This window comes from Peribacillus sp. YIM B13472, assembly GCF_042788005.1.
Classification (GTDB): Bacteria; Bacillota; Bacilli; order Bacillales; family DSM-1321; genus Peribacillus; species Peribacillus simplex_E.
Genome location: NZ_JBHZPG010000025.1, coordinates 1 through 57,671, shown reverse-complemented (window position 1 = coordinate 57,671; position 57,671 = coordinate 1). Strand labels below are relative to the sequence as shown.

At 39.0% G+C, this 57,671-nt stretch carries 58 protein-coding genes, 3 pseudogenes and 1 riboswitch (1 of these 62 running past the window's edge); of the genes and pseudogenes, 19 read left to right on the top strand and 42 right to left on the bottom strand.

Annotated features, from left to right (window positions below; translation table 11 throughout):
• Positions 1–1,166, top strand: partial view of an MFS transporter gene (locus tag ACFX4I_RS18160; protein WP_377422129.1) — the 3' portion only. The gene continues 55 nt to the left of window position 1, outside the view; only the last 1,166 of its 1,221 coding nucleotides appear in the window; its start codon lies beyond the left edge, outside the window; its stop codon occupies positions 1,164–1,166.
• Between the two features lie 201 nt (positions 1,167–1,367).
• Here ACFX4I_RS18160 and ACFX4I_RS18155 read toward each other — a convergent pair whose 3' ends face one another.
• The 7 genes from ACFX4I_RS18155 to ACFX4I_RS18125 form a co-directional block, all read right to left on the bottom strand.
• Positions 1,368–2,630 carry a glycosyl hydrolase family 18 protein gene (locus tag ACFX4I_RS18155; protein ID WP_377422127.1) on the bottom strand — a complete coding sequence of 421 codons (1,263 nt, stop codon included), beginning with the start codon at positions 2,628–2,630 and terminating at the stop codon, positions 1,368–1,370.
• A gap of 209 nt (positions 2,631–2,839) precedes the next feature.
• On the bottom strand, positions 2,840–3,589 hold the full coding sequence (locus tag ACFX4I_RS18150; RefSeq protein ID WP_377422125.1) for a (S)-benzoin forming benzil reductase: 750 nt from the start codon (positions 3,587–3,589) through the stop codon (positions 2,840–2,842).
• A 417-nt stretch (positions 3,590–4,006) separates the two neighbouring features.
• On the bottom strand, positions 4,007–5,464 hold the full coding sequence (gene cls, locus ACFX4I_RS18145) for a cardiolipin synthase (protein ID WP_283896418.1): 1,458 nt from the start codon (positions 5,462–5,464) through the stop codon (positions 4,007–4,009).
• Positions 5,465–5,698: 234 nt separating this feature from the next.
• Positions 5,699–5,962, bottom strand: a complete 264-nt coding sequence (locus tag ACFX4I_RS18140) for a metal-sensitive transcriptional regulator (protein WP_283896419.1) — start codon at positions 5,960–5,962, stop codon at positions 5,699–5,701.
• A 171-nt stretch (positions 5,963–6,133) separates the two neighbouring features.
• A complete protein-coding gene (locus ACFX4I_RS18135) occupies positions 6,134–6,577 on the bottom strand; it encodes an SRPBCC family protein (RefSeq protein WP_309518871.1) in 444 nt (147 codons plus the stop codon).
• Positions 6,578–7,094: 517 nt separating this feature from the next.
• Complete coding sequence (aspA, locus tag ACFX4I_RS18130; RefSeq protein WP_230304214.1) at positions 7,095–8,525, bottom strand: aspartate ammonia-lyase; 1,431 nt, start codon at positions 8,523–8,525, stop codon at positions 7,095–7,097.
• Between the two features lie 23 nt (positions 8,526–8,548).
• Complete coding sequence (locus ACFX4I_RS18125; protein ID WP_377422157.1) at positions 8,549–9,538, bottom strand: asparaginase; 990 nt, start codon at positions 9,536–9,538, stop codon at positions 8,549–8,551.
• A gap of 222 nt (positions 9,539–9,760) precedes the next feature.
• Here ACFX4I_RS18125 and ACFX4I_RS18120 point away from each other — a divergent pair, with 222 nt between their 5' ends.
• Positions 9,761–10,135, top strand: coding sequence for a helix-turn-helix domain-containing protein (locus ACFX4I_RS18120; RefSeq protein ID WP_230304215.1), 375 nt, complete (start codon positions 9,761–9,763; stop codon positions 10,133–10,135).
• 602 nt (positions 10,136–10,737) lie between these two features.
• On the opposite strand, the gene ACFX4I_RS18115 is transcribed toward ACFX4I_RS18120, so the two are convergent.
• The 7 genes from ACFX4I_RS18115 to ACFX4I_RS18085 form a co-directional block, all read right to left on the bottom strand.
• Complete coding sequence (locus ACFX4I_RS18115; protein WP_162878727.1) at positions 10,738–10,905, bottom strand: hypothetical protein; 168 nt, start codon at positions 10,903–10,905, stop codon at positions 10,738–10,740.
• A 295-nt stretch (positions 10,906–11,200) separates the two neighbouring features.
• A complete protein-coding gene (gene mmuM, locus ACFX4I_RS18110) occupies positions 11,201–12,166 on the bottom strand; it encodes a homocysteine S-methyltransferase (protein ID WP_377422122.1) in 966 nt (321 codons plus the stop codon).
• Positions 12,156–13,550: an S-methylmethionine permease gene (gene mmuP / locus ACFX4I_RS18105; RefSeq protein WP_377422120.1), complete on the bottom strand. Its 1,395-nt coding sequence runs from the start codon at positions 13,548–13,550 to the stop codon at positions 12,156–12,158. The genes mmuM and mmuP overlap by 11 nt, the downstream gene beginning before the upstream one ends.
• An 83-nt stretch (positions 13,551–13,633) precedes the next feature.
• Positions 13,634–13,736: riboswitch (SAM riboswitch) on the bottom strand.
• 239 nt (positions 13,737–13,975) lie between these two features.
• Positions 13,976–14,584, bottom strand: coding sequence for a flavin reductase family protein (locus ACFX4I_RS18100; RefSeq protein ID WP_230303292.1), 609 nt, complete (start codon positions 14,582–14,584; stop codon positions 13,976–13,978).
• 20 nt (positions 14,585–14,604) lie between these two features.
• On the bottom strand, positions 14,605–15,213 hold the full coding sequence (locus ACFX4I_RS18095) for an alpha/beta hydrolase (RefSeq protein ID WP_230303314.1): 609 nt from the start codon (positions 15,211–15,213) through the stop codon (positions 14,605–14,607).
• Positions 15,213–16,160, bottom strand: a complete 948-nt coding sequence (locus ACFX4I_RS18090; RefSeq protein ID WP_377422118.1) for a ring-cleaving dioxygenase — start codon at positions 16,158–16,160, stop codon at positions 15,213–15,215. Before ACFX4I_RS18090 ends, ACFX4I_RS18095 begins: the two co-directional genes overlap by 1 nt.
• Before the next feature lie 24 nt (positions 16,161–16,184).
• Complete coding sequence (locus ACFX4I_RS18085) at positions 16,185–17,162, bottom strand: ring-cleaving dioxygenase (RefSeq protein ID WP_377422116.1); 978 nt, start codon at positions 17,160–17,162, stop codon at positions 16,185–16,187.
• A gap of 243 nt (positions 17,163–17,405) precedes the next feature.
• Here ACFX4I_RS18085 and ACFX4I_RS18080 point away from each other — a divergent pair, with 243 nt between their 5' ends.
• Entirely contained in the window at positions 17,406–18,005 is a 600-nt protein-coding gene (locus tag ACFX4I_RS18080; RefSeq protein WP_377422114.1) for a nitroreductase family protein, read from the top strand.
• Positions 18,006–18,187: 182 nt separating this feature from the next.
• On the opposite strand, the gene ACFX4I_RS18075 is transcribed toward ACFX4I_RS18080, so the two are convergent.
• Genes ACFX4I_RS18075 through ACFX4I_RS18065 form a run of 3 tightly spaced genes read right to left on the bottom strand, consistent with a single transcriptional unit; the run spans position 18,188 to position 20,525 of the window.
• Positions 18,188–19,240: an alpha/beta fold hydrolase gene (locus ACFX4I_RS18075; RefSeq protein ID WP_377422112.1), complete on the bottom strand. Its 1,053-nt coding sequence runs from the start codon at positions 19,238–19,240 to the stop codon at positions 18,188–18,190.
• Positions 19,233–19,733: a hypothetical protein gene (locus ACFX4I_RS18070; protein WP_377422110.1), complete on the bottom strand. Its 501-nt coding sequence runs from the start codon at positions 19,731–19,733 to the stop codon at positions 19,233–19,235. Before ACFX4I_RS18070 ends, ACFX4I_RS18075 begins: the two co-directional genes overlap by 8 nt.
• A gap of 30 nt (positions 19,734–19,763) precedes the next feature.
• Entirely contained in the window at positions 19,764–20,525 is a 762-nt protein-coding gene (locus ACFX4I_RS18065) for an SDR family oxidoreductase (protein ID WP_230303315.1), read from the bottom strand.
• A 394-nt stretch (positions 20,526–20,919) separates the two neighbouring features.
• Between ACFX4I_RS18065 and ACFX4I_RS18060 the strand changes: the two genes are divergently transcribed.
• Positions 20,920–21,369 carry an OsmC family protein gene (locus ACFX4I_RS18060; protein WP_230303298.1) on the top strand — a complete coding sequence of 150 codons (450 nt, stop codon included), beginning with the start codon at positions 20,920–20,922 and terminating at the stop codon, positions 21,367–21,369.
• Positions 21,370–21,420: 51 nt separating this feature from the next.
• Here the strand turns inward: ACFX4I_RS18060 and ACFX4I_RS18055 are convergent, their stop codons facing one another.
• Positions 21,421–21,672, bottom strand: a complete 252-nt coding sequence (locus tag ACFX4I_RS18055) for a YkuS family protein (RefSeq protein ID WP_230303299.1) — start codon at positions 21,670–21,672, stop codon at positions 21,421–21,423.
• A gap of 98 nt (positions 21,673–21,770) precedes the next feature.
• Here ACFX4I_RS18055 and ACFX4I_RS18050 point away from each other — a divergent pair, with 98 nt between their 5' ends.
• On the top strand, positions 21,771–21,905 hold the full coding sequence (locus ACFX4I_RS18050; protein WP_230303300.1) for a YuzL family protein: 135 nt from the start codon (positions 21,771–21,773) through the stop codon (positions 21,903–21,905).
• Positions 21,906–22,019: 114 nt separating this feature from the next.
• Here ACFX4I_RS18050 and ACFX4I_RS18045 read toward each other — a convergent pair whose 3' ends face one another.
• Positions 22,020–22,184, bottom strand: coding sequence for a hypothetical protein (locus ACFX4I_RS18045; protein ID WP_230303301.1), 165 nt, complete (start codon positions 22,182–22,184; stop codon positions 22,020–22,022).
• A gap of 95 nt (positions 22,185–22,279) precedes the next feature.
• Here ACFX4I_RS18045 and ACFX4I_RS18040 point away from each other — a divergent pair, with 95 nt between their 5' ends.
• The gene (locus ACFX4I_RS18040; RefSeq protein WP_309518867.1) at positions 22,280–22,471 is read left to right on the top strand and encodes a hypothetical protein; all 192 of its coding nucleotides are present in this window, start codon (positions 22,280–22,282) and stop codon (positions 22,469–22,471) included.
• A 30-nt stretch (positions 22,472–22,501) separates the two neighbouring features.
• On the opposite strand, the gene ACFX4I_RS18035 is transcribed toward ACFX4I_RS18040, so the two are convergent.
• From ACFX4I_RS18035 to ACFX4I_RS18025, 3 genes are all read right to left on the bottom strand, one after another.
• A complete protein-coding gene (locus ACFX4I_RS18035; RefSeq protein WP_230303303.1) occupies positions 22,502–23,440 on the bottom strand; it encodes a magnesium transporter CorA family protein in 939 nt (312 codons plus the stop codon).
• A 307-nt stretch (positions 23,441–23,747) separates the two neighbouring features.
• Positions 23,748–24,020, bottom strand: coding sequence for a hypothetical protein (locus tag ACFX4I_RS18030; protein WP_230303304.1), 273 nt, complete (start codon positions 24,018–24,020; stop codon positions 23,748–23,750).
• 61 nt (positions 24,021–24,081) lie between these two features.
• On the bottom strand, positions 24,082–25,182 hold the full coding sequence (locus tag ACFX4I_RS18025) for a nitric oxide synthase oxygenase (protein ID WP_377422155.1): 1,101 nt from the start codon (positions 25,180–25,182) through the stop codon (positions 24,082–24,084).
• Positions 25,183–25,423: 241 nt separating this feature from the next.
• Here ACFX4I_RS18025 and catR point away from each other — a divergent pair, with 241 nt between their 5' ends.
• Together catR and ACFX4I_RS18015 are read left to right on the top strand one after the other, a co-directional pair.
• A complete protein-coding gene (gene catR / locus ACFX4I_RS18020; protein WP_230303316.1) occupies positions 25,424–25,738 on the top strand; it encodes a catDE operon transcriptional regulator CatR in 315 nt (104 codons plus the stop codon).
• A gap of 146 nt (positions 25,739–25,884) precedes the next feature.
• The gene (locus ACFX4I_RS18015) at positions 25,885–26,802 is read left to right on the top strand and encodes an NAD(P)/FAD-dependent oxidoreductase (RefSeq protein WP_230303306.1); all 918 of its coding nucleotides are present in this window, start codon (positions 25,885–25,887) and stop codon (positions 26,800–26,802) included.
• A gap of 93 nt (positions 26,803–26,895) precedes the next feature.
• Here ACFX4I_RS18015 and ACFX4I_RS18010 read toward each other — a convergent pair whose 3' ends face one another.
• Complete coding sequence (locus ACFX4I_RS18010) at positions 26,896–27,042, bottom strand: lmo0937 family membrane protein (RefSeq protein WP_230303307.1); 147 nt, start codon at positions 27,040–27,042, stop codon at positions 26,896–26,898.
• Positions 27,043–27,296: 254 nt separating this feature from the next.
• On the opposite strand from ACFX4I_RS18010, the gene ACFX4I_RS18005 reads away from it, so the two are divergent.
• A complete protein-coding gene (locus ACFX4I_RS18005) occupies positions 27,297–27,617 on the top strand; it encodes a DUF2680 domain-containing protein (protein ID WP_377422106.1) in 321 nt (106 codons plus the stop codon).
• A 170-nt stretch (positions 27,618–27,787) separates the two neighbouring features.
• The gene (locus ACFX4I_RS18000; protein WP_377422104.1) at positions 27,788–29,761 is read left to right on the top strand and encodes a S9 family peptidase; all 1,974 of its coding nucleotides are present in this window, start codon (positions 27,788–27,790) and stop codon (positions 29,759–29,761) included.
• Between the two features lie 42 nt (positions 29,762–29,803).
• Here ACFX4I_RS18000 and ACFX4I_RS17995 read toward each other — a convergent pair whose 3' ends face one another.
• The 8 genes and pseudogenes from ACFX4I_RS17995 to ACFX4I_RS17960 form a co-directional block, all read right to left on the bottom strand.
• A complete protein-coding gene (locus ACFX4I_RS17995; RefSeq protein WP_283931779.1) occupies positions 29,804–30,235 on the bottom strand; it encodes a CBS domain-containing protein in 432 nt (143 codons plus the stop codon).
• A 79-nt stretch (positions 30,236–30,314) separates the two neighbouring features.
• Positions 30,315–31,151: an MBL fold metallo-hydrolase gene (locus ACFX4I_RS17990; RefSeq protein ID WP_377422102.1), complete on the bottom strand. Its 837-nt coding sequence runs from the start codon at positions 31,149–31,151 to the stop codon at positions 30,315–30,317.
• Positions 31,152–31,496: 345 nt separating this feature from the next.
• Entirely contained in the window at positions 31,497–32,477 is a 981-nt protein-coding gene (locus ACFX4I_RS17985) for an ABC transporter permease (RefSeq protein ID WP_283931781.1), read from the bottom strand.
• Positions 32,470–33,384 carry an ABC transporter ATP-binding protein gene (locus ACFX4I_RS17980; protein ID WP_377422100.1) on the bottom strand — a complete coding sequence of 305 codons (915 nt, stop codon included), beginning with the start codon at positions 33,382–33,384 and terminating at the stop codon, positions 32,470–32,472. Before ACFX4I_RS17980 ends, ACFX4I_RS17985 begins: the two co-directional genes overlap by 8 nt.
• On the bottom strand, positions 33,381–34,172 hold the full coding sequence (locus ACFX4I_RS17975; protein WP_377422098.1) for an SGNH/GDSL hydrolase family protein: 792 nt from the start codon (positions 34,170–34,172) through the stop codon (positions 33,381–33,383). The genes ACFX4I_RS17980 and ACFX4I_RS17975 overlap by 4 nt, the downstream gene beginning before the upstream one ends.
• A gap of 145 nt (positions 34,173–34,317) precedes the next feature.
• A pseudogene (locus tag ACFX4I_RS17970) lies at positions 34,318–34,446 on the bottom strand (bile acid:sodium symporter family protein); the annotation flags it as partial.
• 178 nt (positions 34,447–34,624) lie between these two features.
• Positions 34,625–35,812: an MFS transporter gene (locus tag ACFX4I_RS17965; protein ID WP_377422153.1), complete on the bottom strand. Its 1,188-nt coding sequence runs from the start codon at positions 35,810–35,812 to the stop codon at positions 34,625–34,627.
• Between the two features lie 62 nt (positions 35,813–35,874).
• On the bottom strand, positions 35,875–38,007 hold the full coding sequence (locus ACFX4I_RS17960; protein WP_377422096.1) for a PAS domain S-box protein: 2,133 nt from the start codon (positions 38,005–38,007) through the stop codon (positions 35,875–35,877).
• A 374-nt stretch (positions 38,008–38,381) separates the two neighbouring features.
• On the opposite strand from ACFX4I_RS17960, the gene ACFX4I_RS17955 reads away from it, so the two are divergent.
• The gene (locus tag ACFX4I_RS17955) at positions 38,382–39,296 is read left to right on the top strand and encodes a YitT family protein (protein ID WP_283931786.1); all 915 of its coding nucleotides are present in this window, start codon (positions 38,382–38,384) and stop codon (positions 39,294–39,296) included.
• Between the two features lie 85 nt (positions 39,297–39,381).
• Here ACFX4I_RS17955 and ACFX4I_RS17950 read toward each other — a convergent pair whose 3' ends face one another.
• The 4 genes from ACFX4I_RS17950 to ACFX4I_RS17935 form a co-directional block, all read right to left on the bottom strand.
• Positions 39,382–39,576 (bottom strand): cold-shock protein, encoded by a 195-nt coding sequence (locus ACFX4I_RS17950; RefSeq protein WP_034307294.1) that lies wholly within the window; start codon positions 39,574–39,576, stop codon positions 39,382–39,384.
• A gap of 848 nt (positions 39,577–40,424) precedes the next feature.
• Entirely contained in the window at positions 40,425–40,631 is a 207-nt protein-coding gene (locus ACFX4I_RS17945; RefSeq protein WP_061463486.1) for a cold-inducible protein YdjO-related protein, read from the bottom strand.
• A 126-nt stretch (positions 40,632–40,757) separates the two neighbouring features.
• On the bottom strand, positions 40,758–42,884 hold the full coding sequence (gene recQ, locus ACFX4I_RS17940) for a DNA helicase RecQ (RefSeq protein WP_283933083.1): 2,127 nt from the start codon (positions 42,882–42,884) through the stop codon (positions 40,758–40,760).
• 157 nt (positions 42,885–43,041) lie between these two features.
• The gene (locus ACFX4I_RS17935; RefSeq protein WP_377422094.1) at positions 43,042–43,890 is read right to left on the bottom strand and encodes a 3D domain-containing protein; all 849 of its coding nucleotides are present in this window, start codon (positions 43,888–43,890) and stop codon (positions 43,042–43,044) included.
• A 256-nt stretch (positions 43,891–44,146) separates the two neighbouring features.
• Here ACFX4I_RS17935 and ACFX4I_RS17930 point away from each other — a divergent pair, with 256 nt between their 5' ends.
• From ACFX4I_RS17930 to cotJC, 3 genes are read left to right on the top strand one after another with little or no spacing between them, the layout of a single operon-like run.
• On the top strand, positions 44,147–44,380 hold the full coding sequence (locus tag ACFX4I_RS17930) for a spore coat associated protein CotJA (RefSeq protein WP_063234475.1): 234 nt from the start codon (positions 44,147–44,149) through the stop codon (positions 44,378–44,380).
• On the top strand, positions 44,381–44,647 hold the full coding sequence (locus ACFX4I_RS17925; RefSeq protein ID WP_063234474.1) for a spore coat protein CotJB: 267 nt from the start codon (positions 44,381–44,383) through the stop codon (positions 44,645–44,647).
• Between the two features lie 12 nt (positions 44,648–44,659).
• The gene (gene cotJC / locus ACFX4I_RS17920) at positions 44,660–45,229 is read left to right on the top strand and encodes a spore coat protein CotJC (protein WP_214811943.1); all 570 of its coding nucleotides are present in this window, start codon (positions 44,660–44,662) and stop codon (positions 45,227–45,229) included.
• A 44-nt stretch (positions 45,230–45,273) separates the two neighbouring features.
• Here cotJC and ACFX4I_RS17915 read toward each other — a convergent pair whose 3' ends face one another.
• Positions 45,274–46,146 carry a CvfB family protein gene (locus ACFX4I_RS17915; protein ID WP_230303414.1) on the bottom strand — a complete coding sequence of 291 codons (873 nt, stop codon included), beginning with the start codon at positions 46,144–46,146 and terminating at the stop codon, positions 45,274–45,276.
• A 120-nt stretch (positions 46,147–46,266) separates the two neighbouring features.
• Positions 46,267–46,884, bottom strand: coding sequence for a response regulator (locus ACFX4I_RS17910; RefSeq protein ID WP_377422092.1), 618 nt, complete (start codon positions 46,882–46,884; stop codon positions 46,267–46,269).
• 132 nt (positions 46,885–47,016) lie between these two features.
• On the opposite strand from ACFX4I_RS17910, the gene ACFX4I_RS17905 reads away from it, so the two are divergent.
• Positions 47,017–48,207 carry an alanine--tRNA ligase-related protein gene (locus ACFX4I_RS17905; protein WP_377422090.1) on the top strand — a complete coding sequence of 397 codons (1,191 nt, stop codon included), beginning with the start codon at positions 47,017–47,019 and terminating at the stop codon, positions 48,205–48,207.
• 120 nt (positions 48,208–48,327) lie between these two features.
• Here ACFX4I_RS17905 and ACFX4I_RS17900 read toward each other — a convergent pair.
• The 3 genes and pseudogenes from ACFX4I_RS17900 to ACFX4I_RS17890 form a co-directional block, all read right to left on the bottom strand.
• A pseudogene (locus tag ACFX4I_RS17900) lies at positions 48,328–49,531 on the bottom strand (IS3 family transposase).
• Between the two features lie 117 nt (positions 49,532–49,648).
• Entirely contained in the window at positions 49,649–50,062 is a 414-nt protein-coding gene (locus ACFX4I_RS17895; RefSeq protein WP_377422088.1) for a hypothetical protein, read from the bottom strand.
• Positions 50,063–50,139: 77 nt separating this feature from the next.
• On the bottom strand, positions 50,140–50,331 hold the full coding sequence (locus ACFX4I_RS17890; protein WP_230303418.1) for a hypothetical protein: 192 nt from the start codon (positions 50,329–50,331) through the stop codon (positions 50,140–50,142).
• 139 nt (positions 50,332–50,470) lie between these two features.
• On the opposite strand from ACFX4I_RS17890, the gene ACFX4I_RS17885 reads away from it, so the two are divergent.
• Positions 50,471–50,992 carry a GNAT family N-acetyltransferase gene (locus ACFX4I_RS17885; protein ID WP_377422086.1) on the top strand — a complete coding sequence of 174 codons (522 nt, stop codon included), beginning with the start codon at positions 50,471–50,473 and terminating at the stop codon, positions 50,990–50,992.
• Between the two features lie 43 nt (positions 50,993–51,035).
• On the opposite strand, the gene ACFX4I_RS17880 is transcribed toward ACFX4I_RS17885, so the two are convergent.
• Positions 51,036–53,294: a HelD family protein gene (locus tag ACFX4I_RS17880; protein WP_377422084.1), complete on the bottom strand. Its 2,259-nt coding sequence runs from the start codon at positions 53,292–53,294 to the stop codon at positions 51,036–51,038.
• A 665-nt stretch (positions 53,295–53,959) separates the two neighbouring features.
• On the opposite strand from ACFX4I_RS17880, the pseudogene ACFX4I_RS17875 reads away from it, so the two are divergent.
• A pseudogene (locus tag ACFX4I_RS17875) lies at positions 53,960–54,171 on the top strand (HD-GYP domain-containing protein); the annotation flags it as partial.
• 356 nt (positions 54,172–54,527) lie between these two features.
• The gene (locus tag ACFX4I_RS17870; RefSeq protein ID WP_063234466.1) at positions 54,528–54,767 is read left to right on the top strand and encodes a hypothetical protein; all 240 of its coding nucleotides are present in this window, start codon (positions 54,528–54,530) and stop codon (positions 54,765–54,767) included.
• 432 nt (positions 54,768–55,199) lie between these two features.
• On the opposite strand, the gene ACFX4I_RS17865 is transcribed toward ACFX4I_RS17870, so the two are convergent.
• On the bottom strand, positions 55,200–55,601 hold the full coding sequence (locus ACFX4I_RS17865) for an RDD family protein (protein ID WP_230303421.1): 402 nt from the start codon (positions 55,599–55,601) through the stop codon (positions 55,200–55,202).
• Between the two features lie 340 nt (positions 55,602–55,941).
• Between ACFX4I_RS17865 and ACFX4I_RS17860 the strand changes: the two genes are divergently transcribed.
• Positions 55,942–57,561, top strand: coding sequence for an ABC-F family ATP-binding cassette domain-containing protein (locus tag ACFX4I_RS17860; protein ID WP_230303422.1), 1,620 nt, complete (start codon positions 55,942–55,944; stop codon positions 57,559–57,561).
• Positions 57,562–57,671: the final 110 nt, after the last annotated feature.

Genomic DNA, 57,671 nt, shown 5'->3' with positions numbered 1-57,671 from the left:
GGGTTGATTTCACTATTATTAACTTGACGGGATCTGCCTTTTATTTGAGTTTGCTTCCGTTCACTACAACGATTTTTCGGTTTTTCAGCAGTTTACTTGCCCCCCTTGTCATCGACAGGTTTCCTTTAAAAAGAATCCTTGTACAATCTCAATGGTTTAAAACTATCTTACTTGTTTGCCTAGGAATCTATATATCAAGTTTCAATCATGGTTTTTCTGTTGCCGTCATTTTCTTCATTGCCGTGATTTCATTATTGGATGGAGTCGCTGCACCGGTCAGCGCAGCTTTTATTCCTCAATTAGTTCCAAAAGATGAACGGATGAAAGCGAATGGTTTCTTGAATGTGATCACCCAGACCATCTTTGTTGCAGGATGGCCACTAGGTTCCGTCTTATTGATAAGCACCAATAGCAGCTTCATCATTTGGCTTACTGTCATGCTTTTTGCCGTTTCAACGATCTATACAGGGAGAATCGAAATCTCAGAACAAACGACGGACTCTGTTGCTCCGACAAACTGGGGTTCCATTAAATCCGGATGGGTTGCGATTCGCCAAATCCCAACTATCCATACACTCATTTCGATTGATTTTATAACTACTTTAGCTTCAAGCGTGTGGGTGGCTGCCGTTATCTATTTATATGTAGAACAGAACCTGCAACTTGGTGAAGAGTGGTGGGGATACATTAACACAAGCTACTTTGTCGGCATGATTTTCAGTGGATTGATCGTCATCCGTTTTGCCAAGTTACTAGAAAAATATATTGGATTCTTCATCACTTTCGGGCTATTTCTCAGTTCACTGCTGATCCTGCTTTTTGGAACTACCAGTATTCCAGCTTTGGCTTTGCTTCTGGCATGCCTGTACGGTCTCCCAGAACAAATCCGGGAAATAATCTACACCAAGCTATTCCAAGACCATGCAACGGAAAAGACTCTTGCAAAAATTTATGCCGTTTGGGGAGCGGTCATCAATCTTACATTTGCCGGCTCTGTCTTACTATTAGACTATATAACGGAAACATACAGTGTCAAAACAACGTTCCAATTTTCTTCCACCCTGATATTCCTTGCCTTTCTTTATGCAACGTTTAAAAGGAAGGACCTACAAAGGGGAAAATGTGATCAATCACTGTCAAGTCAGTCATCTAATATTCCTAGATGATGCATTTCTTTCGATTCAACATAAAAAAGGAACCTTGGTTTTCCATGGCTCCTTTTTTATGTTACAAGGGCACGTCGAACAATATTGTCTCTCTTTAAAATCTTGCTCGGTGTGATTGGCTTGCCCCTGGTAATAGCTGCACAACCAAACAAGGGAAAAAAATATATAACCCTTCTTTTTACCACCTGGCACTCATTCATTCTATTTGATAATCCAGATATTCTTATCTATAAACTCCCAATTCTGCGGGAATTCCAAACCAATCTGCCAATAAGTTGCACCTATCAGTTCATATGCATCAATCATTTCATATTTTGCGCTTATCGATCGAATATCTTCAAACCAAACGACATGGTTCGAATTCTCTCTTCGATAAGAATAGGTAGGGCAAGCCGCTGAAGTGTCAAAAGTTATTTCAGAGCCAGTTGCAATGGCAAGATTTTGGGCATTTTGAGCTGATAAAGCTTTAGTCTCGTGGCTTGGTACTATCCAATCGTATCCATACATAGGAAATGCCGACTGCAGTTTATACCCAGGTATGGTCGACAAAGCATAACGAAGAACCTCCCCCATCCACCAAAGTGGGGAAATGGGTTCAGGCGGGCCAGTTGGATACCCATAGTCAATGGTCATCACGGCAACAAGGTCGGCCGCCTCTCCGATCCCCCGATAATCATGCCCGCCTACAATTCGATTATCAGGATTATCCGCTGTTTTTGCATGTACGTTCACATGCAGGATCAGTTCGTTCAACCCCTCCTTTAATTCTTTTAAAAAAAGCACATAATCGGAACGCCTGGCAGGTGGGATGAATTCGATGTCCATACTGACACCGCCATAGCCTTTCTCCCTAACGAAATTCAGCATACTTTTGATTAAATTCGCTCTGTAAACTGAACTAGCAAGGACTTCACCAGCCAAATCAGCATCAAAATCACCACCTTGGAAGTTCCGGATCATCAGTAGCGGCTTCACCCCTGTCTGCCCGCATTTCGCAATAAGGGGGGAATCATCACCATCAACGTATGCATTTCCTTCCCTTGTAAACGAATAAGCTACAATGGCTAAATAAGATAATTTATCTCCATTCTGCTCAAGTGTTTCAAACACTACTCCACCTGAAGTCGGGAAGGCAAAACCCAGTGTAATCAATTGATTTTTGTATGGAGACGGAATTAAAATTTCCGTACCGACTTTTAGCGAGTTTGCAACGATTCCTGGATTGGCCTCCATGATTTCCGCTGCACTCGTACCAAAAAGACTGCCGATTCTAGTAAGGGTATCCTTACTTTTAATTAGATACCTCCGATTCACCGCTTTTTCATTAGGTATATACAATGCCAGGCCAGGGACCAAAGTTGTTGATTCCAATCCATTGACTTCAATTATCCTCGATGGGTCAACTTTATTTTTCGTGGCAATTTCCCAAAGACTGTCACCTTTTTTCACAATAATGATTGTCATTAAAAGCCCTCCAAACTCCCTCCAAAAAAGTTTATGTCATTCAGGTAATTGGATAGAACGCATTATCACATTTCCAAATGATGATATCCTGGTTTTTTAGACTTTATTTTAAATGGGAATGAAGGATCACTAAAAAAAGAGGCTGTCCTAAGGGACAGCCCCACGCTATAAGCCATCAGTTGATTTTTCGTTTCACATACTCCCATAAATCAAAGTAAATTCTTAATATCGTAGAACTTCCCATTCTCCAAATCTTCCGCTTCAAGAAGCTGCAAAAGTTTATCTGCCACAAATTCAGGGCTTCTTAACATGCCATTCTCTTTATATTCATGAAATTTGTCTCGATCGGAAAAGTCCCGTTCGTCTGCTGACCGGATTGTCCCTTGCATCTCCGTATCCATTACACCTGGTGAAAAAGAAATGAGAGACGTGGGGAAAGATGTTTTATCCTGTTCCAACCCTGCAACCCGTGTGAACATTTCTAGCCCCGCCTTAGTGCTGCAATAGGCTGACCAGCCATGATAAGGGTTTTTAGCTGCTCCTGAAGATATGTTGACCATTACCTTCTTTCTGTTCCAGTCCTTTGTCTGATTAACGAATTCATCAGCCAATACGATGGGTGCCATGAAATTCACCCGCATGCTTGTTTCCAAATTTACTATACCAAGGTTTCCTACCGGCTTTATCGGTTCAATGACACCTGCATTATTAATGAAATAAATGTCACTTGTTTCATCGACAGCATCAAGAATCTCATTGACTAAGGAAGGTAACTTTTCCGTTTCATTCAAGTCCATCGAAATAAATGTAAGTTTCGTCCCGGATCTATCAGCCATCCGCTGCATTTCAGGATGGGCTGTACGGGAAACTAAAATGCAATGATCACTCGTCTGCAAACATCCTTTGGCGATGGCAGCCCCTAAACCTTTTGAAGCTCCTGTGATTATAAATGTTTTCACGGCATTTCCCCCTTTTATGGATATAAACTATTGTACCAAAATGGAGTCCGAAATGGTCTCCTGCCGAATCGCTTTCACTATTCTTACCGAGGATGATTACTATAATTTTAAAACAGTCTTGGCTATACTCCATGATTTTTTTCATTTATATGAAATAAATCCTCATTGGATTGAAGAAATTTGCGATACTCCTGCCGAAAACTTGCTAGCCGAGACCCCGGTGACGCTTGCTTTGATGAGTATTGGCAGACAGTCGGCGAAAAGGAAACGGATTTCTGAAATCAAAGCTAGAACTTTTTTGAGGGTTTGTAAAATCTTGAACATTTTTCAAAGAAAAAAACTGCAGACAAACTCGCTTTTTACGAATTTGTCTACAGTCGAAGCGGCCCATATAGTAATAGTCTGCAACTTTAAAAATTATAATATGGGTGATACCAACCTTGCAATGGACTCTTTAAAACGAATCCATTTTGAACGCTTTTCAAAGTCTTCAATTGTAAGCTGCCTGCAGACTTCAACATCCTTATAAAAAATCCTTGTCAGTGTTTCGGCCATGCCTTCATCATAAATGAAGGCATTGACTTCAAAGTTCAATTTAAAACTACGGACATCAATGTTAGCTGTCCCCACCGAGGAGACCTCTTCGTCCACCACGATCATCTTCGCATGAATAAAGCCGTTATCATAGATGTATATCTTAGCTCCCGCTCTTAATAACTGCCCTGCATTGAAAGTTGTTGCCCAATAAACGAAAAGGTGATCAGGTTTATTCGGAATCATGATTTTTACATCTAACCCTGATAAGCTGGCAATCCTGAGTGCATCCAATAAACTTGCATCCGGTATGAAGTAAGGTGTTTGAATGAGAATCGATTTCTTTGCTGAAGATATCAATTTAATATAGCCATTTTTAATTTGTTCCCATTCAGAATCTGGTCCACTTGTCACTATTTGCAAATCTATATTGCCTTGAGGCTTTAAAACAGGGAAATAATGAGGCTGATAAGTTATATCATGGTGCTTTGATGCCTGATTCCAATCCAGGATAAAACGGGTTTGAATGGCTTTGACAGCCGAACCCTTTATTCGAAGGTGTGTATCACGCCAAAAACCGAATTTTGGATTAAGCCCTAAATATTCATCACCAACATTAAAGCCTCCAACATACCCTACTTTTCCATCAATGATGACTAGCTTTCGATGGTTACGGAAATTCAGCCGTAAATTTATAAATTTTAATTTGGATGGAAAGAATGCCTCCACTCGCCCTCCTGCCTGCCTAAATTCCCTGAAGAAACTTTTAGTCATCCCCCTGGAACCCAGCTCGTCATAAAGAACCCGAACTTTGACGCCTTCATTCGCTTTTTTAGTCAAAGCTTCAATGAATCGTTTACCCAGGCCATCCCTTTGAATGATGTAGTATTGTATGTGTATATGGTTTTCTGCCGCTTCAATATCTTTAAAAAGCTGGTCAAACTTATTTTTTCCCTCCGTAAAAATATCGACTTGATTATCTTCAGTAAGCACGGCATCATTGTTCCGGAGATGCATATAAATCAAATCACGGTAATTACTTGAAGAAGCATTTCGAAAAGGAAAATGATCCGTTGAAAGCTCTTCCATCTGTTTATCAAGGATTTCTTCAATCCCGATTTTCTTCTTGTCCTCCCATTGGAATAAGTGGGCGTGCCTTAAACTCGTTCCAAAAAGGAGATATAAAATAAAACCGACTACAGGGAGAAAATATAACACCAATAACCAAGCCCAGGTGGTGCTCGCTTCCCTTCTTTCAAAAAATATGACAATCGTGGCAAATAAAATATTTAGAATGATGACGAGGCCGAGCAAAACCGATGTAACATGCGTAAATTCCATAGTATACCCTCACTCAATTTTTATCCCTTTAAGGATACCATGCAAATTCTTTATATCAAAGGATTTGCTTATCAGAAATGAAAACAGAGAATTCAAAAAAAGGACCTCTTCCTGTAGAGGCCCATTTTAAAAAAATCCATCCACCCTGGACACTAGAATTTCTCAGATTGGACAGATTGTTTTCAATCATTGTCTTAAAAATTCAAATTCAACAATAACAATAAATATAATTGCTTATCGGCTTTTCACTAATAAATTCACAGCTTCTTTCACTAGCTCTTCGGGATTCTTTTCTCCGGTTTCATTAGCCTCCCGGACGCATTCTACAAGATTTGAACTTACTATTACACCGATTGTCCTATCGATTGCAGATCTTGTGGCAGATAACTGCGTTACTACATCTCTGCAATCTTTGTTTTCCTCCATCATTTTCAATATCCCACGAAGCTGTCCTTCTATTCGCTTCACTCTATTTTTAACCTGCTTATCATATTCCATGTGAGGCCTCCTACCCTGCCCATTACTTATGAATCTTATCTAGACATCCATCATAAAACCTATTCAGGTGAAATGAAGGATTGATAAAAATCTTACAATTTATAATACATACCACTTAGGTATAATTGTCAAGTGCCAATGTTCATTAATGATAGCTGCAATTTGTAATTTCTATTTTTGTACTAGGAGACTTTGCGCAACTGCCTCAGAAAACTCGATCGTCATTTGGGGAACGTAGGTTTTTAACAAAGCATTGACGATAGGGGCTTTGGCTCCTTTTGCCGAAATCGCCAGGCATCCAGTCATTTTAGTCTGTCCAACTCCGTACTGTTCTGCTAAAAAATAGCCATGGCCATCAAATTTTTCATTTAATCCCTTAAGTTTAAATGTTACCTTTTCGGGTTCAATCCATTCCAATATATTCACTTCAAGTTTTACTTTCTTCTTCATTAATCCCAAATCGCTTTTAAACTCCCAAATGAGTGTCCAATCATTTATCATCTCATGATTGATATATCCCGGGACAAGAGGTGCCCAACGATCTATACTACTTACAAATCCCCATACCGTTTTTATTGAAACAGGTAAAACGATACTATGCACACCTTCTGACAAAGCAGTTCCCCCCTTAATCATTCTATTTACATCTTTTTAATGTATGGCTGAATCATATTGAATAGAACGGTAAGCTCAGGTTCTTAAACAAAATTCTCCTTGTGGTAAGAAAGCATTTAAAGATACTAACAGCAAAGGATCGCTCCTCTGCAATAAAGGGACGATCCTTTTTTGTCGTGTTCCTTATCATGCTTTAACAGGACCTTTTAAACAAAAAGGCTGGTATTTAGACTGACTGGCTTATTTGAATATTTAAGAGGATCTGTAGCGGCTAATGCTATTAGATATATTCTAAGGGCGATGGATTTTTTATAAATAGTTCCCCCCTCCATGATTAGATCGAAGGTCAAAATAATTGAATATTCAGTTATCAATATCTACAGGCAGTTGACGGATGGTTGAACATTTCATAAAGGAATGTATATAATTAATGACTATGCCTTTATACCAACGGTCCTAAAGGCATAGTCATTACATCAAAAATCATATAGATTAATGTTTTCTACTAATTTACTGGTTATTGCCGATCAAAAAGAGAAGCTCCCGCTATACCGGGTTTTGTCATCTCATAAGGATTTAGAATCAGGTCCAATTCTTCTTCTGTCAACACATCATATTGTAAACAAAGTTCGCGAACTGATTTGCCTTTTAATATCGCTTCACGCGCAATACGTGAAACCACTTCGTATCCAAGGTGCGGATTGACTGCTGTAATCACTCCAACACTTTGTTCGACATAATCTTTTAAATGTTGCTCATTAGCTTCAATGCCTTCTAAACAATAATCTGTAAAGACATTGAACGCATTGTTCATTATGCTAATTGATTGCAATAAATTGAATACAAGGACTGGCTCCATTACGTTCAACTCTAGTTGTCCTGCTTCTGATGCTAAGCAAATCGTATTATCGTTCCCGATCACTTGGAAAGCGACTTGATTAATTAATTCTGGCATTACTGGATTTACTTTTCCTGGCATGATGGATGAACCTGGTTGACGTGCTGGAAGTGTGATTTCTCCTAATCCCGCTCTCGGTCCTGAAGCCATCAAACGTAAATCATTAGCAATTTTAGACATATTCATCATACATACTTTCAATGAAGCTGACACTTCAGTATATGCATCCGTATTTTGGGTTGCATCTACTAAATGTTCTGCTCCTACAAGCGGCAAGTTACTGATTTCAGCTAAATATTTAACAACATTTTCAATGTAACGAGGATCTGCATTCAATCCCGTTCCCACTGCTGTTGCTCCCATATTCACTTCATATAAATGTTGACGTGATTGACTGATTCGTTTTATATCCCGATCCAACACGCGACTGTATGCCTCAAATTCTTGACCGAGTCGAATTGGCACTGCGTCCTGAAGATGTGTGCGTCCCATTTTGATAACATGATCAAATTGTTTTGCTTTATTCTTTAAAACCGTACTCATCTTGGTCATTGTTTGTAACAATTGCTCTAAAAGCCGTAGTGTTGATAAATGAATGGCAGTAGGGAATACGTCATTGGTTGATTGAGACATGTTAACATGGCTATTTGGACTAACTTGTCCATAATCCCCTTTATTGTGTCCCATGAGTTCTAACGCACGGTTGGCAACGATTTCATTAATGTTCATATTCATCGATGTACCCGCGCCGCCTTGAATTGGGTCAACGATGAAATATTCATGCCACTTTCCATCGATCACTTCATCAGAGGCTTTGACGATAGCGCTTCCAATACCATCATATAACCGTTTGGTATCCATATTTGCTAAAGCGGCTGCTTTTTTAATCATAGCTAGTGCACGAATCATTTCTTCATTGACTTTGTAACCGGTAATCGGAAAATTCTCTACAGCGCGTAGAGTTTGTATTCCATAATAAACATCTGCCGGAATTTCTTTTTCCCCAAGAAAGTCTTTCTCGATTCGGTATGTTCTCTCTTCTATCAACATTTCCTCTTGCCCCTTTGTTTGTTCTATAATGTAATGTCCTCTGCAATCGGTGTTTCCATCATTTCCTTCACTTTTTTGGGATCCTGTGTCTTGGCTAAAATCCACATCAACTTAGGAACGATGGCTTCTGTATTCATATTTCTGGAACGAATGATGTCATTCTTATTCACTTTTCGTCCCACTTCATAAATATCCATATCTTCCCCTTCTTCTAAACATTGGGTAGTAATGACTACGGATATTCCACACTGGACCAACTCATTCAATTTCTCTAAAATATTTCTTCCTTGAAATGGAATACCACCGCTTCCATAACTTTCTATTACGATTCCCCGATATTGATTTTTCAGGAAATCAAAGAATTCAGGCTTAATACCGGGGTGCAGCTTAACTAAAGCAACGTCAGTACATAGGGAAGCATCTAACTTAGCTTCCTTTTTCTTTGGTGAATGAACTGGCTTTAGATACTCAATTTTATCTTTGAATATGGTAGCGATATATGGATAGTTAATACTTTCAAACGAATCATAGCTTTTAGTTCTCAATTTAATGGCCCTAGTACCCTGGATGACTCTACCATCAAAAACAACATATACTCCTCCAATATCTTCACAAGCAAACCGAATCGCATCCGAGATATTTCTTTTGGCATCTGTCTTTTTAAAGGCAATTGGGATTTGAGAACCTGTAATGACAATTGGCTTCCCTGAATCTTGTAACATATATGAGAGCGCAGCTGAAGTGTAAGCCATTGTATCTGTTCCATGGGTAATCACAAAGCCATCGTAATCATGGTAGTGCTCATGGATGGATTGTGCCATTTCTGTCCAATCTTCCGGCTGCATATTTGTACTATCAATATTCATCAAAGGCTTACTATCAATCTGGTAAAGTAAATCCAATCCCGGCAGATGTCCTAAAAATTCGTCAGCTTTCATCTCTGGAACCAGTCCATCTTTTCCTTCTAACGATGCAATTGTACCACCTGTAGTAATTAACATCAACTTCTTCATTTTTGACTTCAACTTCTCCAATATATTCCCCCCCTTTAAAGCCTCCCTGTCATTCAATCATCTTAGAAAAGGATGTTTTCGCTGTAAATGTACATGTTACGCGTACACCACATGTTATTATAGTCATGTTCCAGAGTGAAATCAAGCTAAAATCATTCATTACGCGTACGCTTATTCCAATTTGATGTTATAATGGATTTATATAAAAGGAGAGTAATAAGAATGATTGTAAATAGATTAACTACATTAAGGAAGGCCAAAAGGTGGTCTTTGCAATATACCGCTGACAGACTCGGAATCGCCAAGAGTACCTATGCAGGATACGAATCGGGCCATCGCCGCCCTTCATTAGAAACGATTAATTTATTAGCAGGCTTATATGATACATCCACTGATTACATCCTAGGTCGAGTGGATTATCCATCTAAAGATATTACCACAGAGTCTCCTCTAATCTTGGAATTAACGGATTCACCAAATATGGAGCTGACTGTCGATGGAATCTCTCTTTCTGAAGAGGAAACGATTCAATTCATCGCTTTTATTAGAGCTAAACGAGAAGTGGAAATAAATCGCGATAAACAAAATATAACATAGCAGACATTGGACTTCTTATAATATTCACGAATGATTTATTCAAAACTGTAAAATTCCATGGCATTAACCAGTTAGGATAAGCCGGTTATTATTAATCGTTGAGTTCGCCCTTTTGACACTACATGTAATTAAACTTACTAACTTGGCTTAGTAGCTTTTTGAATTCTAATAGTTGCCCCTGAGTTTAGAAAATTAAGTTTTATTAATTATATATAGAAGAAAGTCAGCTAATTAAATGCATCCATCATCATTATTCTGTTATCTTCTTTAACATCTTTCCTTTTCCATCAAGGAAAGATGAGTAAATTCCGCTGTTTTTTCTATCCTCCGTATATGCTTATTTACGTTTAATCTCCGACTTTCCCTCTTGATTTATTTGCAATGAAAGAAAAACCATAGCAAAGCTCATGGTTTTTCCCAAGTGAATAAATGGAAATTGCTGTCTCATCTTTAAAGCTAAAAACGAAGCTGAATTTTGGAAGCCTTATGATGTGCTTCTATTTTTGGAAAGCGAAATTATAAAATCCTTAAAGGTATGGAAAATTGCTCAATATCTTGATATGTTTAAAAGTGTCTCATTCGATATACTTTTTCCCAATAAATCATGGCATCTCGTCTTCTTTTTCCCGATTTTTGAAAGCTTCATGTGTGACAATATCCTCGATTTGTTCATATTGCCGGCTGTGTTCCTTCTCTTCGCTAATTCTATTATTGGGTAGATTTCCTGGATGTCCTTTTTCTTTGTGATTAAAATTTTTACCACGACTCATACTCATTCTCTCCTTTCCAATCATTGTTTGTTTAGTTTCCCCAAGCATACAAAAAATATGATTTAATTTCTCTTTTTCCTGTTTTTGCAGCAAGTCTGGATTGACCTGTTATTTTCAGCCGAAATTCATTTTAAAAACACTGAAAAAAATAAGAAATATAACTCAACCCAGATGTTCCTTCACACCCGATCTAGTGCAAAAAAAAGAACAGGAATCGTCAAATTATGACGCTTCCTGTTCTTTTTATTTATCCACTACTTACATACCTTATAACAGTTTGATGACAGGAGAAGGGCTAGGAGGATACCACCACGGAAGGTCGCCACTTTCTTGAAATGTCTGCAATATGATGCGGTGCAGTTCTGCAACATCCTCCAATTAAACGTGCCCCTGCATGGTGCCATTCTTCAGATTTCAGGTCGAGCCTGTTACATGATTCTTCACCATGCCAGGTTTTAGTTTCCGGATTATATGTTTCACCAGAATTCGGATAAACTATAATTGGTTTATGCGTGTTTGAACGCAACAGCTGTATGGCTTCCGTGATACCTGATATAGGCGCACAGTTGATGCCGATTGCTGCAATTTGCTCACTGTCCCCAAACAATCTGGTACACTCCTCAAGCAATGTACCGTCACTAATCGCTTTTTCATTTTTCAATGAAAAGGATAGCCAAGCATAGACTTCTGGATACTCTTTCAATAATGAATGTAATACTTTTGCTTCTTGCAGGGAAGGAATCGTTTCAAATGCTAAAATGTCAGCACCGGCTTCAATCAAAGCAGATATTCGCGAGCGATGAAATGCAGTTAAAGTTTCATCTGAAACACCATAGTTTCCTACATACTCTGAACCATCTGCAAGGTAAGCCCCATAAGGTCCAACTGATGCAGCGACCAATGGCTTAGGTCTAATCGTTTGATATTCTTCTTCCATCCAAAATTCATCTCTTGCTTTCCTTGCAAGTAAAACCGTTTTCCGGATTAGTTCCAAAGCCTCTTTCTCTTGTATTCCGCGGAGGGCGAAACCTTCAACTGTTGCTTGATAACTTGCCGTGATCGCACAGTCAGCACCAGCACGAAAGTAGTCAGAGTGAACCTGATAAATAACTTCTGGATTTTCAAGTAATACACGTGCAGACCACAGGGGATCGTCCAAATCGCACCCATGCCTTTCAAGCTCTGTAGCTAGAGCCCCGTCCAAAATCATGACTGAATGATCTCGTAATATTGCGTCAATTGGGTTTATTTTATTCTTCATGGTCTACTCCTCTTTTCTTTATCGTTTGTGTCAAATAATAACTTCCATAGCAAAACAAAATAAAAGGAATGCCACAATATAGTGCAATTCGTTGTGTAGGATCAAATGCAATTCCTATGCAAGAAGCAAGACATAGTATAAAAGAAACGATTGGAACGAGTGGATATAATGGTGTATGATAAGCCAAATCATTTACTGAATTTCCATCTTTTATAAATCGCCTGCGAAATAGAAACTGTGACGCGCTAATACTCATCCAAACTACAACCACGGCTAGTCCAGAAATGGATACGAGCACTATGTATACAGTATCCGGTGCAATAATACTTGAGAAAAGGGCTAAACCACCGCCCAACATACTGAAAAGGACTGCATTTACCGGAACACCCCGTTTTGTCAATTTTGCAAATATGGGTGATATAGTTTTCTTATCTGCAAGTGACCAAAGCATCCTGGATGAGGCATATAGTCCTGAGTTTGCAGCAGACAAAATGGCAGTTAATATAACAAAGTTCATAATACCCGCTGCATATGGCACTCCAATTTGTTCCAGAACTGTAACAAAGGGGCTCTCTAATACGCTTGCATCCGAAATTGGCAATAATGCGGATAATACAACGATGGTACCCACAAAAAAGATAATCAATCTCCATAATGTCATACGGATTGCCTTTGGTATCGTTTTTTCAGGGTTCACTGTCTCTCCAGCTGCAATTCCAATTAATTCAGTTCCAGAAAATGCGAAATTCACCGCGAGCATCGTCATCAGAATGGCGAAAGCACCATTCGGAAATAAACCTGCACTTGTGAAATTGGAAAATAACGGAGCTGACTGTGAATCAATTATTGGAATAAAACCTACCATTGCTGCAGCTCCCAGAATAATAAATATCACAATAGCAAATACCTTAATAGACGCAAACCAGAATTCGGATTCAGCGAAAAACTTAACGGTCCACGCATTTAATGCCAAGACCAAAATGGCAAATAGAGCACTCCATATCCAGACACTTATTGATGGAAACCATCGCTGCATCAACAATCCTGCAGCCGTGAATTCCGAACCTAGTGCAACCGTCCAAGTTAGCCAATACAACCAGGCTACTGTATACCCTGTCCCTGGTCCGATGTATTTGGCTGCGTAGCTATGAAACGCACCTGTCTCGGGCATATGTACTGCCAGTTCACCTAGACATAGCATGACTAGATAAACCACTACTGCTCCAATCAGATACGAAAGGATGGTGCCAAACGGACCAGCCTGGTGAATCGTATAACCCGAACTTAAGAATAAACCAGTTCCAATCACCCCGCCAAGCGATAGCATTATTATATGCCGTGCTTGCATTTGCCTTTGAAAATCATGCTTCCTTTTGTTTTCCATTCTTACTCTCCTTAATCTTGCATCCAGAAAAAACGAAAACGCACTCTAAAAAAGAGTGCGTTACTGACAAATAAACACGTACGGTCTTATCTATCAAGGTTTCACCCCCTGGAATTAGCACAGTGCCTTTTTAGACCTGTTGCTGAGGTTTCATAGGGCCAGTCCCTCCACCTCTCTGGATAAGAAATTATTTTTTTATAACTTTATCAATCTATGAAAAATTTGTCAAGTTTTGTTTTCGTTTGTAAAGACTTTCTTTTAAATTCTAACAATCATGGCACCTCCGGCATTGAAATGAAATGATTGCCAGTTTTCGGAACTACCGCTCACCGCATTAAAATTGCAGATAAATCTAACCGGATAATTTTGATCTAAAAAAATGAAGCCATCTCAAAAAGATGACGCCATTCTTTCTTTCTTTTCACTTAAGGACGTTCTATTTCAAATAATTCCCCTAGTTTTGTATAAGTATGACCCGCTAATCTTGCTACAGGTTTTAGCCCATTCTGGTCAATTCGGCCATTATGGTAAATATCTTGCTCTATATGATAGCAGACTATTTTCCCTATCAATAAATCACAACCAGGTTTATTCTGGGAACCTGCCAACGGTATCGCATGCTCTAATGTACATTCAAAGCGTACCTTCGCTTCTTGCAATCCAGGTACGGATACTTTATCACTAACAGCTGGCGTGAAATTGGTAAGACCCAATTCACTTTCGTCAGATGGGAGTTCCTTCGCCGTTCGATTTGCATCAGCAACATTATTTTCATCAGTGATATGAACAACGAATTCACCTGTTTGAATTGCATTTCGGGCCGTGTCCTTTGAAACTCCTTCTTTCCGTTGAACAGAAATGGAAATCATCGGAGGATTGGAACTGACTATGTTGAAAAAGCTGAACGGCGCTATATTGATTGTACCGGTTTCGGATTGTGTCGTAACCAGGGCTATAGGTCTCGGTATAATGCTTCCAGTCAAAAACTTATAATTTTCCCGTTCAGTCAGACTTTCAGGATTAACTGAAATCATCTTCATTCCCTCTTTCATTCTTATATAAAGTTCTTATGAAACCATGAACCTGCTGCCTCAACCTCTGAACGTGTTAACTGATGACCGTAATTTTCCCAATGAACATCCACCGTAGCACCAGCTTGCAGTAAAAGTTGATTGAGTTCTTCCGTTTCTTCTGCCGGGCAGATTGGATCGTTTTTACCTGCAGCAATAAAAACAGGTATATCCGAGAGGGACGGCAGTGCAATACCTCGTCTAGGTACCATTGGATGATGAAGAATCGCTCCTTGTAGTGCCCCTTCGAAATGGAACATCAAACTTGCCGCTATATTGGCACCATTAGAATAACCTAATGCTACCACTTTGTCACGATCAAAGTCATATTTTCCGGCCGCTAAGTCCAAGAAGTCATAAAGCTCCTTCGTACGAAAGATCAAATCTTCTTCATCAAAAATCCCTTCGGATAACCGGCGGAAATACCGAGGCATTCCGTTTTCAAGTACATTTCCCCGTACACTCAATACGGATGAACCCGGTGAAACCATTTCCGCTAATGGCAAGAGATCTGTTTCCGTTCCTCCAGTGCCATGTAAAAGCAAAAGCAATGGCGCTTCTGGATTACTTCCTTTTTGAAAAATATGCTTCATCATTTATCCTCCTCTAGTACTCTCGGCACTGCCGGCAGTAACGTTTTCTCCATGTACTCCCTTTTTTCTTCCAGCCATGGCGGCAGCATTAATTTACTCCCCATCGTTTCATTCGTTTCATCATGAGCGAAGCCAGGTGGATCTGTGGCAACTTCAAAGAGAATGCCTCCATCTTCCCTGAAATAAATGGCATCGAAGTATTGACGGTCTTTAAAGGGTGTCACACCATAGCCATGGTTACCTATATGCTCCCTCCATTCTTTATGATCTTCATTATCGCTTGCACGCCATGCAAGGTGATGGACAGTTCCCACTCCGATTTTCCCATTGGGCAAAACCGTTTTTTTAACATCTATCAAATTTCCGATGTCCGATGTGGATTTGAAGCGGATGAAATCGCCCTCTTCCCCAATCTTTTGCAGGCCCATCACTTTCTCTAATAGTTCCATCGTTTTGATCGGCTTTGACGTCAATAATACGGCACCTCCGAATCCCTTGACCGCCTTATCAGCTGGTACACCGCCGAATGACCACTTGCTATTTTTACCTTCTTTACGCTCAACCAGTTCAAGTTGCAAACCATGCGGGTCTTGAAATTCCAGATATTCCTCACCGAAACGTGAAACCTTTTCAAAGCCTATGTTAAATTTATCCAAACGCATTTTCCAGAAGTCCATTGACCCTTCCGGAACGGCATATGTTGTAATCCCCACTTGTCCAGAACCTATTGTCCCTCGGTATGCTTCAGGCCAAGGAAAGAAAGTGATGATTGAGCCCGGTGAACCTGATTCATCTCCGAAATATAAATGATAGGTGCCTGGATCATCAAAATTAACGGTTTTCTTCACCATACGCATTCCCAATATTCCAGCATAAAAATCCACATTCTCTTGAGGATTGCCTACAATTGCGGTTATATGATGTATTCCAGCATTTTGCTTTTGCATGCCGATTACTTCCTTTCCCGTTGATTAATTTGTTGATTTTGTATTCAGTGGTTTTAAATTCGATTCAATATCCTTTCTTCTCGATTCTAAAAAAGGTGGCAGGGCAAGGTTCTCACCTAGGTGCTGCTCTGCTTCATCCACTGCAAAACCAGGTCCATCAGTAGCTAGTTCAAATAAGATGCCATTCGGCTCCCTAAAATAGAGTGAATGAAAATAAAAGCGGTCCACATAGCCCGAGTTCACGAATTTCGATTCACTAATTTTCTCTATCCATTTTCTCAATTCTTCTTCATTATCCACCCGGAAGGCAACATGGTGTACTCCACCCCTCCCCAACCTTTCCCGAGGTATGTCATTCCTTTCCTCAATATGGAGTTCCGCTCCTGTTCCTCCCTCACCCGTCTCGTAAACGACAATCGGATTTTGCCCCCTAATTAAGGATGGGTATGTGCCTAATTTCCTGAACCCCAATACCTCGGTAAGGACACTTTCAGTTTGTTCAATATTGGGCACAGTAAGTTTTACTGGTCCTAATCCAAGGATGGAAAACTCTTGCGGTACCGGGCTTCCACCCCACGGTAATCCTCCTTGAACGCCGTTATTATCCTGATCGGAAACCAGAAGAAGCCTCTGCCCTTCAGGATCTTTAAAAGAAAGCACCTTCCTTTCAAAACGGCTCGATATTTCATCATGCTCAACATTGAACTCCACAAACCGTTTTTTCCAATATCTTAGCGCTTCATCATCTCTCACCCTTAAAGAAATTTCTGAAATGCTATTGTTTCCCTCATGAGTGCGGGCAGCATTGGGAATTTCAAAAAACGTCAATTCCGTACCCGGTGAACCAATTTGATCTCCATAAAATAAGTGATACACACGAACATCATCTTGATTAACCGTTTTTTTGATTAATCGCATCCCTAAGACTTTTGTATAGAATTCAAAGTTATTTCCCGCTTTAGCTGTAATCGCCGAAACATGATGTAATCCTTTTAATTCCATCCGTACCACTCCTATCTATATAAATCTCCCCTTACAGTCATGAATTAATCCGTAAGTAATATCTCGAATTCAAAGTATTTAATCTACCATAATGCTTTTAATACAAATATCTTGATTTAAAGATAAACGACAGTGATATATTTGTCAACCATTTTCATTCAAATCATTTCACCCGTATTCACTTATCATAAAATAATAAAATCAGGTCAAAATAAATCGGTATAAAGAATGGAGGTGTGATATATGGTTAAAGATTTTTTTAGCGCAATTGAAGATAGACGCTCTTATTATTCCCTTAGCAAGGAACGTGTTGTCCCTAATAAAAGGATTAAAGAAGTTATCGATCATGCCGTTCAATATTCCCCTTCAGCTTTCAACTCCCAAAGTGCAAGAGTGATTGTTTTAACTGGTCAAAGCCACGACCTTTTATGGGATATCACGAAAAAAGCATTAAGAAAAGCATTAGGTGACAAAGATTTTGAAAAAAATGAAGAAAAAATGAAGTCATTTATAAATGGTTATGGTACGGTTTTATTCTTTGAAGACCAGGCCATCATAGATAGGCTTAAAGAACAATTCAAAACGTATGCCGAAAATTTTCCGATTTGGTCGAACCAATCATCTGCCATTTTACAATTTGTCGTATGGACTTCCTTGGAAATTGAGGGTTTTGGTGCAAGTCTTCAGCATTATAATCCTTTAATCGATGACGAAGTGAGAAAGACATGGGATATATCACGCGATTGGAAACTCATCGCACAGATGCCTTTTGGAAAACCCACTGCAGAACCTGGCGATAAAGACTTCTCACCACTTGAAGAACGAGTGAAATATTATCAATAATACAATGGGGGCTGGTTCTACATACCGAGCCAGCCCTTTCATTTATTTCACTTTAGTAATCCGGAAATGTTGCAAAAATTTTTGGAAATATCAATGACGCAAAGCCTATATACTCTACAACCGGCATGATTTTGATATCCTCACTGGCGTTCAACACGAACATTTCACATCCCCCCAGTAATCTATTGAATTGGTGAAGAACGCCCTGGTAGCCATTCCTTCAAATAATATGGGAGTACACCGGAATAATGTTTAGCAGCATGTCCACTTTTCAGTAGGGTAAATGTCTTATCCTTACATGTTAAATGCTCCATTATCGGATAAATCATTTCCTGCGGGACCAATCGATCATACTTACTCGCTATTACCAAAACACTAGCATCAATTTTCGATAGCTTCGCTTTTTTTCCCCTTACCTTAAAACCACCCTTAACCAAGCTATTTTTTATCAATAAATCTTTGGTTATTTGTTTTGCGGCTGCTCCGGATAATGGTACATGCCCATTAGCCCAAGCATTGAAGCGGCGCCAATTTTGAACATATTCATCATCATCCGCTTGATTCAATAAAGATAAATAGGGTGATATATAGATAGGAGATGTAATTAACCTGATTCCATATTTAACTGCACTGGCTGGGATCGTTTGATAAATATCAATCGTCTCGTTAAAATCCGCGGTACCTTCCTTTAACGCTATCTGCCATTGATCAAAAAATTCTGAGGCACTGAAATCTACCGGTGTAACGGAAAGGAGCAAATTCTTGATTGGCTCATCTGCAATCGCAGCATATATTGCGGCTATTGTACCGCCGAGGCAAAACCCCATAACTGTAATTTCAGATGCTCCAGAGTGGCGTAATGCACGCTGTACTCCTTTTTGAATATAATCGACGATATAATCTTCTATCGATATTTCACCATCTTCAAAGCCCGGACTTCCAAAATCAAGCAAATACACTTCAAAGCCTTCATTTACAAAGGATTCTATTAAACTATTCCCAGGAGACAAATCAAGAATCAAAGGAGTATTGATTAGTGAATATATAAGAAAAACCGGAACATCATATTTTTTTTGTGCTGACGGATAATACCAAAGCGTTGATTTGTTTTTTTTCCACACCGCTATTTTCGGCGTCAGTCCCATTTCAGGCATTGGCTGATTGGGAATATCCATTAAATGTTTCCATTTAGTTATGGATTCGGATTGATTTTTCGGCACTTTCCGCTTAGACATTTGAATTCCCCTGTCCAAGTGAATCGAACTCAGGTAACTGTGAGCTTGACAATAAGGAATTATTTATAAAATCCGATATCCTTTTTTTACGCCCATCCATTTCATTGGATTCCCGACTTGACTTCTTTTTCTTACTGCCCGATGAAAAAGCATTGCGTTTGTTACGAACTGAAGAATTACCTCTGACGTTCCCGCCCCTATCCTCAACAAGTGTAGAGACCATCTCTTCTAACCTATCAATTTTTTCTTCGAGCTGGATGACTAATTTCGCTACACTCGCCACATCTTTTTTTGTTGGGGAATTCATGATGATGGACATTCTTTCTGAGGCTTCCTGCATTCTATTTATTCTTGGAATTTGCATTTGGGCATTGTCGCTTATTGCTTCTATTAACTCACGATTATTTAGCAAATCCTGAATTTTACCATTAAGCTGTTGCTCTTTTTGTCCACCTATTAATTTAAGCCCTTTATAAAAATTTGATTTTCCCACCATATATTTCTTCCTTCCTTTCTCTTCCGTTTAAACTAATGCCGATACTCCACCGTCAACGATCAAAATATGACCAACCATATAGTCAGAAGCCTGTGAGGCTAAAAATACGGCGGCACCCTTTAAATCATCTTCATTGCCAAACCTGCCAGCCGGTGTTTTACCTAATATGTCATAGTTAGACTTTTCAAGAATTTTCTTTGTGATTTTAGTCGGGAAAAATCCAGGTGCAATTGCATTGACTTGGATGCCGTATCTAGCAAGTTTAACTCCTAAATCCTTGGTCATTGTAATGACGGCACCCTTACTGGTGTTATAAGCGATCGTATCCAATAACTCAGGAAAAGTCCCGCCAAGTCCAGATACCGATGCAATATTTATGATTTTTCCGGAATTTTGCTGCTTCATGACCTTCGCTACAGCCTGTGAAAAGAGGAATGTACCTGTAACATTAACATTCAATACTTTTTCCCACTTATCCTTGGGAAGATCCAAAAGCGGACCTGACCACGACGTACCGCTATTATTGACAAGAATATCAATCGTGCCGAATTGAGCAACCGTTTCCTGGACGACATGGTCAATGGCACTCTCATCCGTGATATCACATTCAAAGGCAACTGCATTAACACCCATCGATTGCAAGTCTTCACATACCTCCTTACATACAGGAAGATTTCGTGAAGCAATGACGATATTTGCACCAGCCTCCCCCAACGCCATGGCGATCTGTTTGCCCAGTCCTCTGCCGCCGCCGGTAATGATAGCCGTTTTATTAGTCAAATCGAACATATTACTCAATGTAGTCAACTTTTCAGCCCTTCCTTAATGAAGTATTATTTATATAAAACCGTCTATATCATTATAGAAAAGCCTATCCAATATTGTGCTTAAAATAGCCTAATGCCTCTGCCTTTTGTTTCATCAACATGTATCCTTTATATCAATATACCTTTCCGTTCGAATGCTTCGATCGACTGGCGGAAACTTGGCCTACTGGAAACTAATTCTGCCTAGCGGTAGATTATTTGGTCGGTTAGCTACTTATTCAGGCCTTCAGGAGAATTATTCGGCCGTTTCATAACTTAATTCGTACGATTGCTGGATTATTCGACTGAGTGAGCAAAATCGGATACTTAAGGCTGTTTAATCGTTTACACTATACAATAATAAGGAGGTTAAAAAAATGACAATACATCACTTTCATTTAACCGCGGAATGGCCCGGCGGCAGAAATGATATCGGCTCGATTCATTCAGGGAATCTCCATACACAGATAAGTATTCCTACTGAAATGGAGGGACCAGGGATTGGTACTAATCCCGATGAAATGCTGCTTGGGGCGGCATCGACCTGCTATATCATTACCTTTGCTGCCATGTTAGAGCGATCCCATATAGAAAAGCTGAGCTTGACCATGCAATCGGAAGCGTTAGTGGATGTTACGAATGGTGTATTCACCTACAAGAAAATCATTCATCGCCCTGCACTTGTATTGGTACCGGGTACTTCTGAAAAAGTGGTTGAAAAAGCGAGGAAACTTGCTGAAAAAGCTGAAACTTCATGTATGATTTCTAGAGCGATCAAAGGTAATGTAGCGGTGGAATTGATTGCAGCAATTTCCATAGCACAGTAACCCCGAACAGAAAAAGCGCCTAACCCTATATCGGTTTAGGCACTTTTTGAACTATTGAATGGCGTTCACTTTATTTTCAACCTCGCGGCACACTTCATCAGCAGTTAAACCATTTGCCTCAATGATAGACGCTTTTAATGAAGTATCGCTAATACCCATCACATTACTTTCCAAACCTGTTACCACACAACAATCCACGTTTTTTGCGTCAGCTTCTTGTTTAATCTCCACAACATCAAAACCTTTTTCACGAAGTGCTTCCTGAATATTCGTTAATGATTCTTCAACACCGATTTTTGACATCAACACACACCTCCTCTACCTTCTAACCTGTCCTTTTCTCCTTCAATATATGTATAGGATGCAAAGGAAATAGGGAAAATAATATCGAGGTGATAAACATGAATGGAAAAAACAAGAAAGATGCTTCACAAACTCGTTTAGGTTCTTCTCAGGTAGAGGGGCAAGGTACCACTATGAAAGAAACCGGGTCCTTCACTCAACCCTCTTCTCTTAAAAAGCAAAAGCGTACATGATAAAAGAGAATCCTAAACCACCATTGAATACTCAAAAAAACGCTTGGTTTAACCGCCAAGCGTTTTCCTCTGCATGATCCTGTGCTGTTTTACTTTGACGATCAGGGACTTCTCTTATATATTTTGCTTTCTGATTTCCCATTGGATCTTTAGATCATTCAATTGATCACCATCAATTGTTTTTGGATCCATTTTTGCTTTATCGGCTCCATCTGGGTTTAAATCACTTGCCCTTAAATTATTATTGGGCGCTGCTTGCTCGTTCCATTTGGTCATCATGATCTCCTCCTCAATCCTTTATACTTCCCAAACCTAAGAATATTCATGAATACACCTCATCATTAATTGCAAAGATAGGAATGGAGGTGGTTTTATTGGAACCAAACAAACCCGGCAATAAGAATGTACCGGATTTTAAAGAATTGAACGACCGTATCATCAGAGAAGCATCACAGAGTCCCCGCTTAGTGATTAAAACAAATTTGGATGCAAAGAATGTTAAGGATGAGAACCCTTATTCCGATCGGATTAACAGTGAAGGATTTTCTGATTTTTTTGAGGAATAAAACAAAACCGGCTTAATAAGCCGGTTAATTTTAAAAATATTTTTTCTTCCAAAAAATGAATGCCGTCGTCCCTGCCAATGTGATGGCAATTAATAATGAAAAAATGAAAGCAAACCGATTATGTTCAAATGGCAGTTCCACATTCATTCCGTAAAAACTTGCCACCATCGTCGGAAGTGTCAAAATAATGGTCACTGAGGTTAGAAACTTCATGGCATTATTGACATTATTGGAAATGATCGAAGCGAATGCATCCATCATACCGCTAAGAATGGATAGATACACTTCTGCCATTTCGATTGCCTGAGCATTTTCGATGATTACATCCTCAAGCAATTCTTTATCTTCTTCATACATTTTCAAATAATTAAAACGGAGGATCTTATCAAGTACTACGCGATTTGATTTCAATGATGTCGTAAAATAAACCAAGCTTTTTTCCAAAGCAAGGAAAGTGTATAGTTCTTTATTTTTCATGGATTGATGCAATTCACGTTCCGCTTCATTAGTCATCTTGTTAATCTGTTTCAGGTAACGTAAATAATAGGATGAAATCTCAAATAATAATTGTAAAGCAAACCTTGTTTTCTTATTGGTGAAAAATCCTTTGATTTTATTGTTTTTGAAATTCGCCAATATCGGTGTTTCTTTCAAAGACACTGTAATGAAACAGTCTTTGGTAAAGATCATACCGATGGGAATCGTTTCAAAGATCGGTAAGTCGGCTTCGTCCCTGGTCAAATATGGGAAGTCGACAATAATTAAAACATTATCATCCTCTTTTTCGATTCGTGGCCTTTCCTCATCGTCCAGTGGATCTTTCATGAAATTGATCGGTAATTGCAAAGTCGTGCAAATATAATCTATTTCAGCTTCTGTGGGCGCAACAATGTTCACCCAGGAACCTTTTGTCATTTCCTCGATATTGTTTAGGTGACGGTTTTCATCCGTCTTGTAGATTTCAATCATTTCTTGACCTCCTCTTCTATAGAGAAAGCCTTATTTACCTTCTTCGAGCAGATACTCAGGGAGAATAACAGTCTCGACTTCTAGCATCATATTGGCTTCCTCTTTCTTTCTGGGTTCAGGATCATAAGAACTGCTGCTCACTCGTATCCACTTCCTTTCGATTCTTTAATCTTAATCCTTATTCATTTAAAGCACAATAAAGAATTTAATACGATGAATCCCAATTCCAAATTCTGAATTATCTGATTTTTTATTTGAAAAATATAATAAAAAAACGCTTGGGGATACCCAAGCGAGTCTGATTGCATTATCCATGCTTCGCATTATTATAATAGTGAACACCATACATGGCGCCTTCATCTACCATTTTATTGTCATCATGATCATATGGATCAGGGTGACCTGCCTTTTCAATTACAGGATCCAGCTCTGAAGCCGTCCTATTCCAAAAGCCTACTGTTTTTGCTTTTGCATTGGACCATATGTCCTTCACTTTTCCTCTGTTCGTTTTATTCGATAAAAATGAGACTCCGGCAACTCCGACTCCTAGTAATACCACGTTTCTTCCTAATGCCATCATTACCTTCCCCCTTATTTATTGGCTTGCTATATCTATACCCCACGCCAGTTAATATAAACCTTTATTTATATGGAGGAATTTGATAAAAGAAATTAGGTTTCATTATTTCATTGTTATATGGCTTATGAAAAACGTGTGTCGTCGCTGGAGACACCGGTGGAATTAACCAGGTCCAGTCCCCCGTTACTTTCCGGTCACAAGAGAGTTCTTTTTCTTCGAATTTCTTGAATTGTTTAGCTGCTGTATGGTGATCAACAATGCTGACTCCGTGTTTTTTATACGAATGAAGGACTGCTACATTCAGTTCGATAAGGGCTCGATCTTTCCATAAACTCGAATCACGTTTAATATCCAAGCCCATCCTCTCCCCGATTGCCGGTAACATATTGTAGCGTTCTTCATCAGCAAGGTTCCTGGCACCGATTTCCGTACCCATGTACCACCCATTAAATGGTGCAGCTGAATAAGTAATACCGCCAATTTCCAACCTCATACCGGATATGATTGGAACTGCATACCATTTGATTTGAAGATCTTTGAACCATGTCAGTTCAGGGTGGGTGATTTGAACTTCTTTAACGAGGCATTCAGGTATAACATGAAAACTAGGGGGTTTTCCGTCCAATTGGAATACAAGGGGTAAAATATCGAAAGGTCCGAATTTCCCTTCCCATCCTAATGCCATACATTGCTTGGTGAATTCTATTGAACTTGAATCGCCGACTACGCCATGTTCCGTCTCATATCCTGCATACCGAATAAGCTGATGATTCCAAATATCCACTTTTCGATCATGATCTTTCTGTTTGAAAATTGTAATCGCAGGTCTGACGCTCCCATTATTCGTAGCATATTCGATATGCTCAAAGAGAGCCGATACAATTTCTTCTTCGCTTTGAATCATCCTTTTATCAATCACCCTCAGCGATTCCCAAAAAAAGCGCCCAATGCAACGATTGCTATTACGCCAAGCTAATTTAGCACCATATACCAATTCTTCATATGTATGTTCATATCTGCCTGTTTCATTTATTTCCTTGTTAATTTGTTCGATCCTGCCATTTATGTCCTCTTCCGTTTTCAATAATTCCGGATAACTTGTCCTGATAAAGGATACGGCCTCTTGCAGTAAATCATTCATCTTTCCCACGGATCCTTCCATTTGCAAAACTTTGACTTCCATATTAAAATAACATATTTTTCATGGTATCTCTAAAGAACACAATTTTTAAAAAGCGCATTTTTTAAAAATGTGGCAATTCCGAGGCGGAAACTTTTCATGATACTTAAAGTAAGTTCATAAATTTCTTATACTATAACATCTCTAGTAACTAAATAATTATCGGTAAAGTTGTTACATATGAGGTAAATGGATTATAATATATTAATAATGAGGTGATATGATGAATAATACGACACTTTGTCCACGATTTGAAAAAGGAATGCAAATCTTGAGTAAACGCTGGACTGGATTGATTGTCAATCAATTACTTAACGGCCCTCAACGGTTTTGTAATATTGAATCTGCATTCCCGATAAGCGGCAGGATTCTTTCTGAACGTTTAAAGGACTTGGAAATTGAAGGTATTGTTAAAAGGGACGTATATCCAGAGACACCGGTCAGGATTGAATATTCTTTAACTGAAAAAGGCAAGGCTCTTGCACCGGTAATGAACGAAATTCAAAATTGGGCACAAGAATGGCTTGAACCAATATAGAATCAATGATATAGGAATTAAAGAAAGGAGGAAGGTCTGCCAACTGCGGACTTCCTCCTTTTTTGTTTAAGCGCCAGCGACTAGTGGTATATTTTTCACAGATAGAATAACACTAGGTTTATTCCAAATTTACGGGCGGTGAATTCATGAAACAAGCAGATTGCATTATTATTGGTGGAGGGATAGCCGGTATTCAGGCAGCCATCCAGCTCGGAAGATATAAACATGATATTATCGTCATTGATTCTGCTCAAGGCCGATCTTCCATTGCCAAGGCTTACCATAACATTCTTGGATGGCCTGATGGGGTAAGCGGCCAACAATTAAGGATGCTTGGCAGACAGCACGCTGAAAAGTTCGGTGTTGAATTCTTGGATGATACAGTGAAATCTCTTGAAAAAAAGCAGGACAAGTTTTTTATCCAAACAAAAAATGACAGGGAATATCAAGCCAAAATGATTTTTCTTGGTACTGGCATTACTGATAACATTCCTCCAATCAAAAACATCTATCCAACTCTTGGGATATCCACATATATATGCCCTGATTGTGATGGGTATGAGATCATGGATAAGCAAACCGTTGTCATGGGAGGCGGAAATGCGGGCGCAGTCATGGCGCTTACTCTATTATATTGGTCAAAAGATATCATTTACGTAAATCATTTGAAAACAAAAATTGATGATGAATATAGGGAAAAGTTAAAGGAAAATCAGATTCCCGTAATCGAAGAGGAAGTTTGTGAAGTTCATGTTGATGCCAAACAGCAGTTGACAGCCATACAATTAGTATCAGGTAAAATAATCGAAGCTGAAAAGGCATTCACGGCATTTAAAGGTAACAAACTTAATAATGAGCTAGCCTTACAATTAGGTGTGCAAGTAAATGAAAATAATCATGTGGTGATTCATCCACGGACTAAAGAAACGAATATTAAAGGAGCCTGGGCAGGCGGCGACCTCGTTGCCCATTCCGAACAAGTCACCATTTCGATGGGGGATGGTACCCAAGCAGCTATATGGATTCATAAGAGGCTGTTAGGCCAGCCACTTCCTTATGATTGACAACCTGATGGAAAATTAAAAGGCGACCTGTCGACCAGGCCGCCTTTTACATTGGTATTTATAAAGTTTTCCACATTAGCCTTCTATACACATCTATATTCGATTCCTTCCCTTAAAAACTTTAACCAAAATGAGAATGACCGCGATGATAAGCAAGATATGTATAAATCCTGCAGCCACTTTAAAGACTAAACCAAGAACCCATAATAATATTATTACACCAATAATTGTCCAAATCATGATTATCCCCCTTCTTCCCTTCTTTAAATGATTTTTTATTAATAAGAAGCTACAACGAAATTTTCTGCTTACATTTAAATTACCCATATCTTTCTATAACAAACCCTCATCCTAATTTTTTACATAAAACTGTAAATGCTGTAAATGATAATAAAGAAATAAGGAATCTTCCATATTGAAAAACATTGACCATTAGGAAGAGACTTTCAGGTTTTATAGGTTCCACAAAAATCAATAGAAGGAGTCGTTCATTCATGAAAAAGTTTTTAGTCATCTGTTTAACAGCCTGTTCCCTATTCTTGGTTAACCTGAATCACCCGGCTGCACAGGAAAATAAAGCAAAACCGGAAAGTGTCCAATTCACTGAAGCTCAAAAATCGGAAATCGCTAAGATCCAAAAGCAGATACTCGCTGACAAAAAGAAATTGATCGAAAAATATGTCGAGTATGGCGCGCTTTCGAAAGAAGAAGCCGATAAAATGGTTTTACATTTTGAAGAACATTATAAAATGATGGAAGAACATAATTTCCAAATTCCTCCGCACCGCCCACATAATCGGCACATGCATAAGTAATGTATGTTTTTTTGCCTATATAGCCTGATAATCCGACCTGATGAATAGGCCGGATTATTTTCATTTCTTTCGTCCTTGATAAATAAACATTACGCGTTTACCATTTACTAAAGGATTTATATTTCACTTTAGCGAAATACATAACTATGAGAAATGAAAGGGTGAAAAGGATGAACAATATAGGTATAACAGCAAGAGACTTATTTCACTTGAAATCAGTAACCGATCCAAAGCTATCCCCGGATGGCAGCATGGCGATTTATGTCCAAACCAGAATAGATGAAAAAACGGAAAAATACATTTCCAATCTGTATATGTTCAGCCTGATTACGAATGAAACAAAGCAATGGACGTTTGGGGATAATCGTGATACATCACCAGCCTGGTCACCCGACGGCAAGCATATCGCCTTTATATCGGACAGATCTGGTAAAAAACAAGTCCACATTATTGGGAGCATTGGTGGGGAAGCTCGACAGCTGACCCATTTCGTTAACGGTGTAACAAAGCCTATTTGGTCTCCTTGTTCCACCAAGTTGCTGCTTTCAACCGGATTAAAGGTGGGCGAAAACCTTAATACGGTTACGGAAAATGATTTGTCCAAAGAAGTTCATAGGTATGACCGGATTAAGTATAAATGGGATGGGAGAGGCTATTTTGATCAGTTATATCAGCAGCTGGTTATAGTGGAAATTTTTAAGGGAGATTCCACATTGCTAACGGAAAACAATATTGATCATCATCCGAATGCATGGTCCCCAGACGGACAGCATATTGCATTCATAAGCGGGGATGCAGAAAAAAGTGATGATGAACTTTTTTCGGATATTTTCATCATGGACCTAGAAACGAAAGCTTTAGAGAGGATAACGGATGGCAAAGGTTTCTTTAGAGATCCAAAATGGTCTCCAAATGGCGAATATCTAACTTTCATTGGCCATAATAAAGAATTTGCCGGTGCCACCTTTTCAAATATCTGGTTATATTCCATTTTCGATCAAACGACTCAGTGTTTGACCGATGGATGGGACGTCCAAATTGGAGATTCCGCAATTGGGGATTTCCAAATCGGAGCCGTCGACCCAGGTATCTTATGGACAAACGATAGCCAAGGCTTTTACTTTTTAATAAGCGATTACGGAAATACCGGAGTTTATTATGGTTCCATTGAAGGAGCCATGTATCCATCGATCCTTGACCCGCAGCATATATACGGCCTGACTATAGATCCCGAAAGCCATCGTGCTGTCGTGGCCATCAGTACACCTATTCATCCCGGCGACCTCTTTACTTATAACCTTACGAATGGCGATAAGGAACAAATCAGTTTTGTTAATGACGATTTTTTGAAGGATAAACATTTGTCCATGGCTGAACCCATTACATTTCCATCTGTTGATGGACTTACCATCCACGGCTGGATCATGAGACCGACCGATTTTAATGGTAATCAAAAATATCCGCTCATTTTAGAAATCCACGGCGGTCCGCATATGATGTATGCCAATACCTATGTTCATGAATTCCAGACCTTGGCTAATGAAGGGTATACTGTATTGTTCACTAACCCGCGCGGGAGTGTAGGGTATGGCCAAGACTTCGTAAATGCCTGCCGGGGCGATTATGGAGGCATGGATTATAAGGACTTAATGGCTGGAGTTGATCACGTTTTAGCTACGTATGATTTTATCGAGCATGAAGGTTTAGGGGTATCAGGAGGAAGTTATGGAGGGTTCATGACAAATTGGATCATCGGACATACCAACCGCTTCAAGGCTGCTGTGACTCAGCGTTGCATAAGTAACTGGCTAAGTTTTTATGGGGTCAGCGACATTGGCTATTATTTTACAGAGTGGGAAGTAGGCGGCGATATCGTTAACTCTGCTGAAAAATTATGGCAGCACTCTCCTATAAAATATGTTTCCAATGTGAATACTCCTTTACTTTTACTTCACGGTGAAAAGGATTTCCGCTGTCCCATTGAACAGAGCGAGCAATTTTTTGTCGCTTTAAAACGGCAAAAAAAAGAAGCAGTACTTGTTTCATTCCCAGATGAAACTCATGAAGTATCTCGAAGCGGATCTCCCAAAATGCGCCTGCAACATGTTGAGGAAATCAAAGGATGGTTCAATAAGTATCTTTAAAAACAAAAACTCTGTTAGCAAAAGCTAACAGAGTTTTTGTTTTTAGTGTTGAATTTGGTCTCTGTCCTCGGAAATTGAACTTAAAGCATTTCCCGCCATTGAATTTGTCTGTTGGTGTACAGCAAGATCACCTAATGCCACGACTCCCACCAGCTTGTCATTCTCAATGATAGGGAGCCTTCTGATTTGTTCGGTAGCCATTAACTCCTCAGCTTCATCCACTGACATATCAGGCGTACCTGTTACAAGGTTGGTGGAAATGACATCAGTAATTCTAGTTGAATTCGGCTTTTTCTCGGCTACACAGCGAATGACGATGTCCCTGTCTGTAATGACACCAATTAAATGGTTATTCTCCAATACAGGAATGACACCAACATCTTCATTCTTCATTTTGACTGCTGCTTCATATATATTATCTTCCGCAGTACAACAATCCACGTCTGTTGTCATGATATCTCTTAATTTAGTCACGGATATCCCTCCATTTTCATAAGTTGCTTGTTTATTTTTGACTTCTGAAGAGAAATTATTCATGAAACACGTTTACGCTTCATTCCACATATTTCCCATGATCCGGTTTAGCTAATGAATCGAATTCCTTTGCAAGCTTTGATAAACCCATTTCCAGTTCTTGCCCTTCAACAGGATACCCGTGCCCCGTTATGGCAATTGCCGGCTTCATACTTTCCAATAACTTTACAGATTCTTTTGCAGCCTCCCAATCGGTTGTCAAATACCGCGGTGGGCCTGCTATTTCTTTCTCCTGAGTGATAACCTTGTATAGGGAATCTTGCCTGACATTCACAAAAGCATCTCCAGCAATCAAACTTCGGTCACTTTCACGGAAAAGTGAAATATGTCCTTTTGAATGGCCAGGGGTGTGAACCCATTTCCAATCGCGAAGCCCGGGAACACTATGATCATCAGGCAATGGCTGAACTTTTTCATCAAGGTTGATTCCTTCATTTGGAAAAATCCATGAAATTTTTGCGATCATCCCTCCTTCAACAGTAGGATCCGGATTGGGGTAATTTTCCTGTCCCGTTAAATAAGGCATTTCTTTTATATGGGCATAAACAGGAGCTTTCCAGTACTCCATTAACTCAATCAGTGCACCAACATGATCGAAATGTCCATGTGTCAAAATAATGGCAGCAGGAGGATTTTGTGGTCCATATATTTCTTCAGCAGTTTTCTTTATTACCTCTGCTGAGCGTGGCATCCCTGCATCTATCAATACCCATTTATCATCTTTGGGTGACCCTACAAAAATTACATTAACGATTTGGACGGACAGACAATATATATCCTCATTTATTATCTGTACATCACCACTGGATACTGAAGTCATTGGCATCAATTTTTCATTCAATTGATTATCATCCATTTATATTCCTCCTAATTTTGAACATACTTTTTTTTAAAAGGATACCCTTTACAAGAAAATAAAAAACAACCTATTATTTATATAGGCTGTTTCAGACTGTAGACAAATTCGAAGAAAAAGCGAGTTTGCCAACATGTTATTTATTTTTAAAAAAGTTGCAGATGATTTCGAAATCCGCTCCCTTTCCGCCGAGTTTCTGCCAAGTCTCCTCGCCGGGAGCATCTAGCGGAGTCTCGGCTAACCATTAAACCGAGTCTTCTTTTAAAATCCGGTTCGGGGTGCGACCCTTCCGGAAGCCCTTTTGTCAACAGACTGAAACAACAAATAATCTATAAAGGCTGTTTCTCAGTATACATCCCTCTGTGTAAATACTGTAAAAGATACAATTAAAGCAAGAGCCCACCAAACGAGCAAGGTAATGACAGAGGATAATAAAGTCATCCCTTCTATCGGTGGAGCCGTCCCGCTAATATAAGCGGTCAACTTCAAATTCACCATAAAGAAATATTTCGCTGAATCCCACGATGAAACCATATTGTTCAATATAGCCCCGGAAATTAATGCAGCCAGCATGATGCCCATGCCTGCAGGGGTGCTTCTCACTAAAACCGAAAGCATGAAAGAAAGGGTCCCTACAACAACCGCCACCAGCCAGACAAGTCCCAAATCCATCAATAGGAATTTCCATTGTTCAATTAACCTTACTTGACTGACATCCACATCAGCACCATTCAATTCGAATCCAGTTATTACGGGGGCCCCCCATCCTTGATACCCGAAAACGATTCCTGATAAAAGGTAAGACAATAAGGCTGTCATCGCCACGATAATCGAAACCGATAATAATAATGTTACATATTTGCTCAATAAGATTTTCCAGCGCTCCACGGGCCTTGTCAGCAGAAGCTTGATCGTGCCTTGTCCATTTTCGGAAGAAACCAAATCACTGGCCACAATCATGATCAACAGCGGAATGAACAAATCAATTGCATTTTCCAAAAACATGCGTGTAAAAGTAGCTGCGCCTGGTTCTGAGGGATTGATATCATGATCGAGATAATATTGCTGCTGCTTCAGACTTACTTGCAGCTGTTCACGCCACTCATCCAGCATCCTATTCGAGCCCAATCGATTTTGAGTATCAATGATTTGCTGCTGAAGAGCTGCACGCCAATCATCAGTTCCCAACTTCTCCCGCTGCTCTTCCACTTGTTTGTATTGGGCATATGTAAACATCAACACTAAAATTCCAACGATGATACCGATTATAATCAGCCGTTTTTTTGCCAACACCTTCATCATTTCATTTTGGACCAAATTATTCAATGCCTGCACCTCCGACACCGGTAACTTGCAAAAATAACTCTTCCAATCCTGGGAGCTTTCGATTCATTTCATGCACCCTCACCCCTGCTTGGTTAAGTGCAGCATTCCATTCGGGTGTTTTGAGTTCATCATAAGCTGTTATGATATATCTTTGATCTATGGTAATATCGGTGAAGCGGCTAAGAATTTCCGCTCCCTTTTGAATAGGTTCCACCCGCCAAATTATCCGCTCCTGCGTGGATAATAAGCTTTCCACTGTATCCGTTTTGATAATTTCCCCGCCTTTAATAATTGCGACCCGGTCACAAAGTTGCTGTATTTCACCTAATAAGTGTGAAGAAACCAGAACACTCATACCTTCTTCTTCAGCCAACTTCCTGATGAATTGTCGCATTTCACGGATTCCGGCAGGATCTAGACCGTTAGTCGGTTCATCCAAAATTAACAGCTTAGGTCTGTTCAGCATTGCCTGCGCGATTCCTAAACGCTGTCTCATACCTAACGAATAGGTCTTCACTTTATCGTGAATTCTCGCTTTCAGACCGACGAGTTCAACAACCTCGATCATTCTTGTTTCATCGACTTCAGGTAACATTCTTGCAAAGTGGAGCAAATTATCCCACCCACTCAAAAATGGATATAACTCTGGATTTTCAACGATGCAGCCCATTTGCTTCATAGCCTTCGTAAATTCCTGACGAACATCATACCCGCATATATGGATGGAACCCGAGGATGGCTTAATCAAACCGACCAACATACGGATTGTCGTCGTCTTGCCTGCTCCATTCGGCCCTAAAAAGCCGAAAACCTCACCTTCATGCAACTCAAAATCTATTCCCTTAATAATTACCCGTTTGCCAATCTTTTTTCTCAAGTCCCTAACAGACAATGTCACCTGTTTCATCGTTCCACATCCTCCCACTTTATTAAAGGAGCAACTCTATCAGCAATTAAACGATACCCCTTCTTATTAGGGTGAAATTTGTCCGAATACAAATACTCATTCACCGACAATTGAAATAAATCGAATGTTGGAACGAAAATTGCATTTTTATAATGAGCCACGACTTCTGCCGTTTCATTATTCCAGTCCCGTACGATGCGGTTCGTATCAAAGTCTTTATCCAAATCTATAAATGGATTATACAGGCCAAGCAACAAAATAGTAGCTGAATCATTGACTTTATTTATATCTTTAAAAATTTCATGTAAATTTCCCAAGAAATTCTTTTGTGATACGGATGTAGCTTCACGATCATATTCAAGCAGGGTCTGCCCTTTTTGAAATAAATCGTTTCCCCCGATTGTAACTAAAATAACATCAGCTGCCTGGATTTGACGCTTCACTTCCGGTTGTTTCACTTGCTGCACCAATTCTTTAGACACTTGTCCATTGATTCCGAGGTTATGAATGATTGGTTTTCTATTATATTGACTCTTCAAATCTTCAACAACAAGTCCAACATAGCCTTTGCCTGTTTCATCACCTGTGCCACGTGTTAATGAATCGCCTATCGCCACTACCGTAAAATCATCGGGAAGATCATTTTTAATGGGGTTTTCTTCAATTACTTCCATATCGGACGTTCCCTTTCCATAATGGTCCATAATCGCCCATCCTAGGCAAAATACAAAAAACAGGCCGATAAGAGCTGATACGATGGTAGTAACCAACACTTTTGGTTTACTCAATAACACTCACCCTTCCATTCATTCTCTATCTTCCATTAAATCATATTATTTCCAAAAACAAAAAAACGTTTGCTTATGGTTAAAAATCCCAATAACTTAATTGTTAACAGCATCTCTTTTAATAAACCGCACTCTTCCCCTCTTATCAATAAAAAAAGGCAGAATAGGGCTCGATTCCTGACCCACGGAATTCCCTTTTTGACCAGTGAGTTGCAAGCAAAGGCCCGGAAATATTATGCCAAACACTGAAAATGGCGCTCGTGATGGCAGCAAGTGATAACAATGGACTTCTGGTAATTAACCTGTCATTTAAGATGTTAAATCTATTTATCATTAACGGAGCCTTTCCTACAAACCTGTATATGTACCAGTAAAAAAGAGACCTTTTCACCATGGAAGGTGAAGAGGTCTCTCGCTTTGAATAAGAAAAATATTCCAAAATATATTTTCCATCATTTTTCTAATCCCATTACTTTTAAATTTTTTTCTAACCTCATTAGCCAAATTGTAAGCAGCATCCCGATCAATGTGAGTAAACCAAAAAATAAATAGACTGAATATATTCCTGATTTATCCAATATTATCCCCCCGCTGAAGGTACTGAACCAGTTCCCCAATCCGTTGCCAATGGCGGAATAAAGTGTTATTGCTGTTACTGTTATACGTGCAGGGACAACTTCCCTGATATATTGTAAAGCTGCTGGAATGAATAAGCCAAGCGAAAACCCTTGAATGATTGAAGTCACATATACGGTAGCCAAACTTGGTTCGGTGAAGTACAAACCCCAGCGGACCAATGAAGCCGTGCCAGCCAATAAGGTAATTGGAAGCAGGCCTATCTTATGAATCCAGGTACCTGCGATTCTCATAAAGGGGATTTCCGATAATACAGCTAATAGGAACGCAATGCCAATTCCTGTATATGTTCCGCCTCTTGCTTCGACAAACAAACCATAGTATACATTATTTGCAAGATTAGGACCAAAAAGCAAGAACGTTATAGCAAGAAAGATAAGAAAACGTTTCATGGTGATCAATTCTTTCATTCCACCGAAAAGTTTCACTTTCCCCCCAGGTGGCTCTTCGGGCAAACGAAGAGCCAGACTAGCCGCAATCAACAGGCCGAAGAAAAAGGCATAAAATATGACGGAAGGACCCATGAAGGATTCAGATAACTTTCCCATCACAAAAACAGCCACACCGTAACCAAGTGATCCGAATAAACGGATTTTCCCATAATTCGTTTTGATTTTCGTTGTATATTGAAGGGTGATGCTATCAGAAACTGGTATTATCGCACTTTGAAAGATGGCCAAAGCGATTGCGACGGATACTAAAAGGAAATAGTGTTCGAACAGCAAGTAGCCTAAACCGAATACACCAGCAAGAAACGATGTCATTGCAAGTATTTTTGCTGGTCTCCCGCTCCAATCACAGACAATTCCCCAAAAAGGTTGAAAAACGATCATCACTATCGGTCCAACAGACATGATCGTACCTATTTCAATACCGGATAAACCAGCCTCATTGGCCAAATAAACGCTTAATAGCGGTGTTAAACTTCCCACTGCAAAAAAAGAAAAAAGGTAAAATACCTTCAAGCTAATTATATTGACATGCTTTTGTTTTTCCAAATCCAGTTCCCCCACGCAGAAATCTTCTACAAAGTTGTTGATTTTTTCATCGCTTCCTTTTATGCATTTTAAATAGGGAGCACGATATTAAAGACTGTACCTTTATTGACTTCGCTCTCGACAAAGACATTCCCCGAATGGCTTTCTATGATTTTAAAGCTGATCATGAGACCTAACCCATTACCAGATTTTTTCGTTGTGAAAAATGGTTCTCCGAGTCGCTTAAGCTGCTCTGGCGGCATCCCGATTCCTGTGTCGGTAATGGATATATGCACATTTTCCTCTTTAAGTTCAGTAATGACTTTTATGAACCCACCGTCAGGCATAGCTTCCATACCATTTTTAATGAAGTTCAATATGACTTGTTTTAACCGATTCTCATCACAACGAACGAGGATCTCTTCGTCATTACAATCCGAAATCAACGTGATGTTCTTCTTCCTTGCTTCAAACTCCGTCAAAGATACAACGTTTTGAATGATCGACACAAGATTCTTCGTTTCCAATATCAATGACTGTGGTTTGGCCAATTGTAAGAACTCTTCCACTATCTCATTCACACGATTGATTTCATCCATAATTATTTCTAGATATTCTTGTTTATTTTCGTCCGTTTCATCCAATTGCAAAAATTCCGTATACCCTTTCATGGAAGTCAGCGGATTCCGTATTTCATGTGCCACCCCAGCAGCAAGCTGACCGACAGCGGCTAATTTATCCTGCCGATGGAGCATCTCTTCAGATTGTTTACGCTCGGTTATGTCATATCTAAGTGCCAAAAACTGAAATGGCTTTCCTTCTTCGTTGAAAAATGGAACAATTGTTGTATCGACCCAATAAAAACTGCCATCTTTCGCCTTGTTTCTAATTTCACCTTTCCAAACTTTCCGTTCATGGACGGTCTTCCACATTTGTTCAAAGAATTCCTTTGAGTGGTATCCAGAATTAACCATTTTATGGGTTTGGCCTATCAATTCACCTTTCCCATATCCCGAAACCTCCGAGAACTTTTCATTCACTTCAATAATGACTCCTTTATCATCGGTTATCGCCACAATCATGGATTGGTTGATTGCATAATGCATATCTTCTAGCTCCTTGATTGACCCCTTTAAAGCATTTTCTGCTTTTTTACGACTGGAAATATCCGAACGGATGGAAATATATTGATATGGTCTCCCCTTTTTCATAAAAGGAACGATAGTTGTATCCACCCAATAAACATTACCATCTTTAGCCCGATTGCATATTTCACCATGCCATGTTTTCCCTTGGCTGATCGTTAGCCATAAGTCAGTGAAAAATTCTTTTGCATGATAACCAGAATTGATTATGGAATGATTTTCCCCTATAAGTTCATGTTTTTCATATTGTGATATTTCCAGGAATTTTTCATTAACATATGTAATGATTCCTTTTGCATCCGTGATGGCGACGATTGCCGATTGATCTAAAGCATAACGGATATCACTCACAGTATTATCGCTTTTTGCTAACCGACGGCCCACGATTGTACTTGAAGCTATAAAGCTGGCAAGGATGAATAATGAAACGAAGCATGTAAGATAAAGCATAAATGGAGTGAGTGGAACAAATTCACCCGTTTCATTTTTCACGTTCATCGGTAACACTCTCACAAAAAGATAATAGCCTTCAATGATTGCCCCACTCATCATGAGCGTACTGACTGGCTTTAGCGAAGATTGACTTAATTTATTAAAATAAAATAATATTGCAAGCGCTGCTACAAATAAAATAAAGATACTGAAAAGCGTACTGAGAACCGACAATGGGCTAAATTGCAAAGAGTGATTTAAAGATGATGTTCCCATTATATAATTAGATAAAATGGCCATCGTAAACATGAACCCGCAAAAAACGATTTGCAGGACTTGTGTTTTATATGAAATGGCCAATAACCCAACCCCTGCGAGAGCTATCGCTAATGCTAACGAAAAAATTATTGTAGAAAAGTTGTATGCTGCCATTCCTGAATTATCAAGTGTGTATATGACCACAAAATTAAGCGTCCAGATAGCCACTCCCATAGAGCAACTGCTCCCTATATATACCAGGCGTTTATATCTCTCTATCGTCAGTAATGTTGTCAGTAAATCCAAAGCCGTATAACTCGCCATTATTATCAATAGTACTGCAATCATAAAGAGGACAGGATTTGATGCCACAATTGATTGTTCCATTTTTTTACTTGATCACCTCTACCGTTCTATTCTCCTATATTGTAATGTAAATTCATAGGACCTCAAAGGTTTTTTATTTCCTTACTCCTATATATTTACACTCTGATTCTTTCGGCGCACCCCCTTTCTCAAGAAAATGCAGGTTTTTTCATAAAATCAATAAAATGAGAAATACTATTGTTTTGTATGGAGTAGAATATGAATACATGGTAATGACAAGCATTCACAACCCTGCTTCATCATTGCAGGGGAATTATCATTAATATCAATAATTATTCAGGAATATATTAATCAAGAATGTTAATTTCTTTATTTAATTATACCTATCGGTTTATAATTAAATAGAACATATATAGAGAGAAGGAGTGGGGGGCATGATTATGTCAGACCTGGCAGGTGCAAGTACAACAGAAATTATGCAAAAGAAGACCCAGCATAAAAAATTAACACTTAGACAAATATTACAGAGAGGTCTATTAATTACAATCGGTGCGGTTTTAATGGCTGTCGGCCTCGAGATTTTTTTAGTGCCGAATAACGTAATCGACGGGGGCATAACGGGTATATCGATTATGTTATCTTACATCACTGGATGGAAGCTTGGAATCTTTCTTTTCATTTTGAATCTTCCTTTCTTTTTTATCGGTTATAAACAAATCGGAAAAACCTTCGCATTATCTACCCTTTATGGAATTTTAGTCCTTTCCATTACCACTACATTGCTTCATCATGTACCAGCTTTCACTCAAGATATCCTCCTAGCGTCCGCTTTCGGCGGAATGATTCTTGGCATTGGTGTTGGAATGGTCATTCGATATGGCGGCTCATTGGATGGTACAGAAATACTTGCTATTCTCGCTAGCAAGAAGCTCCCTTTTTCCGTTGGGGAGATCGTCATGTTTTTTAATTTATTCATCCTTGGCAGTGCGGGCTTCGTATTCTCATGGGATCGTGCCATGTATTCGATCATAGCTTACTTCGTGGCATATAAAACGATGGATATCGTCATCGCAGGTTTGGACGAATCCAAATTTGTTTGGATTATCAGTGATGAATTTAATGATATCGGCGAAGCGATAATGTATCGTCTTGGACGAGGCGTAACCTTTTTAGCTGGCGAAGGTGCTTATTCCGGTGATGATAAAAAAGTCATCTTTTGTGTAATCAACAGGCTTGAGGAAGCAAAACTTAAAGAGATTGTCAAAAGCTTCGATCCATCTGCATTTCTTGCCGTAGGGGATATCGCGGAAGTTCGAGGCGGTCGGTTCAAGAAAAAAGATATTCACTAATCTCACCTGCTTTTTGCTTCATCCAATTGGCAAAAAGATAAAAAAAGCTGAAGGGATAATCCCCTTCAGCTTTTTTTATCTAGCCTTAATAGTTTCTTGGATTGTTGATTGCTTGAAGCATTCTGGTGCCGGGTTTCATCTCGCTGCTACATAACGGACAAACATGTTCATCATTACTTGTAAAGTTATCGCGAATCCAACCTTTGCAATCTTCTGATGTACATTCCCACACCTTTGTTTCTTCAGGAATGATTTCTTCCGTATTATTTCTTCTATACATATATCTCACTCCTTAGAATTGAATTGACTCCGTCCTGCATAACAGATCACAAGCCATAAAGATAAAAGAAAGAATAGATGGCGTTTAATCTAAATTGTGAGTAAATAACCATTCGCAAATCTAAGTATGATTATTGTTCTTTCAAACAAACATTTGAATGGTAAGAACTTGAGATTACGACATGAATTTTTCATATCTCAGTAACCATTATATCATATATATGCTTTATATATTTGAAGAAAGATTCTAAAAAAGAGATGATTCCCCAAAATGAAACACAGTCCCTGACTTACCCTTCAAGATAATCGAGACTGCGCTGTTTAAGAATCCATTCCATATGGTTCTTCCTGCTCGTTCAATGAACATTTCAAAGCGAATCGAGCATGAGAGTAATTTTTAATGCCAAAACCTAAAACAATGAAAGCCCTGCCTCTCTCCCATCCATACGGTTCCTAGACCGTGCCTGCGAGAATCAGATAAAAGCTTGTAAGTACATGTTTATTAATTAAAACCGTCCGTAATTCCAATTGGGTAGATTAAATTCCAAAAGACAAATGGTACATAGAAGTAAGTTAATGAAGAACAGAAATGGATCGAGGAAAATAATTACATGTAGTTCTATTTTCTAGATGTGTTTAACTTGTTTCTACTTCATCATGAAAATGATGAAAAATTATTTTATTAATAAAAATGTTACTTTAAATTACCCTCCAGTGTTTTCTTTTCATAACACTGAAACTTAATAATACCATAAATATTTTTATATGTAAAGCCTTAATCCAAAATAAAATCACTCCGTCCTACTTCTTTCTTAAAATAAAAAATAAAGAGGCTATGATTCACCTCTTTTATTTAAACGCATTATACTCATTTTCAATTTTTGGAAGTTCCCTGACTTCCTCAACTAATTGACTTCCGCACATTGGGCAATCATAGTTTTCCGAGGCAAAATCTTTTCTCATCCAACCATTGCAATCTGCAGATCCACATGCATATACTATCGTATCTTCCATAACGATTTCTGGTTCCTCTGAATTCTTTTTACCAAAATACATGAGCAACCTCCTCTTTTTTATATAAAGACTCTGATTAAAGGCGCATAATTTCTCCTTTTTATCATTCCTAGTATACGCATTAAACTAAATTCTTATTTATTCAATGAAGAAATTATTAAAAAAACCTTAACACCTTTCGTTTTCCAACCCTGCTTTAACCAAGATCCCTTTAATCATAAAGTAGGAAATATGCTCAGGCAGGGCTTCTTTTAGTGGTTTCAATTTTTCAGAATCCAATTGTTTCGCAGTTTCCAAAACAAGATCAAACTCTTTATCCGAGAAAATCTCATCCCATTTGATATCCAAGTGTTCTTCTGCACACTTTAATAAATGATTTTCAATTGAAACGGAAGAAAGCCCTCTCAATGTCCCTATTTCCTTGATTGATTTACCTTCCTGATATAAGCGAAAGCTTTCTAAATGAGATGGTTTAGTAGCTCGCTTTACCGTGTCCTTTGTAACCATAGTATTCGTTTCTAATTCAGGGTGTGCCTGTACATACTGGGAAATCCCTTGTAAGAACACGGATCCGAAGCGTTCAAATTTCTGCATGCCTACACCTTTAACTTCCAGGAATTCCTCTTCCGTCCTCGGCAGTTTGACGGCCATATCTTTCAAAGATGCATCGGAAAAAATAATGAATGGAGGTACATTTTCCTTACTTGCCAATTCTTTTCTTAACTGTCTTAACTCTTCGAACAACCCATGATCCGCACTGATGCTGTTTACTTTTTTTATTTCCTTACGCAGGACTTTTTTCTGACCCAGTAGCACTTCCCTGCCAGCATTGGTAACCTTGAGGACCGGAAACTGGCCGCCCGTCATTTCGATGTACTGTTTTGCCGTCAGGAAATCAATGAAATCACCTACATCCTTCGCAGATTGATCATTGATGATACCATAGGTTGAAAGCTTCTGGAATCCGAACTCTTCAATTTTCTTATTGCGTGATCCCGTAAGCACTTGGGAAATCATCGTTTTACCGAATCGCTCACCCATTCGCAACATGCATGAAAGGACCATTTGTGCCTGTGTAGTTACTTCAACAGAGTCACGTTTATCTGTACAATTTTCACAATGACCGCAATCTTCCGGGTTTTCTTCTCCAAAGTATCGAAGGATGAAGGCTTGCAAGCACCCTTCGGTAAAACAATAATCCTTCATTCTGTTCAATTTCTTCAATTCCTGGGATTGCCACTCCTGCGAGGGATTTGATTGATCAATCAAGAAACGCTGTATCTGCATATCCTGAGGGGAATATAAAAGGATACATTCACTAGCCAAACCATCCCTCCCTGCACGGCCCGCTTCTTGATAATAACTCTCCATGTTCTTTGGAGTTTGGTAATGGATGACGTATCTAACATTCGACTTATCGATTCCCATCCCAAAGGCGGATGTTGCTACCATCAAGGGAACGTCATCACGAATGAATTGGTCTTGCTGTTCCGACCGGTCTTGTTCATTCATGCCAGCATGGTATCGACCTGTTTTGAATCCTGCTTTAATAAGCTTGGCATACAAGGTATCGACTTCTTTCCTAGTGGCTGCATATATGATACCCGATTCATTTTTGTTTTTCTCTAAATAGCGCATTAAAAACCGTCCGCGATTTTCTTCTTTCACAACGGAAAAGAACAGGTTATCTCTGGAAAATCCCGTTGATACTGTATGCTGCGCTGATATTCCTAGTGACTGACATATATCATCGGTCACATGCGGTGTGGCTGTTGCCGTTAATGCCAGTACAGTCGGAGCTGATGGCATGTTTTTCAATAAGGTTTTGATTTTTAAATAACTTGGTCTGAAGTCATGTCCCCATTGAGATATACAGTGGGCCTCATCAATGGCAACCAATGAAATTTCCACATTAAATAGATCCTGTTGAAATGCAGGATTTTCCAAACGTTCAGGTGCAACATAAACCAGCTTATATCTACCGTGCTTAATATCGTTCATTCTATTGGATGATTCTAACCCAGAAATGGAGCTATTAAGAAATGTGGCATCAATCCCATTTTGTTCGAGGGCATCTACTTGGTCCTTCATCAAGGAAATAAGTGGGGATATCACGAGTGTTACACCTGGTAACAGAAGGGCTGGTATTTGGTAACATATTGATTTACCTCCGCCAGTAGGCATGATTCCCGCTGTGTTTATTCCTCCCAAAACCTGTTCGATAATCTGTTCCTGACCTTTTCGGAATGACTCATAACCAAAATATTCTTGTAAATAATCACGTGCTTTTTCCATCAATTTACTACTCCTCCTCTTTACCTTGTTAGGATTTATAAGGATCTATTTCTTTCATTGTACCTGCTTTTCCCGTGAACCAAAAGGACAAAAAAAGCAGACACATAATGTCTGTGTCTGCTTTTTTCAATATATAAACATGTTTTGTATGGTTTAATTAATTCAGGATTTGAACTTTGACGTTTTTAACGCCCCAATTCACGGCATCTTTTTCGTTAGGTACAAAAATGTCCACTCTATTCCCTTTGATGGCACTGCCTGTATCAGCTGCGGTCGCGTAGCCATAACCCTCTACATAAACTTTAGATCCAAGCGGAATGACTGATGGATCCACTGATATCACTTTTGCATCAGGATTAGCTTTCAAGTTAACTCCTGTGGCTGTTGTACCGCTGCAGCCTTGACAATCAGCCGTATAGGCAGTTGCTCTAACAGTGATCTCTTTTTCGATTCCTGCTTGATCGTTGGACTCATTTGTGTCTGCTTTCTCTGATGATTCTGCTGGTTCCGATTGTTCAGCCGGCTTTGTTTGTTCTGCTGGTGCAGCTTGCTCCACTGGCTTTGATTGTTCTGCTGGTTCCGATTGTTCTGCTGGTGCAGCTTGCTCTGATTCCTGCGCAGGCCCTACACTCGCAGCTTCGACTTTATTAGCTGCCGGTTTGATGACCAGTTTCTGACCAGGATGGATGGTATCTGAATTTAAACCGTTCCAAGATTTAATATCATTTACCGCTACATCATATTTGTCTGCAATTTCCGATAATGTGTCCCCTGACTTTACTTTATGATGCTCTTCTTGAGAAATATGTATGGTTTCTCCGGCATAAATCATGTCTGAAGACAAATTGTTCCAAGACTTAACATCTTCTATTGATACTTTATATGTTTGAGATATCCCCCATAATGTGTCTCCATCTTTCACTTTGACATCTTCTGCTTGTACCGGAATTGTGAATGCACCGGATATTGCAGCGGCTGCCGCTAACGATAAGATTGATTTTTTCATATGTTGTTACCTCCTTGTGAGCTGCTTTATAAGCTACGAGTTAAATCTTAACATAGTTTTTTTCTATACAAAGAACAAACAGATAAAGAATAGATGACAAACATCACAGTAAGATAACGGGACTATAACAATATTTTATAATATTCTGAAAAACATCATTTTCCAGATAATTCCCTTTCCAGACCAGGGGAGTCATATTATGCATTACCCTGGCATAAAAATTAAAGGCTATATCTTTACAAAGGAGGTATTTTTTGTGACTCGCGAAAAGACTTTTACCTTAGTTAAATCATATAAACCTTTCCATAGTAAATTCGATCCGTGCCCGCCTATTGGGAGAAAGTACTACAGGACACCACCTAATTTGTATATTAATTTTCAACCGCCGAATTTGGAGCAGTTCACACCGGAGGAAGCTTTGAAATACGGTACACTTTGGAAATTCTTTTATGATTTTTATGATAATCCATATCGGGAAAGGGAGACATAAATGAATAAGAAACTGGATGATGAATATTATCAGTTGCTTGAACAAATACAGGCGGCGGATTTCGTACTTGTCGAGTTGACTCTTTATTTGGATACACATCCTAACGATCAGCAAGCATTACAGCAATTCAATCAATTTCATGAATACTCCAAACAATTGAAATCGGTTTTTGAGCCTAAATATGGTCCATTATTGGGTTTTGGAAACAGTCCAGGCGGTGAAAATAAATGGGAATGGGGCCAAGGCCCTTGGCCATGGCAGGTATAAGGAGAGATATCTATGTGGGTTTATGAAAAGAAACTGCAATATCCAGTTAAAGTAAGAGACTGTAATCCTCGATTGGCAAAATATTTAATAGAACAATACGGAGGTGCTGATGGCGAGTTGGCTGCAGCACTCCGATACTTAAATCAACGATATACAATTCCTGATAAAGTGATTGGCCTGCTTACGGATATCGGAACGGAAGAATTCGCCCATCTGGAAATGATTGCTACAATGATTTATAAGCTTACAAAAGACGCCACCCCTCAGCAGATGGCTGCAGCTGGCCTAGGTGAACATTATGCCAATCATGATAGTGCCCTTTTTTATCATGACGCAGCAGGGAATCCATTTACTGCCACATATATCCAAGCCAAGGGCGATCCGATTGCAGATTTATATGAAGACATCGCCGCTGAAGAGAAGGCCAGAGCAACTTATCAGTGGTTGATCGACATCTCGGATGATCCCGATATCAATGATTCACTCAGATTTTTGCGTGAGAGGGAAATTATCCATTCGATGAGGTTCAGGGAAGCTGTGGAGATTTTAAAAGAAGAAAAAGGTAAAAAGAAGTTTTTTTAATGAAATTCACATAAAAAAGCAGCGGAGAAAATCCGCTGCCTTTTTCATTTACGGTCTGAAGAATATGTCCATCCATCTTCCTGGTAAATCTTTTCTTCCTTCATCAGTTTACCAAGAGCACGCTTGAACGCTCCCTTGCTTAAACCGAAGTGAAACTTGATATCATCAGGTGGCGTTTTGTCGCCATAAGGCATTGCACCGCCGCGATTCATTAAATAAGTGAAAATGACATCAGCATCTTCCCCCATTAGATCTTGTTTAAAGGGGATTAAAGAAACATTAAGCGTTCCATCTTCTTTACTATCAATGACGCGCCCTTCAACTAATTCACCAAGACGGGGTTCCTCCTTGCGTTCACTTTCGTGAATGAAACAGCGGTATCCTTCTTGTGAAATAAAGAAAGACCCAACCATAAGCAAACGATAGACATTTCCCTTAATACTGGTGTTTCGGATTCCTTTTAAAGGAGCTGTCACTGCAATCTCCTGAATTACATCTTCCGTTGCAAGCTTACCAAACAGGCGGTCATTACGATCTGTCTTAAGGGATACATATAGACGATCACCAACCTCAGGCCATAAACGATCGATATTCGGAAGGTCGTCCAGGGATACAAGAATATCTTTGGAAAGACCGATGTCCACAAAAACACCCAGTTTCCTTTTCACATTGACAACTTCCGCCCAGCCATACTGATCAATCTGAATTTCGGGTATCTTCATTGTCGCTGTTAGCCTTGCTTGTTTGTCATGGTAGATGAACACAGTTACTTCATCGCCAAGCTCAAGTTCCGTTCCTTCACTCATTTCATTATGATGAAGTAAGACATCTTCTGAACCATCCGTTAAAAACCATCCGAAATCAGCCTTACGTTCCACTTCTAACTCTACAGCCATGCCGGCCTGAATTTTTTGCATGTATAAAAATCCTCCTGTAACTTACCTTTACCTACAATTGTACCCAATTATTTATTTTTCCAACATATTTGAATTTATCATTTTTTTGTTGTTCTGTATACCTATTACGGTTTTTTATTTTTAATCCTTGTTTTCTTCATGGAATGACTGTGGGACCAGAAACTGTCCTTGTTTATCATTAACTCCCAAGGAAATTCCCTTCTCCCTTTCGTCAAGTGCGGTCGATCCGAAAACGGGAATCTCATTCAAGTCAGCGGATCCTTTTAATTCCCTCAGGATTGTCCAGACGTCCATCTCCCCCTCTTCAAGAAGGATAGCCAGTACAATGGCATCCGGAGATGAGGTTTTCAATTTTTGAAATGCCTTTCCACCAATGTTTAAGTAGCTGACGTGGAAGCCACTGTCCATCAATTCATATTTTAGCAGTTCCGCCAAGTTAAAATCATCTTCAATGACCATAATTTCATGACTAAGTTTTCTTGACTTTCCATCATTCATTCCACGATTAGCAGAAATCAATCTGCTCATATTAAGGACAATGCTTTTTAACACTTCCTTTTTATCTAGAGTCGATGATATACCATTGATCAGTTCATTTCTCCTCGTGAGCTTCTGCTCATTATCAGTGATGATTCCAAGTGTTGCTTGGAGTTCATCCTGCTGTGCAAGCAGTTCTTCATTAAGCGCATTCGTTCCTGCTCTTTTTCCTGAACGCTTGTAAACATTTTTTGAATGCAATCGACAAAACCCCAAGCTCATCCCTACGGTTTTCCTTTACGGAAATAACAGCCTCCCGTCCGGCTGCAATTTCATACTCACGTATTTCGATGATATAATTTAATGATCAACAGAAAGGAAAAGAAATCATTCATGACAAAAAAATTATATTACACATCCACCAAGACTTCCCAATGGGATACCAAAATTCAGGAGAGCTTTGAAGAAGATGGCTTTTACTACACCATTCTTGAAGAAACCGCTTTTTATCCCGAAGGGGGCGGTCAGCCTGCAGATACTGGTTTAATAGAAGGAATCACCGTTCTTGACGTTAAAAAAAGCAATGATGGAAAGATTCTGCATAAGACGGAGAGAAGGCCAGATTCAGAAATCGTTCATTGTGAACTTGATTGGTCCCGCCGCTTCGATCATATGCAACAGCATAGCGGCCAGCATTTACTCTCTGCTGTCTGCAGGGAACTGTACGACTCTAATACGGTCAGCTTTCACCTTGGAAAAGAATATTTAACGATCGATATAATGTCAGGATTTCAATGGACTGAAGTACATACGGCTGCTGCTGAAAAGCTAGTTAATCAATATATCATCGAGAATCGCGAAATACTTATCTATTACGTGACAAACGAGCAATTACAGACACTTCCTGTCGTCAAAATGCCTAAAGTTTCAGAGAATATCCGTATTGTTGAGATTGAAGGGATTGAATATAACCCTTGCGGTGGAACTCATGTAGGGCGTACAGGTGAGATTGGCTTAATAAAAATTTTCAAAACGGAAAAGCAGAAAGAACATACCCGTCTCTATTTTAAGTGCGGCTTCAGGGCATTGAACGATTATTCCGAAAGTCTAGGAATTCTTTCAGCATTATCGAATAAGTTCAATACCGGACGTACAGAGATTCTGAATAGGGTGGAGAAACTGGAGCATGACTATAAGCAGCTACTATCGGCAAATGAAAACTTAAAACTAGAAAATGCAAATTTTCTTGCTGACTCTCTGCTTGCTGAAAATGCAGAGGGATTCATCTCTCATATATTCGAAGATAGCTCAATGAAAGATCTGCTCTACCTTGCAGGTACGATTGTAAAACAGGAAAAGGTTACCGTATTATTAGCATCACGTAAGGAGCAAAAGGTCATCCTTTCGCACAGTGGTGCCATCCCCTTTCATTGCGGACAATATTTCAGGGCTGAACTCGGTTCGTATAATGGGAAAGGCGGAGGGAGCGAACAGACTGCACAAGCAGGTTTTGCGTCACAAAATGACTTAATTGCATTTTACCAATACACAGTTGAAAAATTAGGTCATAATCCTGGTGTATAAAACCTTTGCGAAGTGGTTGAAGACATTCGTGATGAACACGGAAATCATGACTTCTCAGAATGAGAAAAGAGAGGACAAATTTAAACTGGCACCCATGTCAAGGACACTATAAAAAAGAGATTAAGCAACTTGAAGATGATTCCTATATTGAATAGGGGTCATCTTTTTTAAATTCCACTGATATCGATAATTGTTATAGTAAACCATATACTGATTTATTTTCCTCTTTAATTCTTTCAATGTTCTAGCCGACCGATAATCTACCTCATCTTTTAAATGACCAAAGAATGATTCCTGTGGGGCATTATCCCAACAGTTCCCTCTCCGAGACATAGATTGGCCTAAACCATATTTTTTTACTAACTTTTGATACCTTGAGCTGGTATAATGGCTTCCTTGGTCCGAGTGGATAAAGGCTTCTGTATGTAGAGTAACTTTCTTGTTGTTTATTAATTTCTTGATCGTCTGAGTTGCGATGTCTAAAGTGATACGGTCAGAAACATGATGAGCTACTATTTCGTTAGTGGAGGCATCTTTTACGGTCGACAAATAGGCCATATAATTACCGTTAGATGGCAAATAAGTACCATTCCAAATTCCCTCATGATTCTTTGAATCTTTTTTCGGCTGCAGAGATGGTTATAGTCATTCTCCAATATCATTTTAATGGAGCGTGAACCTTTCTTATATCCCCGATGATTAAACGCTTTTAATATCATCTCTTTCGCTTCTAAGTCTAATTGTTCTGTTGCTTCTCGGCTATCGGATGCTTTTAGATAGCTATAGTACCCCGAACGGGAGACCCCTAAAAGGTCACAAAAATATTTGGTCATATGCTTAAATTGATGCTGTTCAATGGTCTCATAAATCAACTGAAATACTCTACTCGGATCTAGGTTTTCGCTTGCGTTTAACAACCTCCTTTCTGTCGTTTCTTGCTTTTTTAACAGCTCCACCTGTCCCTCTAGAAGCTTAATCTTCGCTTCTTGCCTTTCAATAATTTCTGACAGAGAAAATTCCCGTTTCATTGGCCTGCCAGAACCTATTTTCCTTTCCTTGAATCCGTAAGCCCAATTAACCCTTTCTTTTCATAAGCTTTATTCCACCTGTAGGCAGCTTGTTCAATTCGCTTAATTCCTAAAAGATCCACGTCAAAGCCATTCTCCACAAAAATTTGACGTGGGAGTTTGCCAGCTAGATATTCATTCATAAATCTATTTTTAAAGTCGTCCGTATAGGTAATAGCTAAATGACTAACACGTTGTACATTGGGGTTCTTCTGAAGTATTTTTATCTCGTTAGTTGAAAATGTTATCTTGCTCATGTTGTCTCCTAATCCGCATATCTTGAAATTCAAGTATATAAAAAAATACCTGTAGATAAAACACTCTTTTTCAAGTGTCCTAACTACAGGTACCCTATTAATTAAGTCCTCTCTCTTTTATTCTTCTATATTCAATTTCCCTAATCCATGTTCTTCAATATGAAGATGATATTTTTCTTCGAGCTCCATGATACGTTTAAACGCTTCCTCTTGATTGTAATCATGTTTTTCCGACTCCTCGGCAAACTCTTTTCTAGCAAAATGGTAAGCAAGTTTATCCCTGAACACTCCTTCTTCATACTCATTTATGACTTCATGAAGTTGCTCCTCCAATTCCCTGCTTAAATCAAAAATTTCATATTCCTTCACAAACTGTACTCCTTCCATGCCGAAATCTTTGGCAAAGGAATTGAGATACTGTTCCACCTCACTGAATTCTTTATTATCTTCAGTATCGGAAGCAACCCAATATCCGTACTGAACCATTTTGAATAATGTTTCATACTGTTTCTTGGTAAAATTGATTTTCATTGTCGTACTCCTTTTCCGGTTTCCTTACAACAAAAAGAATAAACCGCAATGGAACAAAAGTCCAATGCGGTTTATTCTCAATCCAATAATTCCGTTACAGAAAAATAAGCTGCTTTTTCCGTATCTACGACATAATGGCAATCGCCTTTAACTAAATTATAATAACGGTGCTTTTGAATATTTGAAATCATTTGAGTAGAGTCATCGCCTTCAACCTCATGCTCTAGTTCTTTGCCGCCCGGAAAATAAAAACTAACTTTCAATTTCATCTTTCTCATCCTTCCCCTCATCTGGTTGAATCACTCTTTTATTTCTTATCCTTTCTCATGCAGTTTTAAACATAAATAATATGCTTATTCACTTTTTCCATGATATTCTAGGAAAAAACAGAAATCAGAAGGTGTTTTCATGAAGGTAAGGAAAGCCATAGAAGAAGATGTAATTGGAATAGCAAATGTACATATTAACAGCTGGAAAACGACTTATAAAGGAATCCTCCCAGAACAATATTTGTCCTCCATGAATCTGGAAGCCAAAAAGAAAAACTGGCTAAGAAATTTAAAGATGCTGCATAATGCCACCTTTGTAGCGGAAAACGCCAATGGTGAAATCATCGGTTTCGCTGCCGGCGGGCCTGAACAAACGAATGATCCGCATATTCAAGGTGAAGTATATGCCATCTATTTTTTAAAAGAATATCAACGACAGGGACTCGGCCGAAAAATGATAAAAGCGGTCATACATGACCTTATTGAAATGGGACATAAGAATTTAATAATCTGGGCATTAAAGGATAATCCTTCATGCGATTTTTACAAAGCCCTTGGCGGTCAAGTGATAGCTGAAAAAACCGTTAAAATGGCAGGCATCGAGCTCATCGAAGTAGGTTTCGGGTGGGAAGATATTCAGGATATCCTTTTGCATTTGTAATGCGTATCCCGAGGAGGATGGTTACACTCAAACCCTATCACTTTCATGTCTCGATAAGAAAAGCATTTTTCTCATTACCTAAAAAATAAAGCCTGTGCAATGGCCTTGTCATTGTTACGTACAACAATTTGATATCAAGTTCATTCCCATGGAAATACGCTTCTTCCAGGGATATTGCAAATACGACATCGAATTCGAGACCTTTGGCTTGATAGGAAGGAACAATCAACGTTTTATCCTTAGGGATGTTTCCTGCTTCATCTATTAAATGAAAGCCTTGATGGAATCCCCTTAGTTTCTCGTTTGCCAGTTTGCAATCTTTCATCGTTTTGGCAATAACAGCAAACGTTTTAAATCCTTCTTCTTTAAGGCTTGCGATAAGTTCGATAAGTTCTTCTTCCCAACCTTCCTTTTCAATGGAAATGAACTCTGGATCTTTGCCATGACGGACTACAGGTTCGACTTCCGGGAAATCATATGATAACAACTGAAGTATTTCATTAGCTTGTTTCATTATTTCAACAGTTGTTCTGTAGCTTTTTTGTAATTCGGTATATGTCGCCCGAGGGAAAATACGATTGTGAACCTCTTCCCAAGTTTGAAGTCCGCGGTATGAATGGATGCCTTGTGCAAGATCACCTACAAGTGTGAACATATCGGTATCCACTGCCGTTTTTAGTGCCTGTAACTGCATGAAGCTGTAATCCTGTGCCTCATCAATGACGACATTTTTTGCTTTGTTCTCTTTATCGACACCAAAAAGCCGCTCCTGAAGATATAATAATGCCCCTAAGTCCTCCATCTCGTAGCTTTTAACAGAAAATAATTTATGATTATACTCACATAATACACTGGCATCCTCAACAGTAAGTTTACCGTTGCTGTAAGAGGCAAGACGCTCCGGATCTTCGTATAACTCCTGATAGTAATCCAGGAGATCTTTACTTTTGAATTGCTTAAAATACCCTTTTACGGAAGTACGGATCGCCTTTTGGATCTGACCTATCCTTTCCTCCTTTTTATCGAGGCATTTTGTAACAAATTCCTTACGTATGTCTGGATCAATATTTTTATAGAGAGCTTTCTCAATTTTGGCATCATAAAGATCAACAACACGTTCAAGCATTATTTTCTTTTTCAATTTCACTTCATTTTGTAAAATGGCCTTCAGTTTGTCCAGCCTGCTGTATAACGGTAAATACCAATAATCCTCTTCCAATAATCTAATGAACTTCTTAGCGGAATAGAGGCGATATTTATCACAATAAAAATCAGCATTCGGATGAAAACCACTGAAAATATCCTTTACATATTCGTCCAATATATATTTAAAGACAGGGGAGCCCTTCAGACCTGATATCCAGACGGCTGAATTAATTTCTTCATCATCCTTTTCCAGCAATCGAGTTAATTTATCATCCGCTACAAGCTTTACCTGCTTTCCTATCGCTGCCTGAACATATTCGGAAAATGTGAATTGTTTTACCTTTTCCACACCCAATTCAGGTAAAGCTTCAGATATATAATCAATGAAAACCCGGCTCGGAGCAAGAATCATTAATTGTCGCGGATCGAACAAGTCTTTATAGTGATAAATGAAATAAGAGATCCTATGTAAAGCAATTGTAGTTTTACCACTGCCCGCTGCGCCTTGGACAATGATAGGTTTATTCAAATCTGCACGAATGATTTTATTTTGTTCTTCCTGAATCGTGGTAATGATATCTGTCAATCGATTGCTGGAACTTTTGGAAAGGGATTCCTGCAATAATTCATCCGTTGTTGTCAAATCAATGTCCCTTATCTCCTCCAAGACACCTTCTTCTATCATTAGCTGTCTTTTTAAAGTAATGTTCCCGCTGAATGTCTCTCCTTCCGCTTCATATTCTATTTCACCAATCCGTCCCTCATAATAGAGGTTTGCAATCGGGGATCGCCAATCGACGATGATCTGTTCCTGGCTTTCCCTCTGATAAAGCGATGTTTTTCCGAAATAAAGGACTTCGCCTCTATCACCGTCATTCCTTTCAAAATCCACTCTTGCAAAGTAGGGCTTTTTACTTGCTTTGCGTAAACCTTCAAGTTCGGTTTTGGACATCTCAAAAAAGTTGGCCGTCGTCAGCAACTGTGAATATAAGCCTGATTCAGACCAATCGGCATCGCCAAAAGCTTCTTGCATATTCCGCTGAAACTGATCTTTGCTTGTTTCCGATGTTTTGATGACTACATCGATATAACGTTTCGTAAAATCCAGCCGCTGCCGTTCCTGTTCAAAATCAGGGTGATTACCCAATGAAACCACTTCCCCTTCCTTATTTAGTTATCAAACTCATTAAAATGCCGATGCTAAGACGAAATGGACATTTATACTATCAGAAAAGCCAATGGTTGACAAATCTGGAGACATAGAATTATATTGTCTAAATTTTACCTTCCCTGATATTTCATATAATTTGTAGAATACACAGCATCCAAAATGCTTTCAGGAGAAAATCATTGAATACTTTTTTTACCATACTGGGAGTAGGAAGTTTGTTTCTATTTCATCAGATGGATATCACATTATCCGATGCAATTATGTTAATGACAATTATACTATCCTCTTTATACATCATGATATGCAATGAATTCATTGTATATCAAAAAGATGTCAAACCATCAAGCAGGCCTTGGAACAAATGAACCCTACCTTGCTCTTCCTTCCAACCTCCTATACGACTGCACAGAAGTTTCCGTTGTTAGCAAGCAGGCGAACCCTGATATTGCATTACTTAGGGGCAACCATACCTACCGTCTTACTTGTCATTTTATTTATATATGGGGAAAAGCTGAATTCAGGCACTTTAGTGCTATTTGGATTGATCATTAGTGTAATTATGTCTATTTGATCGAATTCCTTTTCAGGGCGGACGGCTTTCATGGATAAGAAAAAGATATAATATGGGCTGGGAATTACCATAGCTGGGACCGGGCGTTAGGCATCATCATGAAAGGTATCCAATGGACTGGCAGGGGGTGAAATACCTTTATTCGGTCGGATCAGTGCCGTTGCAGACGCCTTTTATGCAATGACCTCCGATTGAGCCTAGCGTACGGGGATGTCAATGGAAAAGGCATTGGAAATCATTGAAGATGGTATGGACAGGCAGTGGGATCCATACCTTCTATTCCGTCACTGATAAACCGAATAAAAAACGGCTGAATGATCCTGAGGGGCGAACCCTCCATACCATAAAGGAATTTCCTTCAAGATACATTTTTTTACAGATACAGTCTGACTAAAAACTTTTCAATGTTTCTCCTACGACTATAACTAATCAAGTCTCTTGGCTTTAATGCTTCAATAATATATGACCATCATGATTCTCTGGAAATGATCAGCACTTCCATTAGGGTAAAGTGCTCGATTATACATTTCTTCTACATTTGTCATCATCTCTTAACATAACTAACGCTAATTTAATATTTTATTGGAAACTCACATTATATACTTAAATTAAAATTAAATAATTTTTTTAAGAAAGTGGGTACTGTCATGGAAATAAATGAAAGACAACCAATGCTATCCCCTAAATTAATCCATGAACTTGAAATTTTATCATCCAAAACAAATATGCCTATCTCCGAACTATTGGAAATATCTGTAGTATCACTGCTGGAAAAGGTGAATAACACCAAAGAACTAAATGTTGGACTTAATAATAAGGAAATGATTTTAAGAAATAAAATCATCATTAATCAAAATAAAGAGGTTTTGAATAACCAAAGCACTTGACCATATAGGTGAAGTGCTTTTTGGTTCCTAACTGCCACTGTTTTAATGCATAAATATTCTATCGTGGTTTCCAATGTAATATTTATTCCTTAAAAATGGCCCCTAATAAAGTAGTCTGCAAATTCCCATTCATATTTGATGAAGATACTATGTAGGGTTCCTCTAAAAATCATATCGGTTTGAATGTGTAATTTCGCATAAAAAAAAGCAGCTATTAACTGCTTTTAGTTTGTATACAAAAGGAGTGTTATCTAAATGTTAAACAAAGTTGATCGGAACGGGTGTGCGAGACTCCTGCTTAGAAAAGCGCGTCCAAGCGCGTGCCCTACGTTCCAATCAACGTTAGAAAAAACCCTCAAAAAACTATAGGCAAACTTGATTCTCCAAGTTTGCCTACAGTCTAAAAACAGCTATTAAACTCTTATCAATGAATCATGGTTTATTTGATGTCACGTATGTACCTGCTATGAAATCATGTATCGCTCTATGATCTTTCCTTATGCCGACCATGAATGCACTGACAATAAACCCTATTCCTAATGTAATGGCATAAACCAAAGCAGCAACTAAATACCTCAATAGCATTGTGCCTATGCCCAATTTTTTGCCGTCCATCCTTACTATGCGTATTCCCATAATCCTTTTACCCACTGTATAGCCATACCATAATATCGGGACAATCAGCATGTAAAGAAAGTCGAAAAACGTTGAAAAGTTTTCATTTTCCCAATCTCCAGTAATCAACCCGAAAATTATCGCTAATGGTAAAGATACTATTATGCCATCCAAAAATCCTGCTAAAAAACGTTTCCAAAAGCCTACTGAATCGCTCATATATGATCCTCCTGCTGCGTTAGTTACAGTTACCTATATTACCAATTATAAGGTTGGTGCGTAATGAGTCTTTATACCTATATTTTCCTTCAACAAGAAAAACAACTTACAAAATTGGTGACAATTTATAAACAAAATTAAATCCTTGTGCATTTTTTGCTTATAAACGTTTGTTTTTGCTAATCTGCCTTTAATTTTCCTTAGAAATAAGATACAATTTAACGAACGGCATTTAATAAATTATTGGACATAAACTGCTGTTTGTGTGAATCAGCGTAAAACTAATGAAACAAAGTGTTGGACACGTTGAAACAAAAGTATTTTGGAGGAATGTAAATAAATGATTACTGTAAATAATGTTGGTTTACGCTATGGCGATCGTAAACTGTTTGAAGATGTTAATATAAAATTCACGCCTGGTAACTGCTATGGTCTTATTGGTGCAAATGGTGCAGGTAAATCCACTTTCTTAAAAATCCTTTCCGGTGAAATTGAAGCACAATCCGGTGATGTCCATATGGGGCCTGGCGAACGCCTTGCCGTTCTAAAACAAGATCACTTCGCTTTTGAAGAGGAAGAAGTCCTTAAAGTTGTCATTATGGGACATGAAAGATTATATGAAGTCATGCAAGAAAAAGATGCCATCTATATGAAGGAAAACTTCACGGACGAAGACGGAATGAAAGCGGCCGAACTTGAAGGTGAATTTGCCGAATTAAACGGCTGGGAAGCTGAACCTGAAGCTTCAATCCTCTTAAAAGGCCTAGGCATTGCAGAAGACCTGCATACAAAGAAAATGGCTGAATTGAACGGTGGCGACAAAGTTAAAGTATTACTTGCCCAGGCACTATTCGGTAAACCGGATGTTCTTTTACTGGATGAGCCTACCAACCACTTGGACTTAAAAGCGATCAAATGGCTGGAAGAATTCTTGATCAACTTTGAAAACACTGTTATCGTAGTTTCCCATGACCGTTACTTCCTTAACAAAGTTTGTACACATATTGCGGACCTTGATTTCGGTAAAATCAAAGTTTATATCGGAAACTATGACTTCTGGTATGAATCAAGCCAGCTTGCCCTTAAACTTACTCAAGATGCCAATAAGAAAAAAGAAGAAAAAATCAAAGAGCTTCAAAATTTCATTGCTCGATTCAGTGCTAATGCATCCAAATCGAGCCAAGCAACATCCCGCAAGAAATTATTGGACAAAATCAGCTTGGATGACATACAGCCTTCTTCGCGCCGCTATCCATATGTCGGCTTTACACCTGAGCGTGAAATCGGGAACGACCTGCTTCGTGTCGATGGAATCTCGAAAACGATCGATGGTATAAAAATATTGGATAACGTTAGCTTCACGATGAATAAAGGCGACAAGATTGCATTTGTCGGTAAAGATGAAATTGCTAAAACAACAATGTTCAAAATCTTGGCAGGTGAAATTGAACCAGATAGCGGTTCATTCAAATGGGGTGTTACGACATCTCAGGCATACTTCCCTAAGGATAATGCTGAATTCTTTGAAGGCGTCGATTTAACTCTTGTCGATTGGCTCCGTCAATATTCTCCTAATGATCAGAGTGAAAGCTTCCTGCGCGGTTTCTTGGGAAGAATGTTATTTTCTGGTGATGAAGTAACGAAAAAGGCAAGCGTACTTTCAGGGGGCGAAAAAGTCCGCTGTATGCTTTCCAAAATGATGTTAAGCGGTTCGAACGTCCTAATGCTTGATGAACCTACTAACCATTTGGACTTAGAGTCGATTACGGCATTGAACAACGGTTTGATCAGTTTTAAAGGATCTATGATCTTCTCTTCTCATGATCATCAGTTCATCCAAACTGTAGCGAACCGAATCATTGAACTTACACCAAATGGTACAGTCGATAAGCAAATGAGTTATGATGAGTACCTTGAAAATAGCGAATTGCAAAAGCAAGTGGCTGAAATGTACAAATAATACTTTTATGAAAGCACATCCTTATTGGATGTGCTTTCAGTTTGTAGACAAAAGGGGTTCGGAATTAAAAAATTCTGAAACCCTTTTGAAATTCCCTTTGAATTTTCGCC

What these genes read in the sequence shown, in the direction of transcription:
- ACFX4I_RS18155 (WP_377422127.1), bottom strand. Translation starts at nt 2,630, where the DNA reads ATGACAATCATTATTGTGAAAAAAGGTGACAGTCTTTGGGAAATTGCC.
- cls (WP_283896418.1), bottom strand. Translation starts at nt 5,464, where the DNA reads ATGGAATTTACGCATGTTACATCGGTTTTGCTCGGCCTCGTCATCATT.
- ACFX4I_RS18140 (WP_283896419.1), bottom strand. Translation starts at nt 5,962, where the DNA reads ATGGAATATGATAAGCAGGTTAAAAATAGAGTGAAGCGAATAGAAGGA.
- aspA (WP_230304214.1), bottom strand. Translation starts at nt 8,525, where the DNA reads ATGTTGATAGAAGAGAGAACATACCGAATCGAGAAAGACTTTCTTGGG.
- ACFX4I_RS18125 (WP_377422157.1), bottom strand. Translation starts at nt 9,538, where the DNA reads ATGAAGAAGTTGATGTTAATTACTACAGGTGGTACAATTGCATCGTTA.
- ACFX4I_RS18120 (WP_230304215.1), top strand. Translation starts at nt 9,761, where the DNA reads ATGATTGTAAATAGATTAACTACATTAAGGAAGGCCAAAAGGTGGTCT.
- ACFX4I_RS18115 (WP_162878727.1), bottom strand. Translation starts at nt 10,905, where the DNA reads ATGAGTCGTGGTAAAAATTTTAATCACAAAGAAAAAGGACATCCAGGA.
- mmuM (WP_377422122.1), bottom strand. Translation starts at nt 12,166, where the DNA reads ATGAAGAATAAAATAAACCCAATTGACGCAATATTACGAGATCATTCA.
- mmuP (WP_377422120.1), bottom strand. Translation starts at nt 13,550, where the DNA reads ATGGAAAACAAAAGGAAGCATGATTTTCAAAGGCAAATGCAAGCACGG.
- ACFX4I_RS18100 (WP_230303292.1), bottom strand. Translation starts at nt 14,584, where the DNA reads ATGATTTCAGTTAATCCTGAAAGTCTGACTGAACGGGAAAATTATAAG.
- ACFX4I_RS18095 (WP_230303314.1), bottom strand. Translation starts at nt 15,213, where the DNA reads ATGAAGCATATTTTTCAAAAAGGAAGTAATCCAGAAGCGCCATTGCTT.
- ACFX4I_RS18090 (WP_377422118.1), bottom strand. Translation starts at nt 16,160, where the DNA reads ATGCAAAAGCAAAATGCTGGAATACATCATATAACCGCAATTGTAGGC.
- ACFX4I_RS18085 (WP_377422116.1), bottom strand. Translation starts at nt 17,162, where the DNA reads ATGGAATTAAAAGGATTACATCATGTTTCGGCGATTACAGCTAAAGCG.
- ACFX4I_RS18080 (WP_377422114.1), top strand. Translation starts at nt 17,406, where the DNA reads ATGGTTAAAGATTTTTTTAGCGCAATTGAAGATAGACGCTCTTATTAT.
- ACFX4I_RS18075 (WP_377422112.1), bottom strand. Translation starts at nt 19,240, where the DNA reads ATGTCTAAGCGGAAAGTGCCGAAAAATCAATCCGAATCCATAACTAAA.
- ACFX4I_RS18065 (WP_230303315.1), bottom strand. Translation starts at nt 20,525, where the DNA reads ATGTTCGATTTGACTAATAAAACGGCTATCATTACCGGCGGCGGCAGA.
- ACFX4I_RS18060 (WP_230303298.1), top strand. Translation starts at nt 20,920, where the DNA reads ATGACAATACATCACTTTCATTTAACCGCGGAATGGCCCGGCGGCAGA.
- ACFX4I_RS18055 (WP_230303299.1), bottom strand. Translation starts at nt 21,672, where the DNA reads ATGTCAAAAATCGGTGTTGAAGAATCATTAACGAATATTCAGGAAGCA.
- ACFX4I_RS18050 (WP_230303300.1), top strand. Translation starts at nt 21,771, where the DNA reads ATGAATGGAAAAAACAAGAAAGATGCTTCACAAACTCGTTTAGGTTCT.
- ACFX4I_RS18045 (WP_230303301.1), bottom strand. Translation starts at nt 22,184, where the DNA reads ATGATGACCAAATGGAACGAGCAAGCAGCGCCCAATAATAATTTAAGG.
- ACFX4I_RS18035 (WP_230303303.1), bottom strand. Translation starts at nt 23,440, where the DNA reads ATGATTGAAATCTACAAGACGGATGAAAACCGTCACCTAAACAATATC.
- ACFX4I_RS18030 (WP_230303304.1), bottom strand. Translation starts at nt 24,020, where the DNA reads ATGATGGCATTAGGAAGAAACGTGGTATTACTAGGAGTCGGAGTTGCC.
- ACFX4I_RS18025 (WP_377422155.1), bottom strand. Translation starts at nt 25,182, where the DNA reads ATGGAAGGATCCGTGGGAAAGATGAATGATTTACTGCAAGAGGCCGTA.
- catR (WP_230303316.1), top strand. Translation starts at nt 25,424, where the DNA reads ATGAATAATACGACACTTTGTCCACGATTTGAAAAAGGAATGCAAATC.
- ACFX4I_RS18015 (WP_230303306.1), top strand. Translation starts at nt 25,885, where the DNA reads ATGAAACAAGCAGATTGCATTATTATTGGTGGAGGGATAGCCGGTATT.
- ACFX4I_RS18010 (WP_230303307.1), bottom strand. Translation starts at nt 27,042, where the DNA reads ATGATTTGGACAATTATTGGTGTAATAATATTATTATGGGTTCTTGGT.
- ACFX4I_RS18005 (WP_377422106.1), top strand. Translation starts at nt 27,297, where the DNA reads ATGAAAAAGTTTTTAGTCATCTGTTTAACAGCCTGTTCCCTATTCTTG.
- ACFX4I_RS18000 (WP_377422104.1), top strand. Translation starts at nt 27,788, where the DNA reads ATGAACAATATAGGTATAACAGCAAGAGACTTATTTCACTTGAAATCA.
- ACFX4I_RS17990 (WP_377422102.1), bottom strand. Translation starts at nt 31,151, where the DNA reads ATGGATGATAATCAATTGAATGAAAAATTGATGCCAATGACTTCAGTA.
- ACFX4I_RS17980 (WP_377422100.1), bottom strand. Translation starts at nt 33,384, where the DNA reads ATGAAACAGGTGACATTGTCTGTTAGGGACTTGAGAAAAAAGATTGGC.
- ACFX4I_RS17960 (WP_377422096.1), bottom strand. Translation starts at nt 38,007, where the DNA reads ATGGAACAATCAATTGTGGCATCAAATCCTGTCCTCTTTATGATTGCA.
- ACFX4I_RS17955 (WP_283931786.1), top strand. Translation starts at nt 38,382, where the DNA reads ATGATTATGTCAGACCTGGCAGGTGCAAGTACAACAGAAATTATGCAA.
- ACFX4I_RS17950 (WP_034307294.1), bottom strand. Translation starts at nt 39,576, where the DNA reads ATGTATAGAAGAAATAATACGGAAGAAATCATTCCTGAAGAAACAAAG.
- ACFX4I_RS17945 (WP_061463486.1), bottom strand. Translation starts at nt 40,631, where the DNA reads ATGTATTTTGGTAAAAAGAATTCAGAGGAACCAGAAATCGTTATGGAA.
- recQ (WP_283933083.1), bottom strand. Translation starts at nt 42,884, where the DNA reads ATGGAAAAAGCACGTGATTATTTACAAGAATATTTTGGTTATGAGTCA.
- ACFX4I_RS17935 (WP_377422094.1), bottom strand. Translation starts at nt 43,890, where the DNA reads ATGAAAAAATCAATCTTATCGTTAGCGGCAGCCGCTGCAATATCCGGT.
- ACFX4I_RS17925 (WP_063234474.1), top strand. Translation starts at nt 44,381, where the DNA reads ATGAATAAGAAACTGGATGATGAATATTATCAGTTGCTTGAACAAATA.
- cotJC (WP_214811943.1), top strand. Translation starts at nt 44,660, where the DNA reads ATGTGGGTTTATGAAAAGAAACTGCAATATCCAGTTAAAGTAAGAGAC.
- ACFX4I_RS17915 (WP_230303414.1), bottom strand. Translation starts at nt 46,146, where the DNA reads ATGCAAAAAATTCAGGCCGGCATGGCTGTAGAGTTAGAAGTGGAACGT.
- ACFX4I_RS17905 (WP_377422090.1), top strand. Translation starts at nt 47,017, where the DNA reads ATGACAAAAAAATTATATTACACATCCACCAAGACTTCCCAATGGGAT.
- ACFX4I_RS17895 (WP_377422088.1), bottom strand. Translation starts at nt 50,062, where the DNA reads ATGAAAATCAATTTTACCAAGAAACAGTATGAAACATTATTCAAAATG.
- ACFX4I_RS17890 (WP_230303418.1), bottom strand. Translation starts at nt 50,331, where the DNA reads ATGAAATTGAAAGTTAGTTTTTATTTTCCGGGCGGCAAAGAACTAGAG.
- ACFX4I_RS17885 (WP_377422086.1), top strand. Translation starts at nt 50,471, where the DNA reads ATGAAGGTAAGGAAAGCCATAGAAGAAGATGTAATTGGAATAGCAAAT.
- ACFX4I_RS17870 (WP_063234466.1), top strand. Translation starts at nt 54,528, where the DNA reads ATGGAAATAAATGAAAGACAACCAATGCTATCCCCTAAATTAATCCAT.
- ACFX4I_RS17865 (WP_230303421.1), bottom strand. Translation starts at nt 55,601, where the DNA reads ATGAGCGATTCAGTAGGCTTTTGGAAACGTTTTTTAGCAGGATTTTTG.
- ACFX4I_RS17860 (WP_230303422.1), top strand. Translation starts at nt 55,942, where the DNA reads ATGATTACTGTAAATAATGTTGGTTTACGCTATGGCGATCGTAAACTG.